Below are 57,671 nucleotides of genomic sequence, written 5' to 3'. Positions count from 1 at the left end.
AGCGATATTGTAACAGGTTTCTTTATTTTATTAGAACGTCAAATAGATGTTGGAGACTACATTACGGTTGCTAGTTATGATGGAATTGTAGAGGAGATTGGATTGCGAACAACACAAATTAGAGGTTTCGATGGCACTCTACACTTCATTCCGAATCGTGAAATAAATAGTGTAAGTAATCATTCTCGAGGAAATATGCGTGCTTTAGTTGATATCGGAGTTAGTTATGACGAAAATATAGATCAGGCACTAGGCATCTTAAATAATGTATGTAATCAATTCCAAAAAGATGAGCGTTTTATAGATGGACCAAATGTGATTGGTGTACAGGAATTCGGAACAACTCAAATTGTTCTTCGCATCATAGGTAAGACGGTTAATAACGAACAATGGGGTGCGGAACGTGATATACGAAAGGCTATTTTAGAAGCATTTGATGAACATGATATTAAAATACCTCATTTGCAAAATGTCTATATCCAAAAATAAACATACTGTTTTTTAAAATAATACAAAGGCCCGAACATCCTATTCTTTTTATATTTGAATAAGATAGTCCGGGTCTTGTTCATCATTATGGGATGTAAGGTATATAACAATCTGTATCTTACGCTTTAAAATTGTTTTTCAGAGAACTTTCCTTCTAGTAAAAACAGTTGCGTTTCTCACTTTAGAATCGGAAAAACGACAACCCTAGCTCTACGAAAAAGCTTATTATGACAATGCTAAATTTCTTTTCTAACCCTTCACCATTTCTTCTATATGTATAACGATTTTAATACTTGTTTTAATATAGCTCTTCTCGTTAAAATTCCAAGAAAATGCCCTTCCCCATCTACAACACACAAAAAAGCATGATCAATCACTTCTTTTAAACCTGTTACAAAATCTGTATCAGGAGATAACGTGGGTAGTGTGGTGTTCATAACCTCTTCAACAGCTATATCAGATAATTTCTCCATTTCAAACCTTTCGATACCAATAACACTTTTCAATATTGGGGTCTTTCCAATTGTACCTAAATATTTAAAATCTCTATCTAATACAGGTACGGACGAATATCCTGATTCCACTAAAACCAAAAGTGCATGTTCAACTGGATTTCCAAGTTGTACATGTGCAACCTTTTCAGCAGGAATCATAAAATCTTTTACAGTCCACTCAGAAAGCGCTTGTTTTTTTAGACTAGACATGTGAATACTCCTCTCGCTTGGTGAAGGAGCCGAGTACATTCCTTTCTATTTTAACATAAAATTTAACATTATGTGGACATTAGTCTCATTTAAAAGCATGTCACCTTAAATCATGTTATAATGAAGTGGTTATAATAATTAGGGAAAGGATTCTATTTGTGAATCGTAGATCATTTATAAAAAAGTCTATCATTAGTATTTTATCCTTTTTTGGTTTATCAGGAAGTGTTTATTATTATGCTAGAGAGATTGAACCTTCCTTACTTGACGTACACTCATTTGATATTAAATCCACTCGCATACCTAAATCGTTTGATGATTTTAAAATATTACAATTTACAGATACCCATATTGGCTTTCACTATACGTTGGAACAATTTGAGAAATTAGTTCAAAAGATTAACTCCCTTAATGCAGATTTAGTCTTATTCACTGGAGATTTGTTAGATGACCCTAGTAATCACTCGGTTAATTTAGACCATTTAGTTGCAGCACTATCACGAATTACTGCAACAACGGGAAAATATTGGGTATATGGAAATCATGATCATGGAGGTTATGGCACCGATATAGTTAAAGATATATTTGATAAATCAGGGTTTTCATTATTAAAAAACGAATCTGTACTTATTCCCTTAGATAATGATTATATTCAGCTAGCTGGATTGGATGATGCTATGTTAGGTAAACCGGATCTTTCCACAACCTTACTATCTGAATCAGATGGGCTTTTCACGTTATTAATGGTTCATGAGCCTGATATAGCTGATTTTACAAAGCAGTACCCGATAGATGTGCAGTTATCTGGTCATAGTCACGGAGGACAAATCCAAATTCCTTTTTACGGTTATATTTATACACCCTATTTAGCTGAAAAATATGTTGAAGGTGCATATCAGCTCGGAGAGTATCCACTACAATTATTCGTTAGTAGAGGAATTGGAACAACTCGACTCCCCTACCGTTTTCTATGTAAACCAGAAATATCATTATATAAATTGAAGCATAATACATAATGGAGGTATACGAATGAGAAAGTTAGTTTTACTATTTACTGGACTCGCACTTTTCCTTGTCGCTTGCTCAAATAGCGGCATAGAAGAACATTTTTCGATAGAGGTGCAGGACTTTGCCTATACAGACCAAGATGGAAATACGTTTGAAAAATCCGAACTAGACGGAGAGGTCTGGATTGCTAGTATGATTTTCACCAACTGTACAACTGTCTGTCCACCGATGACAGCAAATAAAGTAAGGCTACAACAAGCTTTGGCTGATGCAGATGTGGAAGTAGAGCTTGTCTCCTTTTCTGTTGATCCTACTATAGATACACCAGAATTGTTAACCGAATATATCACAGAACGTGGTGGATCTTTTGACAACTGGCATGCACTAACTGGGTATACAGACCAAGAGATCAAAGATTTTGCAGCTAAGTCGTTTAAAACACTTGTTGAAAAGCCAGATGGGACCGATCAAGTGATTCACACTACCAGTTTCTATTTAGTTAATAAAGATGGCTATGCAATAAAAGGGTATAATGGTACAAAAGCTGAGGAAATGCAAGATATTGTCGAGGATGTTAAAAAGCTAAATTAAATGTCATAGGATTTATATCTTTGACATGATGTCGATTTATCCTTGGATGAAATTTTATAATTCCCTATAAGTATAAAATAGTATAGAGAATGGGACATCATTTTTGTCCTATCCTCTATCTTTTCTTTAAATTAAAGGAGCGATCATTCAACATGAGTAACGACGATCAAATAAATCAGCTAGGACAAGCATTGTTCATTATTAATCGACATGCTAAAACAGCACTCGATCCCTCATCACTCTATTTATTAAAACAAGAAGCATTAAAAAAATTGCTAAAAGAAAACAAAGCAAAAAAAATCGGATTACAGTTCTCGAATAATCCACGGAAAAGTAAGCAACATTCTGTAGTTCTTGTAGAAATAGGTGAATATCTCTTCCATATACCAGCTAAAAGTGAAGATAAGAGCAATTTAAAGCATTTAGGTTATCCAGATGGCTCCCATCATAACCCAAAGCCGAAACTTTCTCTCTCAAAAGCAAAAAGTATTTTATCAAATTACCTAGGATGGGAAAATGCAAGATTTTCAAACAATCCTAACCAACATCGACAAAATACGAATAGTTCTCTATCATCATTGCCAAATAGTTTTTTATTCTATCATAAACGAAAAAGGTAACATCAAGAAGAACGGTATTTATTTACTGCTACTTTTACCATCCTAAAAAGGCTGTAACCTATCGCAAATAAAAACAATGCTAACAATAAAACATCGATATTAACATCAAATGAAACTTTAGGCCAAATGAGAAATAATAGTAAGACTGTAATGATGTAGCTGATGAACCTACTCCACTCTAATGTAATTAATAATCGGACCAATGGTTGGAGTAGGAAAAAAAAGAGGAAAATTAAAAGAAGAATACAACAAAATATGAAAACTTCTGATCGGTTAGATATTAATATATAATCAAACAAACGCATAATCCCTTGCCACCACTTTTCCATCTTAATCCTCCATAACGCAAAACACTGTTTCTAGCAGTATAGACAATTTTATACGACTCTATACTTTTGTGGTGGCTTTATCTATAACTTCACCAAAACTTACTTTTCTTGCTTAATCTTCTCAAATTTATTTAATAGAGCATCTAATTCCTGACTTAAGCGAATCGATTCTGCACTATTGATTCCTTTTTTGAGAGCAACATCGGTCATTTCCTTTCTCAACTCTTCAATCCTTACAATTAATTTAGATGGTGACATAGACATAGCCGTGTTACCCCCTTGTATCGTCCCCTACTATATTTCAATCTATACTCTCAAGCAGTGCCTTGGCATATAGCTTTTCTAAGATGGTTTCCATGTTAGTAGAGTAGTAGAATAAATCTATACCTATTAAATAGAAAAGGAAGCAGAGGAATTTTCTCTGCTCGCCTCACGCATTGCTGCCCTTATATAGATATATACGAGTTAAGTTAAGGGCTCGTTAATCCTTTAGAATTCACGATCAAAAATTGAAAAACCGATTAAACTTGCTAATAATACGAATGATACAACACCTAGTACAATACTCATTGTTGTGTACACCCCACTTTTTTTATTCACTTTTATTATTATACCAAAAACTTTACAATAATAAAGTAATTTTAATAAATTAGAAAGCTAGACGAACTGTTTTTCTCATTAAACATACATTCAAGCATTTATTATTTAGTTCCCTCTACGAAACGTTTGTTTGATATAATAAAAGGGTAATTATACGAGGAAGTGAGTGAGGACCTTTGTACTTTTGTCCACATTGCGGAAATGAAGTGGAATCTGAAGAGAAATTTTGTGTGACTTGTGGAAGTCGATTACCATCAAATCTTAATGAGCGATTTTCTAATAATAAATCTAAGTCTAAACGTTGGATATACCCGATCACAGCCGTTCTAGTTGGATGTTTATTACTCACCATTGTTTATGGAATTGTTCTCCATAAACGAGACCAGGCTCTGGAGTTGTACGAAGAGGCAAGCCAAATAGCCCTTGTAGGCGACTATGATCAAGCGAAAAGCGTTGTGGAAGAAGCGATTAACAATTATTCTTCATTCCCTCAAGCTGAGGAATTGAAAGCTTTTTTAACTATTGCCATCGAAATGGAGCAAAGCTTTGCGGATATAGCTAGTATGCGGGAAGAAGGACAATATTCTCAAGCTATTGAAACACTTATCGCTCATGATAGAAATATAGAGAATTATAATGGCGAACTTGTTTCCAAAGTAAAAGATAAAATCAATGTATTAAAAACAGAGACTCGAATGGACGAAATCTCGTCTATTTATGAAAGCAATCCCGATATTAACCAATTAAAAGTTTTACTATGGGAATTAGAGAGATTGAATAGTGAGAAAGCGGAAGAATTACATCTCGATGTAAAAGATAAGCTTGTTTCTCTTACCTATCAAGAAGGTACTGCATTAATTCAAAAATTTCAATTTTCCCAAGCTTTACGACTTGTTGAAGAAACTTTGAACTTTGTCCAAGATTCTGATTCTTTGATTAACTTACGAAAAACAATTGAGAAAGAACAATTAGCCTTTGAGAATCAACAACAACAAAGAATCGAACAAGCTTTATCTGCCTATGAATCTGAAGAGACTCATAATAAAGAGTATGGAATTGAAGTAATTAGTATTAATACGGAAACGGAAGATGAGAAGTTAAAAGTTATTGGTGAAATAGAAAGTGTCGCGACGGTTCCCCTACATTCTGTATTAGTACATTATGAAATTTTAGACGATCAGCAGAATGTTCTGCTTACCAATGAAGTATATATACAGCCTGAAACGCTCTATCCTAGAGAAACAGGAAACTTTGAATTTATACATGTTGACGCAGAAATTGTCGGTAAACGCGTAAGCGCAAAGATAAAGGAAATCACATGGTATTTAGAATAATAGTTGGGGGAAAACATATGAAACAAAAACAACGTAAATTATCACTTCTATTAGCCACTCTTTTAATTGTTCTATTTGTGATTATTGCAGTTTTCCTTTATTTACGTATGAGTACAGTAACGATTAAAACAGACAGTTCCGTAGTAGTCGACATGTCCAATGAGGATGAAGATTACAGTCTGAAAGAGATCATTCATAATTCTCAAAAATCAATCGTTAAAATAGAAGCTTCAAATAATTATCAAATTAAGACAGGATCTGGATTCCTTATAGATAGTGATGGCTTCATTGTAACGAATGCTCACGTAATTAATGATGCAGATTCTATTCTCGTGAAATTATCCAACCAACAAGGTTATTTTCCAGCAGCAGTTGTTGGAGTTGGAGATAAAGAGGATATTGCCGTAATACACGTTAAAGAGTTTGAGCATCATGAATCAATTGCGATTGATCCTTCCTACGAAGGGGATATCGGTGATCAAGTAATAGCAATAGGAAGTCCTTCTGAAATCGAGAATAGTGTGTCGTTAGGCCTTATTGTTGGTACAGATCATAGTTTTATAATTGAACCTTTTGAATACAATAATCTATATCAAATTTCTGCAAATATCACACACGGTAATAGTGGTGGTCCCTTAGTTTCTCAACATAGTGGACAAGTAATTGGTATTAATGCTGCTGGAATTAATGACACCGATATAGGTTTTAGTATCCCCCTCTCCTCTGTTTACGAACAGATAAACGAATGGATTAATGAAACCGATATGGCTTCGCTTAACTATTTAGCAAAAACGAATATTAGAGCTAGTGAAGAGGAACTATTGCAAGATGTGGAATTTATTACGGAACAATTCTTCCAAAACATTGCGACGTATGACTATATAAACGCATATACGATGCTCGGAAGTGAATTGCAGGGCCAATGGGGTTATGCAGGTTTTAGAGATACTTTCATTATGTATAATGAACCTAAAATAATAGATACACATATCGAAAAGCAAGCTAATAACCATTATGAGGTAGTAGTTGAAACGGAAGAGAATGATGATAAAACGGAAGAACCTATTAATTTTGAGTTAATTATTGGCATGGAAAATGATCAACTGAAAATTTTAACGTTAGAACAATAAATAACAAGTTGCTAAGTTGAGGCTAGTACATAGTAGAGACCGGACGTTTTTTTTAGAATCCTTTCGGTCTCTACATTTTTTTTAAATTGTTCACCTTTAATATTGTAAGATTTAGTTATTTCCCCGCCTCTCTATTTATGCGAACGCCAAAGCACTATACATGAGGCAAACGTATGTAGGAATCATATACACATGTTAGTAAGTATCCCACTGAAATTAAGCGTATCTCAATTTATGGGATATTTAAAAGGGAATTAGCTAATAGAAGATTACATGACGGGCCAATTAACAATATTCGAAGAGTTTAATCCGTTTACATGGTAAAAAAACAAAAAAATAAGGGATTCTTTTAGAATCAGTAAGTAAATGTGGTGCAAGAGGGAGAACCATTCGGTGGGCCTTTCAGGCCGAGGCCGGTAAAAGAGGCTTTCAGTAGCAAATCAAAGAGACCGAGCACAAAAAATAGCACAAAAATCCAACCAAATCATGGAAAGGATATAAACAGCCAAGTCAAAATACAAGACTCCTGCAGGAAAAGCAACAGCCGAAAATCCATTACAAAAGTTCAATTGAACTTTTGTAATTAGTTGAGGCGTTGCCTGCGGAAAGCGAAGTATTTTGACAAGGCGTTAGTATAACATTCGGATTTTGTATTATGAAAATTACTTCTGTCCCAATTTTACTAATTAATTTCTATTTGTCCTGTTGTTTGTATGTCTATTTTTTCATCAGCTGTTTCAAATTGAGCATGTACATAGATATCATGTATACCTTCATCAATATCATCAAACTTTAAAGGTCCTTGAGGATGATAATGAGAGCCGGGTATTAATTGTCTATTTACTGGACTACCAGTAAATTCTGGATTGTTCTTATTTATCATCACTTCTATTAACGGAGTTCTATGACTAATTTGAATGCCTTCGTCTCCTCTATATTCTAAGGACCGTAATATTTGAAAGCCGTCTTGCGTTTTTTCCACAGTTATATGTACGATAAAATCCCCTTCTGACTCTTCTATCTTAATATTGGTTTTGAGTTGTGGTTGGTATAAGGCTTCTTTAACGATGAAACCAACTAAAAAAATACATAATGATATGGAGATAAAAACAATTCCCTTCTTCAGCAATAGGTGGTCCTCCTTATTAACGCTCTCCTTATATAAGACGATTTAATTTCCAAAAAGTTTCATTTTTCATCAAAAAAATGTATAATTTCGATCGCCTCTCTGCAAAATAACAATTGCAATTTCTTTTTCTAAGGAGGTATCGACCTATAATGAAAAAGCTCCACTTAATGATTGGTGCTATTTTATTGTGTTTTTTAGTTGCAGGATGTAATGCTACAAAAGAACAAAACAATGTTTCCCCACCAACCCCTATTCAGACGAATTCGAATTCGAGTAGTATGAATCATTTGGATAAAACGAATGATAAGATCGATCGTTACTTAACGGAAGATAGAGATGATATTGCACAATATCAAAAAATCATCCTACCGGAAGAAGTATTTATTGCTATCCAAACAACTACAATTCAGCAATTAAATGAACGTGACATCGAAAAAGAAGTAGAAAAGAAATTAAAGAAAATAACAGGTATAGAAAAAATACACGTTAGCTCGGATCAAAAATTTTATATAGAATTAAACAAATTGAGGGATGAAAATTGGGACGATGAAAAAGAACTAAAGAAAGAATTAGATCGATTAAAGAAGTTAAAAAAAGAAAAAACATAGAGAAGGTGTGAATCGTGGCAAATCAGACATCACAAGCTAAAAAATACAAAGATTATGAAGCTTCCAAGCTCCCAAAGCGGCCTATACTCATCAACTGCTTGAAAGCTTTTTTTATCGGCGGATTAATTTGTGTAATTGGACAATTCATTTCGTTATTTTACATGTACTTTTTTAACTTTACTGAGCAAACAGCTGGTAATCCTACCGTTGCAACATTGATTTTTATTACGATGTTGTTAACTGGATTCGGTATATACAATAAAATCGCGCAATTTGCAGGAGCCGGTACCGCTGTTCCAGTTACTGGATTCGGGAATGCTGTTATCTCAGCTGCAATTGAACATCGTACAGAAGGATTTGTTCAAGGCGTTGGAGGAAATATGTTTAAACTAGCTGGATCCGTCATATTGTTTGGTACATTCTCTGCCTTTGTGATTGCTCTTATTAAAACAATCTTCAGTTATTGGAGTGGAACATAAATGATACAAGGTAAACAAACATGGGTGTTTCAGAACGCTCCTTCCATTATCGCAACTGGTACAGTTGGTGGGCCTGATGAAGCTGCCGGGAATATCCCAGAAGCGTTCGACCAATTGTATGATGATCTATGGCTTGAAAAAGACTCGTTTGAATTAGCACATCAACAAATGATTGAAGATGCTAGTAATCATGCTGTCAAGAAAGCAAACATTGAATTAAGTGATGTACAATTTTTCCTTCACGGGGATCTTATCAATCAAATAACACCATCAAACTTTGCAGCTAGAAATTTAGCAATACCGTATCTAGGTTTATTTAATGCATGTGCAACCTCAATGGAAGGACTAGCTTTAAGTGCCTTAATAATGGATCAAGGAAACGCTTCTTATGTGTTAACGGGAGCGGCGAGCCATTACTCTGCCACAGAACGACAATTTCGCTATCCGACAGAATACGGAAGTCAAAAACCAGATACGTCACAAAAAACCGTCACAGGTGCTGGTGTTGCATTATTAGGATTTGAGAAAAATCGCCCCCGAGTTACTTCAGCCACAATTGGTAAAGTTATTGATCGGGAATTAACAGACCCATTTAATATGGGTGGAGCAATGGCGCCGGCAGCTTTTGATACAATTAATCGCCATTTGACTGATCGTAACATTGATCACTCTTATTACGATTATATTATTACAGGGGATTTAGCCAAAATTGGCCGTGAAAGGTGTTTAGACTTATTCACCAAAGACGGAACCATGATTGATGAAAGAAAGTTTGTTGATTGTGGACTAACCATCTACAAACCATCACAACAAGTTTTTGCAGGCGGTAGTGGTACAGCGTGTTCTTCAGTAGTGACATACGGTCATTTCATAAAAAAAATGATGAATAAAGAATGTAGCAAAATTCTTGTGGTTGCTACAGGAGCGCTCCTCTCACCGTTATCCGTTTCACAAAAACAAACGATCCCTTGTATCGCTCATGCCGTATCAATTGAAATGTAAGGAGGTTTACGTATGGTTTTCTTATGGTCCTTTTTAATTGGAGGTCTTATCTGTGTAATTGGTCAATTGATGTTTGATGTTTTAAAACTTACACCAGGTCAAACGTTATCTACACTTGTCGTAATTGGAGCGATATTAGGTGGTTTTGGACTATATGAACCACTAATAGATTTTGCAGGAGCAGGTGCTACCGTACCAATTACAAGCTTCGGTAATTCACTTGTAACAGGTGCTCTTGAGGAAGCAAAACAGCACGGCATAATTGGTGTCGTTACTGGGATGTTTGAAGTTACTAGTTCTGGTATTTCTGCTGCAATTATCTTCGGTATGATTGGTGCTCTACTGTTCAAGCCAAAAGGATAATGAAAAAACAATTGCCTCCGCTACCACGTTTAGGAATGAACGGAGGCAATTTATACACTTACTAATTCTATTTTTGAATTTGTATCGCAATTTTCCCTAATTGCTTTTGTTCTTTTAAGTAGTCAAATGCTTCATCTAATTCCTCGAATGAATAAACTTTATCCATGAGAGGCTTAATTTGATGTTTTTCCATGAATTGAAGTAAAGCCAAATATTCCTCCCTACTCCCCATTGTTGATCCTTTTAACGTATATTGCCCATAAAAAAACTCGCGTAAATTAATCGTTGTTTCATCTTCTGTCGATGAGCCGAACATTACCATCGTTCCACCTTTACGTAGAACGGATAAAGAGCGGTTAAATGTCAATCCACCAACACTTTCTATCACCAAATCAATTGTCTCATTTTGTAATTCTTCTGACCACTCACTATTTGTTAAGATTCCTCTATCAAACCCAAGTAACGTTTGCGCTTCTGTTAACTTTTCCTCCGAACGCGAAGTCGTAATAACTCTTGCTCCTATTGCTTTAGCCATTTTAATGATAAAGCTGTTTACCCCACTTCCTACTCCCGGAATAAAAAGCGTTTCCCCTGGCTGAATCTCACCTTGGGTAAATAAAGCACGAAATCCAGTTAACGCAGATAAACTTAAAACCCCAGCCTCTTCCCAGGATAAATAGGCAGGCTTTTTAGCGACAAAATCCGCTGGCATTACAATTTCTTCAGCAAATGTTCCGTTAAAAGGAACACCTACAATTTCAAACTCATTTGGTGGCGCTTCTGATTGATTATACCAGTTTAACCCTGGATTAATCATAACCTCATCGCCAACTTGAAAGTCTTCCACTCCCTCACCGACTTCTTTTACAATGCCCGCGCCATCAGACCCTAATATAAATTTTTTTCCTGTTGATGGGACTCTTTCTACTAATTTTAAATCTCGATGATTTAATCCCGCCGTTTTCAATTGAACAACTAATTCATTTTTACCTACTGTTTTGTTCATAACATTATCGAATTGGTAGGCCTCATCCTTCAATACATAGGCTTTCATATAATTATTGATCCTTCCTTTCATCTATTATTGTTGTATGAATTGGTTGATTATTTAATAAACTAGTTTTTAATCGGTGCTGCATCTCCCCTATCCCTCTCGTCCCTGTTAACGGAAACTCTATTAGATCATGTTCTCGAAATACTTCGTTTATAATAGGTTGATATTTCTTCCCACCTAGTACAACAATTTGATTAAATTGATTAAGTTCTTTATAGCTTTTTTGTTGACGTAATAAAGAATTGGATATGATTTCTCTTTTATCCATAGAAAAAGACGCATCATAATTTTCAGGAACAATATCATTTGGTAGCAAAAATCCATGTTTTGCCGACAAGATCACCCAATCATGAAAGAACCTGCTAGCATATGATTGACATAAACGATGAAAAACACCAATATAAGCATCCTTTGCAAAGCTTGGACCTTTCTCTGGAACATGGTCCCAAATCTTTTTTCTCCCACATGGGATAACACATAATGGTTTCAATCTTGTAGCCTCGCTTTACTTTGTGTTAATTACATTCTAAAAAACATTTGAACATAAGCAAAATATTATGCATTCAAACATTATAATAATGCTAATGAAAGCGGTTTTTAACAATATTTACATGGCGAAAATTCAGAATATTTCGTACAAAAAGGTTGACCTAACATAATTTTGGTTGTATGATTATCCTCAATCAAAGAATTCTGAAAAGTTTAATTTTTTCATCATTACCCTCTAGACAGGGTTGATTCTTTCATATACTATGTATATAAGACATAACGTTATAAAACGGTGACGGGAAGAAAAGAACAGGATAACGTGATTAAAGAGAGCCGGCTATGGTGGGAACCGGTATCACGCCCTGATCTGATAGCTCATCCCTGAGTGTTATACTGAACAGTTTCGACCTATTAAGTATAACCGAGTGTCAAGCACTCGTTATCAAAACAAAGCTTGCCGATTGGTAGCTTTACGAGGCAATATTCGTAAGGATATTGTGAATCAGGGTGGTACCGTGAAAAGAAGGCCTTTTCTCCCTTGTTAGATAGCTAAACATTTATTTAGCTTGTAACAAGACAGAAATGGCCTTTTTTGTATATAAAAAACATTGGTATAGAAAGAATTGAAAAATTAAATCTATTTCATTTAGGAGGGATTAAGATGGAAAGAGAGAAAAAGCAAGAACAGTCATTAGCTGAAGAAAAAGATCCAAAAATTGGGGCTGACTTGCTTGTCGAAGCATTGATCAACGAGGGCGTTGATACTTTGTTCGGCTACCCAGGCGGAGCCGCTTTACCCATCTTTGATGCTTTATATAAAGCACAGGATTCATTTACCCAAATCTTAGCACGTCATGAACAAGGTTCCATTCATGCTGCAGAAGGATATGCTAGAGTTTCTGGAAAACCGGGAGTTGTTATCGCAACATCTGGACCTGGTGCGACAAACCTAGTTACTGGAATTGCAGATGCAATGATTGACTCCTTGCCACTTATCGTAATTACAGGGCAAGTTGCACAAGGAGTAATTGGCAGTGATGCATTTCAAGAAGTGGATGTAATGGGAATTACAACACCAATTACGAAGCATAATTATCAAGTTCGAGACGTGAGGGAATTACCACGAATAGTAAAGGAAGCATTCCATATAGCAACAACAGGAAGAAAAGGTCCAGTTTTAATTGATATTCCTAAGGATATTTCAGCTTACATTATTGATGATAAATTCCAGTCAAATAAAATGGAGCTAGACTTACCGGGTTATCAACCAACAACGAAGCCAAACCCTTTACAAACAAAAAAATTAGCTGAAGCAATTGGTAAAGCTAAAAAACCTGTTCTATTAACAGGTGCTGGTATCTTGTTTGCAGATGCTTCAGAGGAAATTATACAATTAGCGGAAAAATACTCCTTACCTGTTGCATCCACATTACTTGGGTTAGGTGCATTCCCTGGTGACCATCCATTATTTATGGGAATGGCTGGTATGCATGGTACGTATACCGCTAATACAGCAATTTACGAATGCGACCTATTAATTAATATCGGCGCACGATTCGATGATCGATTAACTGGTAAACTTTCCTCATTTGCACCGAATGCAGTTGTTGCACACATTGATATTGATCCAGTAGAAATCGGAAAGAATGTTCCAACTGATATTCCAATTGTATCGGATGCTAAAAAAGCTGTTGAAAAATTACTTGAACACACTATCGAGCAACCAGAACATGATGAATGGTTAGTACGTATTCATGAAAACAAAGAAAATTATCCACTATGGTTTAATAATCCTGACAAAGAAATGATTGGACAGTGGGTAATTAAAAAAGTACATGAAGCAACAAATGGTAATGCTATCGTTACTACGGATGTTGGTCAACATCAAATGTGGGCAGCACAATACTATACGTTTAATGAACCTAATCGTTGGGTATCATCAGGTGGTTTGGGAACAATGGGATTCGGTTTCCCTGCTGCAATTGGCGCGCAATTAGCAAAGCCTAATGACACAGTCGTTTCTATTGTAGGTGACGGTGGTTTCCAAATGACATTACAGGAACTATCCATTTTACAAGAACGAAACCTACCAGTTAAGGTCATTATAGTAAACAATCAAGCATTAGGAATGGTTCGTCAATGGCAAGAAGCTTTCTATTCTGAACGCTATTCACAATCTATCTTTAGTATTCAACCTGATTTCGTAAAATTAGCGGAGTCTTACAATATAAGAGGTTTGAAAGTAACGACACAAGAAGAATTTATTAACGCACTGCCTGACATTTTTGAATACAACGGGCCAGTTGTCGTCGATGCCAGAGTATTGCAACAAGAAAATGTATTTCCAATGATCGCACCAGGCAAAGGAATAAACGAAATGATCGGGGTGAAACCATGAAACGAATCATTACAGCTAACGTAAGAAATCGTAGTGGTGTCCTAAATCGGGTAACGAGCTTACTTCAACGACGTCAGTTCAATATTGAGAGTATCTCTGTAGGTAGAACCGAATCAGATGATATCTCTAAAGTAACGTTTGTAGTAGACGTTGAAGATTTCCAAAAGCTTGAACAAGTTACAAAACAACTTAACAAACAAATTGATGTACTGAAAGTAACGGATATTACAGATAAGGCGATTGTTGCGCGTGAGTTAGCATTAATTAAAATAGTGAGCAATAATCAAATCCGGGGTGAAATTCAAGGAATTATTGATCCATTCCGTGCCTCTATCGTCGATGTAAGTCGAGATAGTCTTTCTGTACAAGTAACTGGAAAACCAGATAAGGTGGAGGCATTAATAGAATTATTAAAACCGTATGGTATTAAGGAATTAGCGAGAACAGGTGTTACAGCATTTGTTCGTGGCCACCAACCACCTAACGATAGCAATGTTTCATCTTTATTAGGGTAATAATGGATTCATTATTATATATAAAAAAATAAAAATCATTTGAGAGGATGTAGTATTACAATGACTAAAGTACTTTATAACCACGATATTAATGAAGAGGTATTACAATCTAAAAAAATCGCGATTATCGGATATGGATCTCAAGGCCATGCACACGCTTTAAACTTAAAAGAAAGTGGATTTAACGTTGTTGTTGGTCTTCGTAAAGGTAAATCATGGGATCAAGCAAGCGAAGACGGATTAGAAGTTAAAACAGTAGCAGAAGCTTCTAAAGAAGCAGATGTTATTATGATTCTTCTTCCAGACGAAAATCAACCATCAGTATATAAAGAAAGCATTGAGCCGAACTTAGAAGCAGGAAACTCACTAGTTTTCGCTCACGGATTTAACATTCATTTCAACCAAATTGTTCCTCCTGCTGACGTAGATGTTTACTTAGTAGCGCCAAAAGGACCTGGACACCTAGTACGAAGAACATTTGAAGAAGGTGCAGGAGTTCCAGCACTTTACGGTATCTATCAAGATGCTACTGGTAAAGCGAAGGATATCGCTCTAGCATATGCAAAAGGAATTGGTTCAGGTCGTGCAGGAATTCTAGAAACTAGCTTCCAAGAAGAAACAGAAACAGATTTATTCGGTGAGCAAGCTGTTCTATGTGGTGGTACAGCTGAACTAGTAAAAGCTGGTTTTGAAACATTAGTAGAAGCTGGTTACCAGCCAGAAGTTGCTTACTTCGAGTGTTTACATGAATTGAAGCTAATCGTTGATCTTATGTATGAAGGTGGACTAGAGAACATGCGTCACTCTATCTCTGATACAGCAGAATGGGGAGACTTCATGTCTGGACCGCGAGTAATTGATTCTAGTGTTAAAGCACGTATGAAAGATGTTCTAACTGATATTCAAACTGGAAAATTCGCGCAGGGCTGGATTCTTGAAAACCAAGCTAACCGTCCACGTTACACTGCAATTAAAAATGCTGAAAACAATCATTTAATTGAGAAAGTAGGTAAAGAGCTCCGCGATTTAATGCCATTTGTTAAGCAAAAGGCTATTAAACAAAAGGAAGTGGTCTCTAATGACTCAAATTAAGATTTTTGATACAACACTTCGTGACGGAGAACAGTCACCTGGTGTGAACTTAAACCAGCTTGAGAAGCTAGAATTAGCGAAACAACTGGAGAAATTTGGAGTGGATATCATGGAAGCAGGGTTCCCTGCTTCCTCCAAAGGGGATTTTGAAGCCGTTAAGAAGATAGCGGAAACAGTCGAGAATGTAACAGTCACAGGTCTTGCTCGTGCTGTGAAATCCGATATTGACGCTTGTCGTGACGCTCTAGCTAATGCAAAAAAGAAACGCCTTCACGTTTTTATTGCTACCTCCCCTATCCACATGAAATATAAATTAAAAAAGACTCCAGAACAAGTAATTGAAACAGCAGTCGAAATGGTGAAATACGGCAAACAATTTTTCGATGACATTGAATGGTCTGCTGAAGATGCTTCGCGCTCAGATCTTCCCTTTTTAGCTGAAATAATTGAAAAGGTAATTGATGCTGGCGCTACAGTGATCAATCTTCCTGATACAGTTGGATATACGATGCCTAGAGAATATGGCGCAATGTTCAAATATATGAAAGACAATGTCCCAAATATTGATAAAGTTGATTTGTCTTGTCACTGCCATAACGATTTAGGAATGGCACTAGCCAATTCATTTGCTGCCGTAGAAAATGGAGCGACACAAGTGGAAGGAACCATTAATGGTATCGGTGAAAGAGCCGGAAATGCTTCACTTGAAGAATTAGGAGTAGCTTTAACAATTCGCAATGATTATTATCCTTATCATACTAATTTAGTTCTAAAAGAAATCAAACGTACGAGTGATATGGTGAGTAAATTTACTGGTATGACCGTACCGGGGAATAAAGCAGTGGTTGGTAGAAATGCCTTTGCGCATGAATCCGGTATTCACCAAGATGGCGTCCTTAAAAATGCTGAAACGTATGAAATTATTACTCCAGAGCTAGTCGGAGTTCAATCTAATAATCTAGTACTTGGTAAACATTCTGGTCGTCACGCTTTTACAGATAAGATTAAGCAATTAGGCTATCAATTATCGGAAGACAAAATTAAAAAGGCATTTATTGCTTTCAAATCGTTAACCGATCAAAAGAAAGAAGTAACAGATGACGACTTATTCGCTATCTTAACAGACATACAAACAGATACCTCCAACGTAAAAAGGTACACGTTAGAAGGTTTCCAAGTTCAGTATGATACTTCTGATAAGCCTAGTGCAACCATTACGCTTATTACACCTGAAGGAAATAAAATTAACCAAACAGACACAGGTCAAGGAAGTGTTGATGCCTTATATCATACGCTTGATAATATGATTGCAGAGCAAACACATTTAACAGACTTCCAATTAAATTCTATCGGTCAAGGCCGTGATGCTTTAGCAGAAGTGCATGTTAGTCTAATCGTGGATGAGATTGAAGTCAGTGGTCGTGGATCTGCTCAAGACGTATTAGAGGCAGCAGTATTAGCTTATATAAATGGACTAAACCGAGCAATATACCAAAAACGCGTCAATGCAACAGTCAAGTAGGAGGTTACGTTTGTGAGTTTCAAAATTGCACTTTTACCCGGCGATGGTATTGGTACAGAAGTAATATACTCAGCCAAAGATGTTCTTCAAGCCATCAGTAAAAAATATAATAAAAAATTTGAATTCGAAGCATATGATATCGGTGGAGTAGCGATAGACAAACATCATACTCCCCTTCCAGATGCAACAATTGAAGGCTGTAAAGCAGCTGATGCGGTTTTGCTAGGTGCTGTAGGAGGCCCTAAGTGGGATAACAACCCTTCTGATTTACGCCCAGAACGTGGACTACTTGGAATCCGTAAAGCATTAGATTTATATGCAAACTTAAGACCTGTTAAAGGATTTCAGAAGCTTCTCCATGCTTCTCCTTTAAAAGAAGAAATTATTAATGGTAGTGATCTTCTTATTGTCCGAGAGTTAACAGGTGGTCTATACTTCGGAAGACCAAGTGAAAGACGCGACAATGGAAATGCCGTTGTGGATACACTTAGCTATACGCGACAAGAGATTGAACGTATTGTTGATATGGCTTTCCAAAGTGCTCAACTACGTAAGAAACGATTAACATCCGTTGATAAAGCAAATGTTTTAGAATCAAGTAAGCTTTGGCGAGAGATTGTCGAAGAGAAAAAATCAGAGTATCCTGATGTTACGGTAGATCACTTACTAGTTGATGCAGCAGCTATGAAACTAATCACAAACCCTGTACAATTCGATGTCATTGTAACGGAAAACATGTTTGGTGACATTTTAAGCGACGAAGCTTCTGTTCTAACTGGTTCACTTGGAATGCTTCCATCCGCTAGTTTGGCAGAAAATGGAGTTGGTTTATATGAACCTGCTCATGGATCTGCACCAGATATAGCAGGTAAAGGTATCGCAAATCCTACAGCTATGATTTTATCAGCAGCTATGATGCTTCGCTATTCTTTCCAATTGAACGAAGAGGCACAAGCGATTGAAAATGCTGTAGAGGCGGTAGTGAACGAAGGGTATCATACCCAAGATTTAAAGAGTACTACAGGTGAGCTTGTAAGTACAACAGAAATGACTCAATTAATTGTTGACAAGATTTTAGCATAATATGGAGTGGAGGTAATATGTACCTCCCTCCCCTTTCACCAAGAATAAAAACATATGTAAGGAGTGAATCGGAATGAGAAAACCAAAGACGGTCATCGAAAAGATTTGGGAAAGACACATTGTAAAAGAAGAAGCAGGTAAACCAGACCTTTTATATATTGATTTACATTTGGTTCATGAGGTTACTTCACCTCAGGCCTTTGAAGGCTTACGCATAAATAATAGAAAGGTACGCCGTCCTGATTTAACGTTCGCAACAATGGATCATAACGTACCAACTATCCACCGTAATATTATAAAGGATCAAGTATCCAAAACACAAATGGAAACATTGAAAAAGAATTGTGAAGAATTCAATATACCTTTAGCTGATATCCACCATCCAGATCAAGGTATTGTCCATGTAATTGGACCTGAGCTTGGATTGACTCAACCAGGTAAAACAATTGTTTGTGGTGATAGCCATACTTCCACACACGGTGCATTCGGTGCACTAGCATTCGGAATTGGTACAAGTGAAGTAGAACACGTCTTGGCTACACAAACAATTTGGCAACAAAAGCCAAAAACACTTAATGTAAAAGTTAATGGAACATTAGGTACTGGAGTAACTGCAAAAGACTTAATTTTGGCTATTATTGCTAAATTCGGCGTTAAATTTGGTACTGGGTATGTTATTGAGTATACCGGAGAAGCAATCCGTAATTTGTCTATGGAAGGCCGTATGACAATTTGTAACATGTCCATTGAAGCAGGTGCACGAGCTGGTTTGATTAGTCCTGACAATACGACTGTAGAATTCCTACGTGGTAAGCGTCATGTTCCACAAGGAGAAGCTTTTGATAAAATTGCTGAAGATTGGTTATCACTAGCTACAGATGAAGGTGCTACGTATGACGCACAGGTAGAAATCGATGCAGATGAAATAGAACCACAAGTTACATGGGGAACAAACCCTGGTATGTGTCTTCCTGTTAGTGCGAATGTGCCTACACCTGCGGATGGTGACAATGAAAATGAAAGCACTGAAATTGCACACGCGTTAGATTATATGGGACTTAACGGTGGTGAAGCTATTACATCCATCGAAATCGAACACGTGTTTATCGGTTCTTGTACGAACTCCCGTTTAGCTGACTTACGTAAAGCTGCTAGCATTATCAAAGGTAATAAGGTAAAAGACGGCGTTCGCGCAATTGTAGTTCCTGGCTCCTTCACTGTCAAGCGACAAGCTGAAGAGGAAGGAATCGATATTATCTTTAAAGAAGCAGGATTCGAGTGGCGTGATGCAGGATGCAGTATGTGCCTAGCAATGAACGATGATGTAGTACCAGAAGGAGAGCGTTGTGCTTCCACTTCAAACCGAAACTTTGAAGGTCGTCAAGGTACAGGCGCACGTACTCACTTGGTTAGCCCTGAGATGGCTGCAGCAGCTGCAATCCATGGTCATTTCGTAGATGTTCGCAACTTAGAAGTCGTAACACCTAGCTAAAAAATCATAAAGGAGGCTGTCATCTATGGAACCAATTCGTAAACATACAGGTATTGTATACCCGATGAACAGAGCAAACGTTGACACCGATCAAATTATTCCTAAGCAATTCCTAAAACGTATCTCTCGCCAGGGATTTGGTGAATTTGTCTTTTATAATTGGCGCTATGATTCAAAAGGCGAGCTTAGAGAAGACTTTCCAATGAATCAACCAAAATATGAAGGAACTTCTATCCTTGTTGCAGGTGAAAACTTTGGTTGTGGTTCTTCTCGTGAACACGCACCATGGGCACTACTAGACTATGGTTTCCGAGTAATCATCGCTCCAAGCTATGCAGATATATTTTATAATAACTGTACAAAGAATGGCATCCTACCAGTACAGTTATCAGAAAAACAAATTCAAGAATTAATGGAGCGTGCAGAAGCCGAGAATTATGAGCTAACGGTTGATTTAGAAAGTAAACGTATATTCGATAATCAAGGATTCGAAGCATCATTTGATCTTGATGAATATAAACGTCAAATGTTATTGAATGGATGGGATGATATATCGATAACGTTAGGCTATGAAGAAGACATAACCAAATATGAAGAGCAGCGATCATAAGAAGATCTCGAACACGAGGTCTTCTCTTTTTTTGTTTCGCTCCCTAGGAATGGTTATCGATTTTATATAATATTTTCACTACTGTGCCTGTTTTTTTATTGATGCATTACTTCTATAATCCCCTCATTGCACCATGCTTATCCATCATAATATTTGTATGTTGTCCAAAAAAATACTTCTCTTTCCATTAACCTTTAGACAATAAAGATTCCATTCAGAACATACTAAAGGTTGAGGAGGTTTTGTTATGTTAAACAAACAAGATTTAGCTCAATGTGAAAAGCAATTATTAGACCGAAAAGCGATTATTGAGCAAAAAAATGAGGAATTCGGCCTTGAATTCGAATTTATAAAAGAGTCCATGTCTGAATTATCGAATTATGATAACCACCCCGGTGACCAAGGAACAGAATTATTTGAACGACAAAAGGACCTAGCCTTAAATTCACATTATAAAACAGAACTAGAAGCAATCAATCATGCTTTATCTTTAATCTCTTCAGGAAACTATGGAATATGTACAGAATGTGGAAAAGCGATTGATCCTGAACGTTTATTAGCTATGCCAACCTCCACAACTTGCGTGAATCATACAGAAGAACGACAAGTAAAACACAGACCAATTGAAGAGGAAATACTCAATCCTAATATAGATGAAGAAGAATTAGAAAATGAAGATCAAACAATGTTTGATGGCGAAGATGCTTGGCAAAGTGTAGAAATGTATGGTTCGTCAGATGGACCATCCGATTTTTATGAAGATAAAGAATATTATAATGATATGTTCTATAATGGAAATGAAATGATTGGAAACGTCGAAGAGCTAGAAGGTTTTTTGTTGACCGATATGAATGGAGAGTATATCGGTGTAAATGGTGAACACGAATTTTATGAAGATTATTTAGATGAAGAGGACATTGGTTCGATTATCTCTCCAGAAAAATATTAATGGTTAACATTCTCCTCCTTCTTCTAGTCTGCTGTCTTGACACGTTTCTCTATTTATGATAATTATATGAATAGTTAGCACTCTTATTTAAAGAGTGCTAATTTACATAAACAGAGGAGGAATCGGGAATGGAAAAAAAGCAATTCCAAGCTGAATCACAGCGGCTACTTGAAATGATGGTTCATTCCATATATTCACAAAAGGAAATTTTTATCCGAGAATTAATTTCCAATGCGAGTGATGCTATTGATAAAATCTATTACAAAGCCTTAACAGATGATTCAATATCGTTTAATAAGGATGATTATTTTATTAAGGTCACAGCTGATAAGGACAAGCGTACATTAACCATTTTAGATACTGGAATCGGAATGACGAAAGAGGAATTAGAATCCAACCTCGGTACTATTGCTAAAAGTGGTTCCTTAGCGTTTAAAAAAGAAATCGAAATGGAAGAAGGTCAAGAAATAATCGGACAATTCGGTGTTGGCTTTTATTCTTCCTTTATGGTTGCAGATAAAGTTACCGTGTATACAAAGTCATTATACAGTGACGAAGGTTACAAATGGGAATCAGATGGACAAGATGGATATACGATTGAGACATATGACAAAGATATAGTTGGAACGGAAATTGTTCTACATTTGAAAGAAGACACAGAAGACGAAGACTACACTAAATTTTTAGAGGAATTCCAACTTCGTTCCATTATTAAAAAACACTCTGATTTTATTCGCTATCCAATCAAAATGGATATAACTAAAACAGAGCCAAAATCAGAGGACGATGACGAGTTGGTTGAAACAACAGAAGAAGAAATTATCAACAGTATGGTTCCAATTTGGCGTAAAAACAAGCAAGAACTGAAAAAGGAGGATTATGAGTCCTTCTATCAAGAAAAGCACTTTGGCTTTGACCAGCCTCTCTCCTATCAGCATATTAGTGTAGATGGAATGGTTCGTTTCCAATCTATTTTATATATCCCAGAACAGCTGCCATTCAATTATTATTCTCAAGATTTTGAAAAAGGTCTAGAATTGTATTCTAATGGCGTATTAATTATGGAAAAATGTGCTGATCTATTACCGGACCATTTCAGTTTTATACGTGGAGTAGTGGATTCTGAAGACTTGTCTCTTAATATATCCCGTGAAATTTTACAACAAGATCGCCAAGTTAAGCGTATTGCAAATAATCTTGAAAAGAAAATTAAAAACCATTTACAAAGCATGCTTAAAAATGAACGTGATAAATACGAAACATTCTTTAATGTATTTGGTAAGCAACTAAAATATGGTGTTTATGCTGATTTTGGAGCTAACAAAGATAAATTACAGGACTTGTTGCTATTCTTCTCATCTAAAGAAGAAAAATTAGTAAGTCTAAAAGAATATAGAGAACGTATGAAAGAAGATCAAAAATTTATTTATTACGCTACTGGAGAATCACATGATAAAATTGCAAAACTTCCTCAAATTGAATTAGTTACTGATAAAGGTTATGAAGTCCTTTATTTCACGGACGAAGTAGATGAGTTTGCAATTAAAATGTTAATGAACTACGATGATAAGGAATTTAAGAATGTTTCTAGCGGTGACTTAGGTATTGAAAATGAAGAAGAGAAAAAAGAAATCGAAAAGCAAAAAGAAGAGCATCAGGACATCTTAAAAGACATGAAGGAGCTTCTTGGAACTAAAGTAAAAGAAGTAAGGCTTTCTTCTCGCTTAAAGTCGCACCCAGTATGTTTATCTGCAGAAGGCGATGTTTCCATTGATATGGAGAAAGTTCTCCAGCAAATGCCGGATGGCCAATCCGTACAAGCAGATAAGGTACTAGAAATAAATACAAAGCACGATATTTTCCAATCATTAATCCAAACACATCAAACCGATAAAGAGAAATTTACTCTTTATACAAATATCCTTTATAATCAAGCCTTATTAATCGAAGGGTTGCCAATCGAAGACCCTGTAGCATTAACAAATGATATGTGTAAAGTGATGGTTTAATACAAAAAAACGTCCTCCTGTGCTGGAGAGACGTTTTTTTACTCTTACTACTTATCGTATAAGAATTTAACACATACAGCCTCTGGTGCATAAATATCCTTTTGTAAGACAGTTAGCTTACCTGTCTCTTTATTACGTTCAAATAATACCATATTATCTGATTCTTGATTTGTTGCAACAATAAAGTTTTCAGTTGGGTCTAACACAAAATCTCTCGGCCAATCTCCTTCTGTACTAGTCCACTCAACCAATTTCAATGTAAAGTCGTCTTGGATTTCAAAAACAGCAATAGAGTTGTGACCACGATTACCTGCATATATAAATTTCCCATCCGAAGAGATATGAATCGCACTTCCTTGACTATTTTCGGTAAAATCAGAAGGAATCGTCGCAATATATTGTAATTCTTCAAAAGAGCCGTTACCTACATATTTGAGCGTAATTACTTCATTGCTTAATTCGGTCATTACATAGGCATACTCCCCATTAGGGTGGAACACTAAATGACGTGGGCCGCTACCTGCTCGTGTTTGAAGTTCTTGCTCTCTTCTTAAAATATCTTCATCAACTTTATAACTAGTAACTGTATCTGTACCTAAATCCACTACAATGGCATATTCCTCATCAGGAGTAAAACCTGCATAATGAAGGTGTGGCTTTTCCTGTCTCTCATGTGGTCCACTCCCCTCATGAGTAACAGGTTTTCCTTCCAATAGTGAGCCGTTACTGTCGACCTTATATGCACGTGCTTCCTTTGTATGATAGTTCGCTGATAAAACGAGGGAATTGTCATTGTTGATACTTACATGACAAGGTGCTGAACCTGGTGCAAACTGGCCATTTAAAGATTCTAAATCAGCTTCATTTGTAATGCGAAAAGCTTGTAGTCCTCCCTCTTCACCCTCTTTATGTACTGCGTATAAAAACTTATTATCATGAGATACTGTTAAATAGGTTGGATTATCAAGCTCTGCAGCTAATTCAGGTGTCGAAACTGTCCTTTGCTCTACATCAAGCTCGAAACGATAAACTCCTTTACTCTCACGCTTTGTATATGCTCCTAAATAACCGATAAACTTCTTACTCATTATAAGCCTCCTTCGTTCGTCTCTACTCCACATTATAACAAAATTAAGCATACTTAGCGAAATTCCACTATTATATCCTCTTCTATGGTTAAGCTTAACTGAATGTATCTACACCTTACATAAGAAAAATCTACTGCCATGAAGACAGTAGATTTTGTGTGCTGCTTATTGCATTGGAGACTGTGTCGGATTTTTCCCTTTTCTCATGCGAAAGAAAGCATAGGTTCCAATACCAATCGATGCAAGCATCGGTACAATCGTTCTCTTTTTCATATAGTATCCCTCCATTTGGTTGATACATTTATAGCTTCTACGAAATAGAGAGAAGTATGAAGAGTAAATATTGGTTATTGAAATTTGCTACCTACAAATAAGAAAAAGAGGATGAACAAGCCAATCGTAAACGGTAATGCTCCGATAAGACTTAAACTAAGTCCGTTATAGCCTCCCACAATCTCATTTCCAATTAAAAATATAATCACTCCTACTGAGCAACTCAAAAAACCCCAAAAATAAGGTTGCTTTTTCCAAAAGCTATATATTCCACCAATAGCGAATATGCATAAGAAAATCCAAGGTAATACAACATAAAGTAAAAAGCTCATTTGTTTCATCCTTTTGCGTCTTCATTTCTCTATACACTTTATTATAAACATTATGGCAAATAAAGAAAACCAACCTTAGGAAATTGTCACGAAGTATTAGGATTCACCAAATATAAATACATTTTAAAATTTAGTGGGATTAAGCCCCATTTTATGAACTAAGAATCTTTTTTCAGTTTACTGCCTAAGGTCTGAAATTATTTCTTGATGTGAATTCAAATTATGATGTTAGGAGGAGTTTTATGAAACAGGTTATCCTACACCTTTTATACCTGGATATTAAATATCGCAGGTGCGGTTGTGAAGTATGAAGAAAATCCTATTATTATTGTTTGTCTGTGTTTTATTAACGAGTTGTCAAACATCAATTCAGCCAGCGATCGTTAGCAATGATTCTGCAAATGCCGAAGCAAATGAACCAGTTCTTTCTTCTGCTGCTGAAACGGGTTTAACGTTAAATCAAGCCATTAAAATTGCATTAGACGCGGCATTAAAGTGGAATAAAGAAGCCAGGTTATATAACGGTACTAGCGTTGATATTGATAAAGAGCAAACTGGTATGGATGGCAGAAGAAAGCACTGGAACATCGAATTTGGTATACCTGGTAAGACAGATTTTTATTTAGTATCCATTAGAGATGGAGAGGTATGGAAAACACTACATCTACCTAATGAACTAGATGCTATGCCAGATAACTTCTTTATCACTGACATACAAGAATTCGAACACGATACACCAGAGTTACTAGAAAAGGCACAACAAATTACTAAGTTATATCCAGGAGATGTGTTTGCTAAAGGATTTAATTTTGGTTTTTCTAAAGATCCCGAGAAGAATATTCCAATTGCCATGGTTATTGGTTGGGATAAAAGCATAAAAAATATGGTCTACTTAACGTTCAATGCAAAGACCGGAGAGTTTTTAGAGAAAATCGAAAGAGAGCAATACAAAAATTAAAGGAGTTGGATATTATCACGTTTAACACTCGGCTTATTATAAGTCACTACCTCTATTGCCTTTGGATACCTAATGAATCAAGAAAATCGTTAATGAGAAACAGGCGTCTCAACTCATTGAGACGCCTGTTTTAAGGTTCTTGAAATCCTACTGAAGCAATAAAGATTAGAATACCAAAATAAATAATTAACATGGAATTTATGAAAAATAGAGTCTTCCTAGTAGTTCCTTTTGTACTAAAATAAGCACTTAAAAGCCCTAATACATTCAATATGAGTGGCGTAAATATACTAACTCTGTACAAATATTCAATAAACGCAATGTTCCAACCTACTGACATATGCATTATCATAAAAAACGAAAATAAGAAAAAGGAAGTTGATACAACACTAAAAAATTTTCTCACTTAACATCACCTCTAATCAATTAGATTATTTGTGAAAAAGTTAGCCAAGGAGAACGAATTGATTGTATCAAACAATTCCATGATAATCAAACGGTTACATATTTTTACTATGTATAGAATTATATAACGTTACTTAAACATAGAAGAAGAACCAGGAACATTATGCTCCTGGTTGAACGTACAGCTGCTCCATCGCTTCATAATTCTCTTTTATTACTTGTCTTACTCGAAACACCCTTGTTTTCACCGCTGAGGAGGAGATGTTTAATTGATGTGCTATTTCTTGATCCGATAAACCCCGGCTGAATTTCATGTCAAAAACTTCTTTTAACTTAGTGCTACTTGTTGATAAGCATTCGTGGATCATCACCCATGTTTGCTTCAACTCCATTGCTTCCTCCACATTGTTTATGCTATATGTAGAGATATTATCTAAATAATCTTCATCTGGCAAAATTTCTTTCATTCGTTTTTCCTTACGAAGTAAATCGATGGCTGTACGTAATGTTACGGTTTTTAACCAGGCAAGAATATTATCTATTGTTTGTGCAATGTGCATGTTTTTGTATACCTTTATCCAAACCTCTTGAACAGTATCCTCAGCTAACTGCCTATCCTTTACAACTGAAAAAGCACGTTGGATTAATTGAGTTTGGTAATTCGTTACCCATGTACAAATCATGTACTCCATCTCTTGATTTGACTTTATCGACAATGTAGCCTCCCCCCTTACTCTATCTCTTGTAGGCGGCTTTTTACGAAATCAGGTAAATTGTCTCTGCTGACTTCTTTACTATATACGAAGTTTTCATATTGTTTATCGTAAAAAGCGATATATATAGGTTGATTAGCATTTTCATTTTCTTCTATCGTTAATAATTTACCTATTTCACTTTTTTCTTCAAAGATAAGCCAATTCTCTTTTATTTCTTCTTCATATGGCATGTTGTACATCTCATAGTTTTCGCCAATAGAAGTGGTTATCCCTACCATTGAGTAATCTTCTGGTTTCGTTGGAAGCAAGTGCTCCAATCCCTCTTCCTTCAACAACTGAATAGTATGCTCGAAATCAGGGCCTATATTAAACATATTTTCTCCATCGTTAAACTGAAAACTAATTCGAGCATAATTTGCCTCGTTTATTTTCCTCAATTTTTCATAAGAAGCGGTACGATAATCCTCTCGTAATGCATCTAATACACGTTGGATCATTTTCTTATCCGTTAAATCTTTAGACCCTTTTAATCCTTCCAGCCATGCTACCTCTAAATCCTGCTCTGCTATCCAATCAATTCCCGATAATTTATATGACTCACTTTCCAATATAGGTAGTAAATATTCATCCAAGTCCCGATAATCTTCTATAAAGTAGCTACGCTTCAGTTGGTTTCCATTCGTTAGGAAATAATTAATTTCTATATCCGTTGAATATTCCGAATACTCACGATGAGTGTTATGCACAGCCGCATCTGATTGAAGAATGGACGCGTGCAAGTTTGTTACGTTTTTAATTAAAGATGGGTCGACAATGTTTGGATGATCACTGTCAGCATTAGATTGATATATGTTAAAGATACCGCTATTTGTTTCATTAATATAAATACCTTCTATTTTAGATTCATCTGGAATACGTTTTTCATATCCATACCAATCGAACGCAACCGAAACTAATAAAAGCGCTGAAATACCCATATAAACGATGAAACCCTTATAATGTGGAAATACACGCCATGTTTTTTGAATAAGCATCTCTGCCAATGTATATCCTAAAAAGGCACCAAATATATAGCCGAAGATTATCCAACCTAACATCGGACCTTGTGTAATTCCAAAGTACGTACCACCTAATAACATAAAACAGATTGTCACACCAAATCGGAAGATAGGCTTTATGACTGTGAAAGCTAACGCTTGATTCGCTGCTTCCGCATCTCTGACTCGATAAAGTAAAATGCTTAATAGAAAGAAGCCAACAGAAACTCCAAGATATATCCATAAAAGACCTACCATTTCATCCCATATAGCATAGTCAATTAGAGTTATAATTGGGGATAATTTAAGCATAAATTCTTCGGTTTGATTGCCAACGCTATACCCTAACAGTAAAAATTGTAAATTAAAAGTTAATAACATAAAAATTCCAATCGGGAAAAATAAGAAGATATAAGTAAGACCTGCTTGTACAGTAGATAAACCAGTCAATACTCCAATTAAGGAAGTTAAACTATAGATTAAAACGGCAAATACAAATGTGACAAACATCCACCATCCAATATCTGCTACTGTATACATCGTTTCTAATTGAAATCCAATTTGGATAATATATAAAATTACCGCATTGGTGATGATAGGTAATACTAGCATTGATAATCCCATTAAAAACTGCTGAATAAATACTTGAGTTCGTGTTAACGGTAGACTATGAATAAAGTCAGACGATCCTTTCACTTGCATATAACGAAATGTAAAAATCGCTGCAAGCACCGGAACAAACATTAGAAATATGATTTGAAACTCTCCGCCCACATGAAATAAATTTTCCAACTTTTCTTCTGGACCCCAATAACTATCAGGAGAGGTCTTCCACATCACAAGCATTAATGGCATAACAAACAACAACCCAATGAAGTACGCAATGCCAATCCATCCTGAAGAACGAAAACCTTGCTTCCATAACTCCTTCTTAAAGTAAGATGTTTTCAATGGCATACCCTGCTCCCTCCATTTCATACACAAAAATTTCCTCTAATGTTAATGGTAAAATATCGAAAACAACGGGTTGATAGTCCTCGACTATTTGTTCTATTGCTTCATAATCACCTTTTATAATATATAGCGATACACTTCCACGTTTTTCCGAATGCATGACGTCCAAACCTTCAAATAAATCTTCAGGCTCATTATCACGAAAAGCGAGTTGTACTTTATGAATATCTGATTTTAAATCATCTAAATCTTTCTCTAACATGAGCTTTCCACGATGCAAAATACCAATGGAATCACAAATGTCCTCTACTTCCCTCAAGTTATGAGAGGAAATAACGACAGTCATTTCTCGATCCGCTACGTCTTGAATCATCCATGTCTTAATCTTTTTACGAATAACAGGGTCTAATCCATCAAAAGGCTCATCCAATATAAGATAGTCTGGCATGGCGCATAACGCTAACCAAAATGCCACTTGACGTTGCATCCCTTTGGAGAAGCGATGTATTTTACTGTTTACGTCTAAATCAAGCAATTTTTTCATTTGGTGAAACCGTACTTCATTCCAATTAGAATATATATTTCGGTAAAAGTTAGCCATTTGCTGTACTGTGTACTGTGAAAAGAAATATAAAGCATCTGGTATAAATATCATTCTTTCTTTGATTGATATATTTTCGAAAACAGCTTTTTTTTCTATCGTAATTTCTCCATTGTCTTGTTGAATAATACCGGCCACTATTTTTAAGAGCGTTGTTTTCCCTGCACCATTGGAGCCTAACAGGCCATAAATAGATCCTTTTTGAATATTCATTTGAACATTATCTAATACCTGTTCTTTTTCAAAATGTTTCGTCACCTTATTTATTTCAATCATGGTTGTGGTCACCCCCATTTTGGTCTTCTACCGATTCTTGAATAAGCGACATTAATTCTTGTTTCGTTAAGCCAAGAAATATAGCTTCTGAAATTAGCTTACGTAATTGTTCTTTTAATCGCCTGACATCTGATTGATTGTCTATTTCCTCCATATTGTTCACGAAGCTTCCCTTCCCTTTCACAGAATAAATATAACCTTGAGCCTCCAATTCACGATACGCTTTTTGAATCGTATTAGGGTTAATCGAAAGCTGCTGTGCAAGCGCTCGTACGGAAGGCAATTTTTCGTCCTGCTTTAAAACACGATGAATAATCAATTGCTTTAATTTTTCAACAAGTTGTTCATAAATTGGTTGTCTACTTCTAAGATCTAACTCAATCAAGCTGGTCCCTCCAATCTGTATGAAGTGTATGGAGTGTATTAACTGTACTATTATATGTAATACACTTATATTATATGCTAGTTTTCCTATATTGCAATCCTTTTTAAAAAAAATAATTAAAAAAATAAAAAAAAGATGATCTGAATATAATTCAAATCACCTTTTCTATTACAACTATTTAATTCTTTCAAGTCTCTCTTTTACGGGGAGACAATCGTGATCCACCATATATATAAACTAATAATTATAGCAATAAGTACAATCAAGCTCTTCAGTGCATATGGGAGCTTATTAGGGATAAATCGAAGTGCTAGTGAAAAGACTATCCCTGTAACTAACATATATATGACGGCATATAGTAACATACCCAAAAAGTTATCGACGGGTAATGTCATAGCCTCCTTGACTAAATCCACTTTTTCCACCTCATTGTTCTACTCAGGTTCCTTTGTAACGTTGATTATTGATTCCACCTAATATAATACTACAAAAGAATCCGATTGGAACAATAATTTTTCAAAAATCTATCGTATTAAACAATTATTTTGTCGAATCTATTTATTTTAGCTCTTTTATTAAAGATTCGGGTTTGTCCCCTTGCAAGCATTTCAACATACTTTCAGCTGTAAATTGTTTCATCTCGTCTCTCGTTTCAGCAGTTGCAGAGCCAACATGTGGAAGAGTGACAACATTGTTCATTTTGAGTAATGGATTACTTATATCTACAGGTTCCTGAGTGAAGACATCTAATCCTGCTCCACGTATTTGTTTTTGTTCTAAAGCAGCTATTAACTCAGACTCATTTACTACTGCTCCTCTAGATGCGTTAATAAAGAAACAACTTTCCTTCATGTTTTCAAAGGCATCTTTATCAATGAGGTGATAGGTTTCATCTGTTAATGGAGTCATCAGTAATATAAAATCAGAAGTAGCAATTAAAGAATGAAAATCTTCATAATACACATCGTATTTAGTTTCCACCTCTTCTTTTCGATTTCGATTGTAATAAGAGACCTCCATCTCAAATCCTAAACGTGCTCTTCTTGCAACCTTTTCTCCAATTCGTCCCATTCCAATAATACCTAATTTCTTATGATGCACATTGTCTCCAAACATCGGGGTATCAATGGAATGTGTCCAATTACCATCTTTTACATACCGATCGAGTTCAGGAATTCTTCTCGCTGTGCTAATAATTAAGCCAAAAATTAAGTCAGCAACTGTTTCATCAAGTACATATGGAGTATGTGTCGCCAAAATATTATTTTCCTTCAATACTTGGACGTCAAAGTTATCGTAGCCTACAGAAATATTACTAACTGCTTCTAAAACTGGAGCATGCTTGATTAATTCTTCGTCAATCTGGTCCTTTGAGGTGATTAGTCCATGTTTATCTGTAATTTTCTCCAATAATAACTCCCTTGGCATTTGATCTGCCTGCTCCCATAACTCCACTTCTACTTCTCTTTCAAGCAACTCTTTCACATGGGAAGGAATTGGCTCTGTAACAAGTACTTTTTTCTTCAACAAAATACCCCCCTATATTTAAGCTGTATTATGAAATGACTAAGTTAGGTTTTTTGATAAGACTATGTTGTCCTTTTACAAAACGAACGGTTCCCGATTTAGCGCGTAACACAATCGTTTCAGTTGTGCCAAAAGAACCTTTAAATTGTACACCCTTAAGAAGTTCACCATCTGTTACACCAGTAGCTGCAAATATCGCATCATCTCCAGAAACTAAATCATCCATGCGTAATACTTTATTAATATCAATTCCCATCTCTGCACAACGCTTAATTTCTTCTTCTTTTTTAGGCGCTAGTTTCCCTTGGATTTCTCCTCCTAAACATTTAAGAGCAACTGCTGCTAGTACTCCCTCTGGAGCACCACCTTCTCCTAGTAGCATATCTACTCCAGTGTTATCAAAGGCAGTATTGATTGCTCCCGCTACATCACCATTCTCAATTACCTTTATCCTCACACCATAACTACGTAATTCCTCAATTCTCGCTTGATGTTTCTTACGGTTTAAAATCGTTACAACTAAATCATCTAAGTCCTTATTTTTCGCTTTTGCTACCGCTTTTAAATTATCATATAATGGCGCCTCTATATCAACGCATCCAGCAGCCTCAGGTCCTACCGCAATTTTATCCATATACATATCTGGCGCGTGGAGTAAATTTCCCTTATCAGCTATTGCTATAACAGCTAATGCATTCGATCCTCCAGATGCAACAATAGAGGTTCCTTCTAATGGATCAACAGCAACATCTACTCTAGGGCCATATCCATTACCAAGCTTTTCTCCAATATATAGCATTGGAGCTTCATCCATTTCTCCTTCTCCAATAACGACAGTGCCTTTCATCGGTACCGTGTCTAGCACATCTCTCATTGCGGATGTAGCAGCATCATCTGCTTCATTCTTTAGACCTCTGCCCATCCAACGTGCTGATGCAAGTGCTGCAGCTTCCGTTACTCGAACAATTTCCATTGATAAACTTCTCTCCATTAGTCTCCCACTCCTATCATACTATTAAAATCAAACGGTTACTTCTCTATTGCTTATTCGGTTTCTCTTACCTCTGCCTTTCCTTATCTGACAATAATCCCATAATTACTCCAGCAGTCTCTTCGATTGATTTGTCCGATACATTTAACACAGGACAATTTAAACGTTCCATCCATTGATTTGCTGTTTCTAACTCTTTTTGGATTTGTTCCATTGAGGCATACCTTGAATGCGCTGGTAACCCTAATGTTTTTAATCGTTCTGATCGAATTCTTAATAGTTGCTCTGGATTAATCGTTAATCCAATAATCATACGGTCAACCGGTTTGAAGAGCTCCTCTGGTGGCTCCATATCAGGGAGTATTGGTAAGTTTGCTGTCTTAATCCCTTTATGTGCTAAAAATATACTAAGTGGTGTTTTAGAAGTTCTTGAAACACCTATTAACACAACATCGGCTAGTACTAGTCCTCTCACGTCTTTGCCGTCGTCATATTTTACTGCAAATTCAACTGCTTCAATTCGTTTGAAGTACTCCTCATCTAATACTTGGCGCTGACCAGGTTCTGGTTTCGGATTATCATTAAACGTATCAATATACGCTTGCATCATTGGCCCCATAACATCCACAGCACGAACGTCCATTTTAATTGTTTCTTGTTGCATTTTGGCACGTAATTCCGGTTGAACAAGTGTATAAGCAATAAAACTTTGATTACTCTTTACTTCAGCTACAACCTTCTCAACTTCTTCTTCTGTTTGTAGATGACTATATCTTCTAATACCAACTTCGCTATTTGTAAATTGACGTATCGTCGCACGTACTACCGCTTCCGCTGTCTCACCAACAGCGTCAGAACATACATAAACATATTTCTCTTTCTGTATCACATTTAGCACCCCTTTTAGATCTCCTCTTTATCGAGGTTAAGCAACGCTTTAATAATATTTGTTTTTGTTATTCTACCTATAACCTTCATGTTTTGTGACTGATTCTCCTCAACCTTCACTACTGGTAAGCTATCAACCTCATAATAAATGAGCTTTCTAGCAGCTTCCCATACAGATTCCTCCGGTGTGGCAGTATAAATTTTTGGTTGCCGAGTCATGAGCATTTGCACAGGCATTGTTGTTGCTTGCGCATTTCCTAAAGTTACCTTTAACAAGTCTTTTCTCGATACTATTCCTTCTAAATAATGGTTCTCATCCACAATAATTAAAGAACCTACATCTTCTAAAAATAGAGAGATTACCGCATCGTTTACAGTAGTTGATCCATTAACAGTAATCGCTACACCTTGTACATCTTTAACCTTTATTTTTTTAAAGGCTTCCATTGTTTTTGTTGTTTGAGCACCTTTTGCTAGAAAGTACCCAACTTTAGGTTTTGCTTCAATATAACCTGTCATCACTAGAACCGCTAAATCAGAACGGATTGTTCCTTTACTAACTCCTAACAACTCTGCTATTTGTTCTGCGGTTATTGGTTCATGCTTTGCTAATATCTCCATTATCTTTTTTTGTCTTTCAGAAAATTCGATCATTTTTTCCTCCTACATACATTCATCCTATTCTAATTAAACTAATGAATAGTCGATGAAACCCATTAAAGAACGCAACACATTACTTATATGTGTTGTATTATATCGGAATTCATAACCAAAGTAAACAGAATATATGTATAAATCACTCGATAATAAATTTATAATCCATTTTCTATGTTTCTATTCGCTTAGTATAGTAATATACGATTGTAAACGTTTGTATCAACTGGGGGATAGGAGCAAAATGACCGTAAAGAAAAATAGGAATTATTATTTACTTTTAATTGTTATATTTGGTGGCTTTTTAATATTTGGTATGTCTGAGAATATAAAAGGACCAGCACTACCAGACATACAGTCTGACTTAGCATTATCAGAAGGAATGTTAGGGGTTTTATTAGCTATTAATTCTTTCGCTTTTTTATTAGCATGTTCGTATACGTCCTGGCTAATCAATAAAATTGGCGCAAAACTAACGAGTGTGATTACGTTTGTTACGATGGGACTTTCAGGAGTGTTAATTTATTTCTCTACAACGTTCACTTCGTTAGTCGGCGCTTATTTCATTCTTTATTTAGGTAATGGGATGCTTGAGATAGCCTTAGCTATTATCGCCGCACGCTTATTCACAAAAAATACAGGTACCATGTTAAATTTATCCCACTTCTTCTATGGACTAGGTTCCACAGTTGCACCTATTATGGCTGCACGTGTAATGGGTTGGGAGTTTAGTGGAAATCTATTAGGATGGAATGGAATGTATTTTGTTATGATGCTGCTTTGTTTCCTACCCGTTATACCTGTATTGATGAGTAAATATCCAAAGGAGCAAGAAGGTACAGAAGATCGAATATCTGTAAATAAGCTTGCGAAAGATCCCATTGCTTGGTTTATCGTTCTTGCTTTAACGATGGGAATTACAGTTGAATTCGGGATAGCGGCATGGTTAGTTAACTATCTAATGAACGCTAGTAATTGGTCGTTGCAAGATGCTTCTGGCATGTTGTCTATCTTTTTCTTTACATTTATGCTGGCACGTCTACTATTCGGACCGATTACAGATAAATTGGGCTATGCTATGTCTATTATTATTTTCTCTTTACTTGCCGGAATTTTAAGTATTATCCCAATCTTTACCGGAGATAAATACGCCATTTTATTTGCTCTAGCTGGATTTGGAGTTGGACCAATTTATCCGACTATGATGGCGCTTTTAGCGAAGAAATATACGAGTGGAACGGATACTGCTATTACATTTACTGTAACGCTTATCGGGATTGGCGGAGTCATTACCAACTTACTAATCGGATTTATAATTGAATGGGTTACCAATTTATCATTAGGAGCTACCTATACAGAAAGTAACCAAATTGGGATGCAGGCAGGATATCTTTTTATCGGAATATGTAGTATTCTTGGCGCACTTTTTACATACGAAATCCATCGTAGACTAAAAAAAGCAGGAAATGTTTTATAACGTTTCCTGTTTTTTATTACTTGTTGTGATTATATGGAAACAAATATATACTATATGAAAGCAAACGAGGAGTGATAAGATGCATTTGATCACGGCTTCGGATCACCTAAGCGATTATTTAGTCGAAACTAATACTATTAATTATTCTGATCGGCTTATTCAAAAAAAAGCTGAAGAACTTTTTCATCCGAATCAAAATGAAATAGAAAAAGCGAAGATTGCATTTGAATTTGTGCGTGACCACTTTGCTCATTCTTGAGATATTCAATCTGAAAGAGTTACTTGTCATGCTTCTGAAGTTTTACGTTTCAAAGAAGGAATATGTTATGCGAAATCTAATCTACTAGCAGCTCTTTTACGCTCCCAAGGTATCCCAACAGGTTTCAATTACCAAAGATTGATGTTATTTGATTCTCCAGAAGGAGGATATAGCCTTCATGCTTTGAATGCAATTTTCCTATCGTCTATCGATCAATGGATTCGAGTTGATGCAAGAGGTAATAAAGATGGAGTAGATGCTCAATTTTCCATCAAAGAAGAAAAGCTAGCCTTTTCTATTAATGAAGACCTCGGTGAAAAAGATTATCCACATATTTATGCTACCCCTCATCCGCAGACTATTTCTACCTTAAAAGAACATTCTAACGCAATTACCATGTATCAAGATGGCTTACCAGAAAGTCTATAGTTTATTCTAATTTGAAGCAGGCTCTCAAGTGCGTTGATAGAAGATTGTTAATTAATGAATGCATGATTATTGGCTTGCAGTGTTCATCGCTAAGAAGCCAGAGCAATAATAAATTCGTTATTGGTTATTTAAATATTGAAAGCTGTTCAAGCATAAATTTCTTCGCCTGAACAGCTTTCTTTCTTGATCTGTTACTCAACTAACCCTTCTACTTTCAATGTTTCAATCGTTGCATTATTTTCATCAATCACGTGTACTTCTGCTTCGACTTTGTCCGTTGGTTGCAAGAAAATGGCATGTGGGAATTTACTTGCATTAATTGTATAAATCGTTTGGTCATTTTCTAATAAGAATTGCACCGCTTGACCTTGTTCGGTAGAAGTAACCAATACACGCGTAACCGTTCCATTTCTATTCTCTAACATCGCATCATCTGTTGCTTCTACGTTTCCTGGCCGTTGTAATAAAGCCATTCGGTATGCGTCAAGCGTTTCACTTGCCGTATCCCCAAATACTACAAAATCAGCATCATCAGCTTTGATATAAGCATACTGTTTGTGTAAACCGTTTGGATCTAGCACATTGACGACCCAAGTAGGGTTTCCATCAATATTATATAGTACTGGCATATACCCTTCCCATTTCTTTTCTGGGAATTCTTTATTAACGATTTGTTTCGCACCTTCACTGTCCATTATCCCACTATTTTTCTGACCACTAAAGTAGGTCAATTCCCCTGTACGAGCATGGATTAATGAATATCCTAATGCAGAATCAATATTTTCTTTAGGAGAAGAGAAATCGGTAAAGTAGTACATTTCCCCTTCCTCATCAAAAATCGGTGTTACACTTGATTCGACTCCGGATTCATTTGGAATTTTAACATCTCTTTTACCAAAAAGACTATTTATCCATCCGTGAATATACTTACCAAAATATTTATTCTCTAATGTAGCCATTTCAGAACTGATTGATCCCTCTATAAAATCTGGGACTTCGTTTGCATTATACATTTTTAAATCCCCTGTTTGAGGATCAATAACCACTGCTTTAATATCCTGTAGATCTGGCTTATTCGTGATAGAGATTGGACGGTATATTGTTTGTACATACCAAGACTTACCATCTTCATCTAATTCAATTTGTGCTTCACCACTTTGAATATATTGTGGGTATTTGTTATAAATAACTCGGTTAACATATTTATTAAAATAGCTCGAATTCGTATAGGTCATAGCTTCTTCATGAAATACTGGCTGAGCATTTACATCTGTTGCAGAAATAGTGAAATATCCTGCAGTTTCCTTACCACGTAAATACTTAAAAAAGTCTGCAAATTCAACTGGAGCTACATAAATTACTTCTCCATTCACTTCTTGAACTTGTAGTTTACCTAAGTCGTAAAACTGCGTATTAGGTACTACACTCATTGCTTTTTGTATCTTATTACGTGCAAACTCTGGCGCCACGGTTATAGGCGTTTGATCTTTTGTTAACGGCTTAGCTTCCTCTTGCTCTGCTTTTGCAATCGAATCATAAGAGTTATCCAAACTAGCCACACCGACAAATATAACAACAATAATTGCTATAACAGACAAACTTAAGAGCGTTGTAATAGGCACTGCTAAACGTGTTTCTACTTTCTTATCGGTTTTAGTTGCCATTAACAGTATGGGTAATAATAGTATAGCAATAATCGTATTCGCTATTAACATGTTAGGAACTGTAATTGCTGGAAGCGCGAAATAAAAAACAACAAACGTTATAACATAACCAACTATAAATAGAATCATTCCATTTTTAAACATTACACTTGAACTTTTTTTAGAGCGGATTACGATAACTAATAATCCGATCACATATAATATCATCGCTATGAGACTTGATATAAGTACTCCAATCATTGATGTTTCCTCCTAATTTTAGTATAGTCATTGGAAAATGATACAGTCTCCGAATACCTTTCATCATCCTTCCTTACTATTTACGGGTAAACGATAGAAAAAGTTTCAAATCAAGCAAAATTTTAAAATGTTAACATAGATGGACATACCTAAGATAACTATCTCTATAAAAAGAAAACTGTCTATGTTATAAAGTATAACAAGACAGTTCAAGTAATAAATGAAGAAAATAATTATCTATAAAATTGTGTCAGATCTAAATCACTAAAAATCATATCATTTAATCGTTCGTTTACAAGCAGTTGTAGGCGATGGAGCTCTTCTTTTTGCTGTGCATTTGCACTATTCATAACCTTATCTATTTTATATGATAGTGTTTCTAATTCGAGCTGGGCATTCCGATAATCCTCATTCATTTGAAATGTTCCACGGTTTGATAGCTCTAATTGTTCTTCTGCTTGTTCGATGATTTTTTCACTACTAGATAATAGGTCTTTCATGGAATCCCTTGTTGTCATCATCATCACCTCACCCCTATTTTTTCACATAAGACAAAAAACATGTGCCTTCGTATAGTCTTTTGCTAAAATAGAGGGAAGTAACGTTTACCAAAGGAGTTATTTTATATGAAAAGGATTATCCCTTATGCACACGAACTACTGCAAGAGGTTGTCCAAGATGGTGATGTAGCTATTGATGCTACATGCGGGAATGGGCATGACACTTTATTATTAAGTCGATTGGTCGGCATTAATGGTGAAGTACATAGTTTCGATATTCAGGAGCAAGCTATTACTAATACATCTCAATTGTTAAAAGAGAATCATGTTACAAATGTGCAGTTACATTTAGATGGTCATGAAAATGTAGATAAATATTTACATGATAAGGCGGTTCGAGCTGCCATTTTTAATCTTGGTTATTTACCTGGTGAAGACCATTCCATTATTACGAAACCTGAAACGACAATTGAAGCAATTCAAAAAATACAGGATCGACTCGTCACTGGTGGTAGAATCGTTCTTGTCATTTATCATGGCCATGAAGGTGGAAGAGAAGAAAAAGAATCCGTTGTTTCCTACTGTGAAGCATTAGATCAAAAACATTTTGAAGTAACAAGATATGAATTTATTAATCAAATCAACCGACCACCTTTTGTTGTAGCCATTGAAAAACGAAAATAGACAAGTCGTATCCCTTTAGATGCGACTTGTTAACATTAATTAGCCTCTCTATACCTTCCAGCTAACCGATTATATACTCTTATATTCCAATGGAAAAATCTTGATTTTCTACCGCATGTTTTTATTAATCGCTTTACCGTTGGCTTGAACTGTTTCATATGTTTAACTTTCGGATCCGCTAAATATAATCCAATTAAACCTTGTTGTACCATTTCATGAAAAGATGAGTCAGGCAAATCCTGTACCTTGGATCCTGTTTCTTCGATAAAGTAAAGAAGACGTTTTTCCAATTCTTCATCATTTTCGTAATAATTACAAAAATTCAAATCTCCTTCTTCCCGATCTTCATCTTGGTCAATAAAATAATCCAACATAATATGGAGACCCTGCATGAATGGGAAATAACCTTCGAATATTTTCTCTGCTATGTTAGAGGACATTTTTCCATCCAACGCATAGGAGATGAGACAAAATATTCCTAAAGTTGATCCTGCACATGCCGAAAATTCATACCATGTGAGCATTGGCCATTTTTCTTGATGTGTTTGATACCATTTTTCAAGTCGTGGTATTCTTTCTTCTTCCTTAACGTGCTTATGTACTTGTAGATCACTATAAAGCATCTCTAATTGAAGAAGATACGGCTGAAATTCATTTAGATTGGGAATTTGTTGAAGTGTTGTTTGACATGTTCGAACGAGCTCATGTAAATAACCACCATCATCTTGTTCCTCGCGATAGGCATAGTAATTTTTTAACGGTTCTGAAGGGCTCAAGGCATCCTCCATTGATGTATGAAGCATACGAAAGTCTTGAGGATCGAGTGAAGTACTTCGATCACATAAATTATCCAAATAATCACTAATTGTTTGGTAACTAACGATAAACCGAATTGCTTCCATCCATCTGGAACCGGCTAGAAGACTATATACACTTCCACCTTGACAGTGAAACTTTTTCGATTCTATACTGGCAAGCGCTTGATTCCTTAGTTCTTGATTTGGTATTTGATCTGCTTTATTTTTCCAATACTGAAGTTCTTCGTTTACTTGCGGGAATAGTTTATGATAAACATGCTTCATTAAGATAGGGGCATGTTTTGGAGTAACCTTTGACAAATTTTCTCCCTCACTTTGAATACATATGATAAGATGAAGATACTATCTATATAGGAGGTTATCACAAATGATCTATGAATATAAAGGAAAAACTCCTAAAATCGACAATACAACATTTATCGCGTCTAATGCTGTTATTACTGGAGATGTAACTATTGGAAGAAACTCTAGCATTTGGTTTCAAACTGTTATCCGAGGAGACGTAGCACCAGTCCGTATTGGTAATAATTCGAATGTACAAGATTTATCCCTCCTTCATCAAAGTCCTAATATTCCACTCATTATCGAGGACAATGTAACGGTAGGTCATCAAGTTACCCTTCACTCCTGCACATTGCGGGAAAATTCTTTAATCGGTATGGGTTCTATTATTTTAGATGGTGCTGAGATTGGTGAAGGTGCTTTTATTGGTGCGGGTAGTCTCGTTCCTCCTGGAAAGAAAATTCCTCCTGGTGTGTTAGCGTTCGGGAGTCCGGTGAAGGTAGTGCGAGAATTAACCGATAAAGACATAGAAGAAATGCAACGGATTCAACAAGATTATGTGGAAAAAGGACAGTATTATAAATCAATAAATGCTGGTGAATGATAGATCAGTGAATGGGGTAAGCGCAACTTACAGAACTTGCACGCAACACCGCTTACCCTAATTAAGTTTTTTATTTCTAGTTTCAAGAAGTAAGCGGGTACCTAATACTTAAGGATTCATTACAATCCACCCCGCTGCTTTAAGTAAATCGTCTGCAACATATTCAGGGGTAACTTCTGCATATTTTCCAAAATACACTTTTTGATTATATAGTTCATATGTTTCTTGGCCTGCGCCTGTCTTTACTAATACTTTTTTACACCCTGCTTCATGTGCTGCTAACATATCTGTCCATCTATCCCCTATAACAATACATTTCTCTAGTTCTAAAGCATTGTCGTTTGCTGCTTTTTGTAACATATATGGAGATGGCTTTCTACAAGAACATTTATCCTGGTGGGTGTGGGGACAAATATATGCGTTATCGAAACCATATCCTTTTAGCTCTTTTTCAAAATCTTCTATAGTTACCTCACCTTTTGAAATTCCTGGTTGATTAGAAAACGCATAGATAGCATAACCTGCCTCTTTTAATTTCCTAATAGCATCATGCATGTATGGATAGGGTACAAATTCGTTGGGATACAATACTTTGTTACTTCCTCCTATCGTCCCATCCCGATCAATAAATATAGCTTTTGACAAGTCAACCCCTCCTCATTCTCTATGATTTATATACTTTTCTCTTAAAATATTTACGTTTAATTAAAAACATAACGCAAGTAACATTAGATTGTCACGTTTAACATTAGATTTTTACTTCTGAACATTCGATTGTCACGTTTAACATTAGATTCTAACCGTCTAATATCGGATAGATGATTACACATGAAAAAGTCTTAACTATTTCTTGACTTCTGACTTATCCGATTTTGAGAGGGAGTTATCTAATGTTCACCGGACTTATCCGATTTTGAAAAACGGTTATCTAATGTTCACCGGACTTATCCGATTTTGAAAAACGGTTATCTAATGTTCACCAGACTTATGCGATTTTGAAGAAGGGGTATCTAATGTTCACTGGACTTATCCGATTTTGAAAAAGGGTTATCTGATATTGCTATTTTTCATCATTATGTAAAAAAACCAAGTGCTTCAAAATAAGAAGTACTTGGTTTTGCTCATTAATTAATTAGAGATGTCTGTAGCTGCTCTACTTTGTCTGTTTTTTCCCAAGGGAATGTAATATCTGTTCTTCCAAAGTGGCCATAAGCTGCCGTATTACGATAGAGTGGCTTACGTAAATCTAACATTTTAATAATGCCAGCTGGTCGTAAGTCAAAATTTTCTCGTATCGCTTTTACTAATGCTTCCTCGCTATGTTTACCAGTACCAAATGTATTCACTGAAATAGAAACTGGCTGAGCAACGCCAATCGCATACGCTAATTGTACTTCACACTCTTCCGCTAAACCAGCAGCGACAATGTTTTTCGCGACATAACGTGCTGCATACGCTGCTGAACGGTCTACTTTAGTAGCATCTTTTCCACTGAAAGCTCCGCCACCATGACGTGCAAATCCACCATACGTATCTACAATAATTTTACGACCTGTTAGTCCAGCGTCGCCTTGTGGTCCACCAATAACAAAACGGCCTGTAGGATTAATAAAATATTTAGTATTCTCATCAATTAAATTTTCCGGGACTACAGGATTAACTACATGCTCTTTAATATCTTTCTGTATTTGTTCTAATGTAATGTCTTGATGATGCTGTGTCGAAACAACAATCGTATCAACACGTAATGGCTTGTTATTTTCGTCGTATTCCACGGTTACCTGTGTTTTTCCATCTGGACGTAAGTAGTCTAATGTCTTATCTTTTCTTACATCGGATAAACGCTTCGCTAATTTGTGCGCAAGACTAATAGGTAATGGCATCAATTCAGGTGTTTCGTTTGTAGCATAGCCAAACATTAACCCTTGGTCACCTGCACCGATTGCTTCAATTTCTTCATCTGTCATGTTTCCTTCTCTAGCTTCTAACGCCTGATCAACACCACCCGCAATATCAGGTGATTGCTCATCAATAGCTGTTAAGACACCACATGTATCTGCATCAAAGCCATATTTTGCCCGTGTATAGCCAATCTCTTTGATCGTTTGACGAACAATTTTTGGTATATCTACATACGTGGCTGTTGTAATTTCACCTGATACTAAGACTAATCCAGTGGTAACCGATGTTTCACATGCTACTCTTGCATTAGGGTCTTTCTTTAATATCTCGTCTAATATAGCATCTGAAATTTGGTCACATATTTTATCTGGATGGCCTTCTGTTACAGATTCAGATGTAAATAATCTTCTATTTTCAGTCATATCTTTGTATCCTCCCTCAATCACCTTCTACTAGGTGACAATCCTATAACCGTTCATTTTTTTGATAATTTTTCTACATGTTCCACTATACAACTTTTCAAAAAAAAATGCACGAATCTATTATATCACATAATTCCGAGTGATTTACTCACATATTAAGTTATCCTATCGAATTTATTTATTTTTGTCAATGAGACGGCTTTTGTTTTGTAAATCGTCTTTATTCACCATAAAAAAACTTTCCGTAGCTATTTATACGGAAAGTCATTTATTTGATTTGATATAATTCTTTTATTTTTTCCATACTATAACTGAGTACGTCATCTTTCATAATAAAACTGTATTTATCATTATTTTGTACGTTAGGAGGTAGTTCCCTCATTAAAACAGGACCATCTGTTTCATAGTACGTATCCTGTTTTTCAAGGGAACTAATCTCTGCAAAATAGATATTTTTCGTGACTGTTTCTTTTTTACCCTTAACAAGATATTGTCCTAAATAATCAATATTTCTTACAGTTCCACCAGTTTCTTCTTTCACTTCGCGGACTGCCGCTTCTACTGGTTTTTCTCCTACTTCTACTTTTCCACCCGGAAATTCTAAGCCTCTGTCACTATGTTTTGTTAGTAACCACTGATCTTCATAGCGACAAATAACCCATACATGCTTTGCTTTCTCCTCTAATTGTGGATTTGAAAAAGATAGCTGAACTTTATTGTTATAAAAATCATAGAATGTTTTCATATTTTACTCGCCTTTTTTATTCATGCAGTATTTGAGAAATTTTCCATTCTCCCTCATTTAACTCAAACTCTATTTGTATCGTATAAGTTCCATAGAGTTCTATTGTATTAGTCTGAGTTAGTAGGTATTTATCATTAGAAAGTTCTTTTAATGTATAGTCATTTTCCTTCACAAACCATGGAGGCGTTTCTGTCGGTACGATATACAGTGCACCGTCTTTCTCTTCATAATAAAAACTAATATAAGGATCTGCTACCCCCGGCTGTGTATATTTTTGGAATGCTTTCTCTAACTCTTCTATTGTATCATACTCTATTAAACGATAGTCTTTATCAGTCTCTGCTACTAACGTATCCATAAATCCCTCTGTTAGTTCCACAATTTTTCCCTCAGTAAGTTTTTCTGTTTTTTCATCCTGCTCACTTAGATCTTCAGTTGGAGTATTTTCTATTAAAGCAGGAATATGTTCCTGATTATTTCCTAAATTAAAAGTAGTTGGGATGTCTTTATTAGTACGCTCTCTTATAATATTACTATTGTTGCTATCTGCACTTACCTCTTCTTGCTGATTGCTTATCACTACAGTTAGGCTCACCAACAATAGAAGGACGGTGCAAGTCAGAATCGTGATGTATTTTTTCATGTTTCTCCCTCCCGTGTCCTCATTATCTTAAATTCCCTTCCATCATCAGTTTAAACACATAATTGTGATTTTAGACATAGAGACAAATATTTATTTACGTTTATATAATCCCAACTCCTCTAAGTCTTTCTTCGTTTTTTCATTTCCTAATTGGTATATAAGTTGAATCGCCTCCTGTAATCCTTTATCATATGAGTCGTTTTCCCCATCCTTATGATAAGGGACATATGGAATATGCGATCGAATGTACGTACCTACTTCTGCATCATTAATATCATTAAACTTTTCTCTTAACTGGAACACTTCCATGTCATCTGCTTCAATTGTGTACATCGCATTTTCACCATAGGGAATTTGAGATATTTCATGTGTGCCAATGTTGACATAGTATGTTTTCTTTCCCATTTACTTCACTCCTATTAGTTCTATTCTATTTGAATAATCCTTTACTAGTGTATGTTTTTTAAACCAAATCATACGTATTCAGTTATAGAACCATTTAGATTAAAGGATATACATCTTTAGTGTGAATTTGGGAATTTTCTTCTTTACATACATTGCCAAAAAGGGGGTAGGCTTTCACTTATAGGTAATAAAAAACTGATTATCCGGGGATGGATAATCAGAAGTTAGTTTGCTTGCTTCTCTTTTGAGTCTTCTACGACTTCTTTAATCAAACATCTTCCTCTTCCATGCGGTATACACATCGGTGTCCCGAACATTGGGTCATACAATACGTCACACTTCATTTGAAAGACATCGTGCACAAGTTTACAGTTGATAATTTCTTCTGGCTTTCCTTGCGCATATACATTTTTATCTTTGATTGCCACGATATGATGGGCATATCTACATGCCAAGTTTAAATCGTGTAATACCATTACAATTGTACTTTTTCTCTGCTCATTTAATTCAAATAATAAATCTAAAATTTCAATCTGATGGGTCATATCTAGATAAGTAGTGGGCTCATCTAATAAAATGGTTTCCGTTCCTTGTGCTAATGTCATTGCAATCCATGCACGTTGGCGCTGTCCCCCTGACAAGGAATCTACTTCTCTATCTTTTAACTCCATCATATTCGTCGCTTCTAATGCTTCCTTTACTGCCTGATTATCTTCCTGTGACCAACGCTTCAATAACGTTTTATATGGGTGGCGTCCCTGTTTGACCAGCTCTTCCACTGTTAAGCCTTCAGGACTAACTGGGGATTGAGGTAAAATAGCTAATTGTTTTGCGACTTCTTTTGTAGGTACCTTAGCAATGTCTTCTCCATTTAGCACGACATTACCTTGCTTTGGTCTTAATAAACGTGCTAGCGAACGGAGTAAAGTTGATTTACCACAGCCATTACCGCCAATAAATACTGTGATTTCACCTTTTGGAACAGTTATATCTAATTGGTCAATAATGACATCTTCTCCGTATCCCAATGTTAAATCTTTCGCCATTAATGTCTCCATCCGGTTTTCTCTCCTTCTGCTAGCAAGTACATGAAACTTCTAACGTACAAAATCCTCTATCTTAAGTGTAGGTTGTTTTTGCACCAAAGTCAATAATTGAGAACTCTTCTCATACACATGGAAAAAAATACTTCTTTTATTTTTTATTTATCTGTCGTACAATAAGAACAAACGTTCGTTAATGGCGAGGTGTAACAATAATGGATTACTCTTATTTTCCAAGACATGAAGTACTTTGTATTGATATGCGTTCCTTCTATGCAAGTATTGAGTGTGTAAAACGTGGCCTTGATCCGATGAGCGCAATGTTAGCCGTTGTTGGTGATAAAGAACGTTCTGGTAGTATTATTTTAGCAGCTTCTCCTGCACTGAAAGAAAAATATGGTGTAAGCAATGTTAGTCGCTACTTTGAACTACCTAAAGATCCTAATATTCATGTTGTTCAGGCTAAGATGGGGGATTATGTTAAAGTATCCATTGAAATCACCCGACTGCTTAATCAATATGTCCCAAAAGAGGCAATTCATCCTTATTCCGTTGATGAGATGTGGATTACGGTAGACGGTCTCCAGCCACTCTACGGTAGTACAGAACATATCGCTCAAATGATTAAGGATGAAATTTTGGACACGATGGGATTAACCTGTGCGATTGGGATAGGAGACAATAAATTTTTAGCAAAGGTCGTCATGGATCTTTATGCTAAAAAGAAAGGTATTGCTACATGTCGTTATGAAGATGTACCTCGATTGCTTTGGCCTGTTCCTATTGAAAAAATATGGGGAATAGGGAAACGGTTAACCCATCATTTGAATCGGATGGGCATTCTTTACTTAGGACAGCTTGCCAATTATCCTCTTGAACGACTCAAAAAACGTTTTGGGGTTATAGGAGAACAATTGTATTGGCACGCCTGGGGAGTCGACTTAAGTCCTGTTTATCAAGACTTTGAATCAATTGATGAACAGAAGGGTTTCAGTCATGGAATAACCTTACTAAGAGACTACACGGCGGAAGAAGCACTTATTAGTATTCTTGATTTGTGTGAAGAGGTATGTAAACGATCAAGAACGCATCATAAAGCTGGGCGTACCATTCAATTGTCGATTGGATATGCCAATAACACTGGTGGTTTCAGTCGTTCTAGATCTATACCTATTCCAACCAATGTAACAATGGACGTATATGATGTTTGCTTGCAATTATTCCAAGAATTCTATGATCAAAAAAGTAATATTCGCCGAATAACCGTAGCTTTAACTTATTTATTTGAAGATATCGAGACGCAATTAAATCTTTTTTACGATCAAACAAAGAAAAAAGATATCGGTTATGTAATGGACTCGATTCGTGATAAATATGGGTCTACTTCTCTACTTCGTGCCTCTAGTTACATGGATGCCGGTATTACCCGTGAGCGTAGTAAAAAAATCGGAGGCCATTACGCTTAATACAAGAAGATTAGCAAATTGAGACGGGGACATAACTAAATCTTTCAATATTAAAGGCGAACAATAAAAAGCGTACAAACCGAACTGAGTCTATCGAGTCGTTCGGTTTGTACTACGATTTATAATTAAATACTTTTGACTCAGCTCTCACTTATTCGTAAGTTTAGTTTTTAGTAAATGGCGCTGTAATTTATTTGTAGCATTTCGAGGAAGTGATTCACAGAAATAAAATTTCTTAGGGATCTTATATCGAGCAAGATGTTGTGCACAATAGTCGATTAATGCTTCTTCGGACCATTGTTTTTCTGTAACAAGAAATGCAACAGGAACCTCTCCCCATTCCGTATTTTCTATACCAGTAACACCAGCTTCTTTAACACCTTCTAAGGATAGGAGGACATCTTCAATTTCTGCAGGATAAATATTCTCTCCCCCAGATATGATTAAATCACTTCTTCTGTCCACTACATAAAGAAATCCGTCTTCGTCTACATAACCCATATCTCCAGTATAAAACCAATTAGATAAAAAGCTTTCTTTATTCGCCTTTTCGGCATCGTAATATCCTGATGTTACCATCGGCCCTTTCACTACGATCTCTCCAATTTGGTTCGTTTCTAGTTTTTTATCTCCATGACGTATTTCTAAAGAAGCTGTGAATAACGCTTTTCCAGCTGACCCTATCTTTTGCAGCGCATCTTTCATTGCTAAGGTCGAAATTTGTGAACAAGTTTCTGTCATTCCATATGTCTGAATAATAGGGATTGCTTTCTCAGCCGCTTCTTCTAATAAAGATTTTGGCGCAGGTCCTCCTCCTAATAGCATACAGCGAAACGTGTCAGGATATTGATTATCGCCTAAATTTTCTAATAATCGTTGACATGTCGTGCTCACAACAGAAATATGTGTGACACCTCTTGTTTGAATCGCTTGATTTATTTTAGTAGCATCAAAAGATGGCATAAGGAAAATAGGCATGCCGTATATAGCACTCTTGATTACCGTAGATAACCCACTAATATGAAAAATAGGCAAAGAAATCAGCCATTTATCATGAGATTCCAGCCCTAAATTCAGGGAAGAAGCGATTGCACTAGACCAATGATTCTCATACGTTTGTGTTACTGCCTTTGCTGTTCCAGTTGTTCCCGAAGTAAACATCATCGAACAAATAGAGGACAAATCCATTTCTACGGATATTTCTACATCTAAAATCGGAAGGGACTCAATATCTTCGAATGTAAACGTCGGAAGAGCGAGGTTTAATGGTTGCACTTTATCCGATTGTCCAATCACAGCTTCCACATCCGCTGTTTCACATTGTTGGATTAACTCACGTTCACGTAACTTCGTGTTTAAAAAGATAATTTTTGACTCTAACATGGTACATCCCCAAAAAGCAACAATTATATCTAGACTATTCTCAGAGAGGATGGCTACATGCTTTCCTTTTAAGAATGCTATTTTTCTAGCAAAAGATACCGCCTTTTCATAGAGCTGTTTAAATGTCCATTGCTCGTCCATCGTTTCAATCGCGAGTTCATTCGGTGATAGATGAGCTCGCTTCCTTAACCAATGTTCCATTACCTTCCCCCTCAAGTTCTCTAATTTCAGCTAAATAATAAGAGGCTATCGTAAGCCTATAGAAAGGACTTAGACAGCCTCCACATTACCAATTTACTAAGAATTAAGGAAAACGCGGGAATTTTTTGAAATCAGGTTTGCGTTTTTCTTTAAATGCATCTCGGCCTTCTTTCGCTTCATCCGTTGTATAATACAACAATGTAGCGTCTCCACCCATTTGCTGTAATCCAGCAAGACCATCTGTGTCCGCATTAAAGGATGCCTTCAAGAAACGAAGTGCAGTAGGTGACTTTTCTAGAATCTCTTCACACCATTGAACCGTTTCTTCTTCTAGCTTGTCTAAAGGAACAACCGTATTCACGAGTCCCATATCTAATGCTTCTTCAGCATTATATTGACGACACAAATACCAAATTTCACGTGCTTTCTTATGACCAACAATACGTGCTAATAAACCAGCACCATAACCTGCGTCAAAGCTACCAACTTTAGGACCAGTTTGTCCAAAAATTGCATTATCTGCTGCAATTGTTAGGTCACAAACGATATGTAACACATGGCCACCGCCAATTGCATATCCAGCAACCATGGCAATAACTGGCTTAGGAATAACACGAATTAGTCGTTGTAAGTCCAGTACATTTAAGCGTGGTATTTCATCTTCACCTACATAACCACCATGGCCTCTAACCTTTTGGTCTCCACCTGAACAGAATGCTTTCTCTCCTGCACCTGTAAGTACGATAACTCCAATTTTCGAATCATCACGTGCATAGGAAAAAGCATCGATAAGTTCATTTACTGTTTTTGGGCGAAACGCGTTACGCACTTCTGGACGATTAATCGTAATTTTAGCTATACCATTATATGTCTCATATAAGATATCTTCATATGTACGTTCTGTAATCCATTCTACTGTCATATTGATTGCCTCCTCAATTTCCAACACTCTTTATTATTGTACCAAAAAACTCTGGTTGTTCCACATGAATTGCATGTCCTGCATTTTCGATAATTGTTAAAGAACTATTAGGTAATAATTCGTGCATTTTTTTATTTATATGGACAAATTTCACGTCCAAAGCTCCAACCACTAGCTGAACGGGATTAGTAAGCTTTGGAAGTGCTCCCCACCAGGACGGCATTTGACCTGTTCCCATTGTGCGGAGAGACATTCCTAATCCTTTTACAGAGTGTGCTAAACGTTCTTCTCGTATCGCTCGTTTGACACTTTCGTTTAATTGTTGCTGTGATTGAAACAAGGGGATCTTTTCCCATTTGTCCACAAATGCTTGAAGTCCTTCATTCTCAAGAAATTGGACAAGTCTTCCATCCGCCTCTTGTCTTTTTAATCGTTCCTCGTGTTTTTCTATACCCGCTGTTGCACTTTCTAATAACAGAGTATTTACTCGATGTGGATGATACATCGCAAATGAAAGAGCGGACCTTCCACCTAATGAATAGCCAACAATATCAGCTTTATTAATGTCTAATAACGTGAGTATCTGTGCTACATCGTCACAAAAATCCTTGATCGAATTAATGTGTACCTTTGTGTTCCTGTGACCAGGCAAGTCAATGCAGACAACATGTTTATTCTTCAACAAAGATAAGAATGGTTGCCAAGTAGTAGAGCTCCCGGTAAAACCATGTAATAGGATAACAGGTTCTCCAGTTTTCTCGCCATACTGTTCTACCCAGTAATAGCCGTTTGCTACTTTAACTCTCATTTTTTATTTCCTTCAATCGTTCCGTCGCAATACTTTCTATCATCTGCCATTTTTCTCGATGCCACGTTACATTATGGTCACGAGTAGTTTGTAGCTCAATGATGGTGCATCCTTCTCTTTTATAACTTTGTCTGAGTGCTTTTAGGTAAGCTTCCCAATCTGTTGGTTGCTCATACGCGACTCCAAACATTTCCGCTGCTTTTTCAAATTCCACTTCCTGTGGTGTTCCAAATAGTAAATCGAAATGGGTTTCCTTGTCTTTTGCTTGAGGTAAAAAGGAAAAGATTCCGCCACCATTATTATTTACGACGACAATAGTTATCGGGAGCTTGTATCGTTTAGCGAGTAATAGTCCATTCATTCCGTGTAAAAAAGATATATCTCCTATTATTAATGTTACTCGTTTGCCACCAGCTGCCATTCCAATTGCTGTAGAAATAATACCATCAATACCGTTTGCACCACGGTTCGCAGATATAAAAATATTCTTCTCCGAACTAATCCAAAACGTATCCAGATCTCGAATTGGCATACTGTTTCCTGCAAACAAAATAGATTGCTCTGGGATTTCCTTATGAATTCCAAGAACCGCATCGCCTTCTGTTAACAGTGCTGTCGTATTTCGTTGACTTAATATTGATATTGCTCGACCATTTAGGTCCTGCCACCATTGCATCCATCCTTCAGAACCACGCCATTTTATTGAGGCCAAACCTTCCGCAACCTCAGATGGCGGACCGTAAATATAATGTGCAGACTGGTGAGAAGGATTACGAAAACTCACTTGCTCATCGACGATTATTTGTGGAATAATCTGCTCGTTCATTAGCTGATGGATAGGCTTTGCAACTGGCATGGCTCCAAAGCGAATAATGAGATCAATAGACAAACGGTCGCGAATAGTCTTTGACTTCATAAGTGCATCATAGCTTTCAATAAGATGAGAATTTGAGCCATTCCTTAGTTGTGAAAGTGGATCAGCTAATATTGGGATATTCCAGTTTTCCGCTAAATGAAAGATAGAGCTGTATACAGTACTATCACTTAGTGGACCAGCTATAATTACTACCCTCTTTTTTTCTTTCAAAATAGTTTCAATTTCATGTTTATCCCATTCTTTTTCATGCCGGATAGAGGTATGAGATGAATTGGTAATATCCGATCCCCACACGTTTTCCCCTGAAAAGTCTGGAACTAACGGCTCGCGAAAAGGGAAATTCACATGGACCGGGCCAGACATAGGTGTTAGTGCTACTTGAACCGCTCTATCTGCTTGATTTCTCACATATCTTAACATTGTTGGAGTTGCTTCAGGTAAGGCCATTTCTTGAAATTGTTTCACATATTCACCGAACAGTTTGATTTGATCGATTGCTTGTGGTGCCCCTATTTCTCGAAGTTCGTGTGGTCTGTCAGCTGTTAACACAATAAGAGGAACACGACTATAATGGGATTCAATGATGGCTGGAAAATAATTAGCAGCAGCAGTCCCTGAAGAACATAATAATGCCACAGGTTCCTTTGATTCTTTTGCAATGCCTAACGCAAAAAAACCAGCTGATCTTTCATCGATATCCACCCATACCTTAACCTTGCCATAATTGGCAAAAGCTAAAGCAAGTGGAGTCGATCTCGAGCCTGGAGATATAACCACTTGCTTTACGCCACTATGAAAGAGTTGATCTACAAAATGACCGACATATTGGGCTAATACTTGCTCATGATTCATTTGGATCCTCCTAAAGCATGTAGCATGGGTTGAAATTTAATCTTCGTCTCTTCATATTCTACTTCAGGATCTGATCCACGCACAACTCCACAACCAGCAAATAAAGATGCTTTATTATCTTTCACTAATCCTGATCGAATCGCGACAGCAAACTCACCATTAAAATGATGATCGAACCAACCAATTGGTGCACCATACCATCCTCGTTCAAGCAACTCATTTTCTCGAATAAAGCTCATTGCTCTTTCTGTTGGTTGGCCACAAAGAGCTGGCGTTGGATGCAGTTTTTCCGCTACATCTAATATCGTAATGGTTTCTCTCAACATTGCTTCAACAGGTGTATAAAGATGTTGTAAGTTTTTAAGAGGATACAAAACAGGTGTCTGTGGGATTTCCACATCATCTGCTAGACCATTTAATGCACCCTTTATCATGTCCACAACATACTGATGCTCTTCTCTATTCTTATCATCATAAAGTAGTTCTTCACCAATTTTTCTGTCTTCTTCTGTTGTCCTACCCCTTGGTGCTGTCCCAGCTAAACAAGCCGACAATAATTGTTGATTCTTCACCCAAACTAATCGCTCAGGTGTAGCTCCAATAAAGGATGTTCCATTTTTCTCCCACAAAAAGACATAGCTATTGTTTTGGACTTCTAGTAAATGGTTTAAAACATAGCCCAACTCAACACTTGTTTCAAACTCTATTTGCAGTTCACGTGCAATTACAATTTTCTCTGCATAGCCATCTTCAATTGCAGTCCTTGTCTGTGCAACAAGTTCTTTCCATGCTTCAGGATCTACCTCATGACTAAGCAGCACACTATTCGTTCTTTTTTGCATAGAAACAGGCGACAGCAACAATTCTCTGTCTCGTTGAAGTTTTTGTGCTATTTCACGAACATCACTTTGAGCAGAAATAAATAGGTTTATTGTTAGAAAAGCTTCGCCATTTTCAATGGTTAACAAATAGGTAGGAACTCGAAACTCGCTCCCATTAAACTGCTTCCACAAATCACTTGTTTGCTCATTTGTATCAAAAGGAAACCCACCAAACATTTTAGGTCCCACAGTTATTGCCGAATCATCATTGAAAATCATCGCCTGCTCGATAAGCTGTTTCCAATGATGTTTTAATTTTTGATACGCATTAATACTCTCTTGATAAGAGACAGCTTCTCCAATCCCAACATAATATAGTGATCGGTCAGGAACACTCCAAAATATTCGGGATTTATCTAGCCATTTACCAGCTTGGAAAAAATGTACAGGATTCACCTTATCAATTGGTTCCGTTATACTAACAAAGGCAGATGCATTATTCGTTTTCGCTCGTTCTCTAGCTGTGTTCAAAGAATCTTCTATTGTGTTATCCTTTGTCTTTATCATATGACAACCCTCCATTACTATAGGGCTATTCGAGTAAGCCATGATCTTCCGTAAATTTATAGTATCGTTCTTATTATCATTACTGTTCATTCTATCTCTATTCCCTTTACTAGTATATCAAAAAACTTTTATTTCATGGGATTTTTTTAATTTTCCCCTTCATCTTACTACTTCTCAGAGTGATTCCATTGACACGCTTTTAACAATTCAATACACTTAACATGTTATGCAAAACGATAGAAGGAGAAAAGCTCATGGAAGGAAACAACGAGGTAAACTATTTAAATGAAAAGCCTGGTTTGCATGTCTGGTGGCGGCTACTTCGTCCGCATACACTTACTGCTTCATTTGTTCCTGTATCGATTGGAACATTGCTTGCTGTTCTTGATGGGACGTTTCATTTATTATTATTTCTAGCCATGCTTCTTGCATCTATGATGATTCAAGCTGCAACGAATATGTTTAATGAGTACTATGATTATAAACGTGGCTTAGACAATGAAAAATCAGTAGGAATAGGTGGCACCATCGTTCGTGACGGTGTGAAGCCAGTTGTTGTAAAAAGACTTGCTTATCTATTTTACGCTATTCCAGTACTTCTCGGTATTTATATATGCTTGGAAACAAGCTGGTGGATTGCAATCATTGGACTTATTTGTATGATTATTGGTTATTTATATACTGGAGGACCTGTTCCTATTGCTTATAGTCCGTTCGGTGAGTTATTTTCCGGTTTAATGATGGGAACTGTTATTATTGGAATCAGTTACTATATTCAAACTTTAACTCTAAATTGGGAAGTAATAATGATATCTATTCCGGTCGCTATTTTTATAGGGTGCATCTTACTCTCTAATAATATCCGAGATTTGGATGGAGATAAAGAAAATGGTCGAAGGACTCTTGCTATACTGTTAGGACGTCAAAAGGCTATTATATTTTTATCTATATTAATGCTCGTAGCATATTCCTTAACCGCAGGATATATCATTACCGGATTACTTCCGATATATAGTGTCATTAGTTTACTAAGTGCTCTATCCGCACGGAAAGCTGTAATGACTTTTCTAGCAAATACAACCAATGTGGGAATGATGCCTGCGATGGCTGCAACTGCAAAAACGAACACCATTTATGGACTGTTAATTGGTATTTCCCTATTGTTACAGTATTTATTCCCGATTCATTTAGTATAGGGGGAAGTTAGTTGAATAATCAAACATTAATGGATACATTACAAATGAAATACGAGCTGGTGACCAGAGAAAAAATCCAAATTTCTATGCCTATAACAGATAAAGTCGTACAACCAATGGGATTTTTGCATGGTGGAGCTACTGCCGCTTTAGCAGAGACAGCCGCTAGTCTTGGCGGAATGCAACATGTAAGTAGTAAAGATCAAGCTATTGTAGGTATTGAAATTAATTGTAACCATTTAAAAGCGAAAAAAGAAGGTGTCGTTACAGCCACCGCTACTCCAATTCATATTGGTAAGCGAACAATGGTGTGGGATATTCAAGTACATGATGAAGAAGGGTTACTTATCGCCGTGTCTAGATGTACATTAGGTATTATTCAAAAATAATAATTAGTAAAAGATGACTTCGCCAATTAGCGAGGTCATCTTTTGTTTAACACCGAAAACTTTATTCAGCGAGAGGATTTAAACTTTCATTGCCTGTTAAGGAAGCTATCCACTCTGTTAGTATCTCGATTTCTTGCCCCATATCTCGTATACTAGCCGTTTCAACAGGAGAATGCATGTACCGTAAAGGTAGAGACACAAGAGCAATCGGTACACCCTCCCCAGTCAATCGCATTTTGTCTGCATCCGTTCCCGTATGACGAGGTGTTAATTCGTATTGAAGCTGGATATTTAAATCTTTTGCTGTTTTTTCTAGCATTTTATTTATTTTTCGATTTATAGGCGCACCTTTAGCTAGAACTGGTCCACCCCCAAGTCGAATATCTCCGTGCTTGCTTTTATCGACAGTTGGATAATCTGTAGCAAAGGTAACATCAATAGCGATGGCAGCATCTGGTTTCAATCCGGCTGCTGCAAAATAGGCTCCTCCCATATTCGTTTCCTCATTAACCGTACTAACTCCATACACACCAACATTTAACTTCCTTTTGGCTAAACGCTTCATTACCTCGGCCACGATAAAAGCACCAGTTCGATTATCTAAACCGCGACCAGTAATATGGTGGTCCATTAGCACATCCGGTTCTCTTTGATAAACAGCCAAATCCCCTATTGTTATGTATTCCTCGGCCTGCTGTTTCGATTGAAAACCACAGTCAATAAATAAGTCTCCCTCATCGAAGTCTCCTTTTATCCCTCCATGATGTTGGGCGTTGACCCCAAAAACTCCTTTGATTGTTTCCACTTCTCCAATGATTTCTACTTTCATACCAATTGCTGCTTTTGGATTAATTCCACCTAATTTTTCTACGTATACATATCCATTTTCATCGATTCGTTTTACCATAAAAGCAACTTCATCACAATGACCTGCCAATAATATGTGGAAATTTGCCTGTTCATTTAATACTGCAATAGCATTACCAGCGTTGTCTGTCCGTATTTCATCCACATCATTCTTAACATAATCCATCCACTTATGTTGAATTTTCATTTCTAAGCTAGATGGTGATGGTGTTTTTAACAATTCTAACAAAAATTTAATATCCAAATTTTCCATTCGTTTCATCCTTTCATACCCTGCATATCTACCCTATTATTCCACAAACTAATAAGAAAAGCGACAGCGCCTGGTCACCCCCGACAAGCTTAAGTAAGGCTTGGCGTGGCGCTCTTTGCCACAGAACAGCATTACTTAAGACCTCGAGGGGGTAGGCGATGGAGCTAGACAAATAAGAAAAGCGACAGCGCCTGGTCACCCCCGACAAGCTTAAGTAAGGCTTGGCGTGGCGCTCTTTGCCACAGAACAGCATTACTTAAGACCTCGA

General features: G+C 36.4%; 58 protein-coding genes and 2 pseudogenes (1 of these 60 running past the window's edge). 28 read left to right on the top strand and 32 right to left on the bottom strand.

Annotated features, from left to right (window positions below):
• On the top strand, nucleotides 1-489 hold the 3' portion of the coding sequence (locus GGQ92_RS00315) for a mechanosensitive ion channel family protein (protein WP_184243377.1). 345 nt of this gene lie to the left of the window's left edge; 489 of the gene's 834 nt are visible here — the last part of the coding sequence; its start codon lies beyond the left edge, outside the window; it ends in the stop codon at nucleotides 487-489.
• A 269-nt stretch (nucleotides 490-758) separates the two neighbouring features.
• Here GGQ92_RS00315 and cbpB read toward each other — a convergent pair whose 3' ends face one another.
• The gene (cbpB, locus tag GGQ92_RS00310; protein ID WP_184243375.1) at nucleotides 759-1,193 is read right to left on the bottom strand and encodes a cyclic-di-AMP-binding protein CbpB; all 435 of its coding nucleotides are present in this window, start codon (nucleotides 1,191-1,193) and stop codon (nucleotides 759-761) included.
• Between the two features lie 158 nt (nucleotides 1,194-1,351).
• Here cbpB and GGQ92_RS00305 point away from each other — a divergent pair, with 158 nt between their 5' ends.
• The 3 genes from GGQ92_RS00305 to GGQ92_RS00295 all read left to right on the top strand — a co-directional run bounded on the left by GGQ92_RS00305 (nucleotide 1,352) and on the right by GGQ92_RS00295 (nucleotide 3,412).
• Entirely contained in the window at nucleotides 1,352-2,209 is an 858-nt protein-coding gene (locus GGQ92_RS00305; protein WP_184243373.1) for a metallophosphoesterase, read from the top strand.
• 13 nt (nucleotides 2,210-2,222) lie between these two features.
• On the top strand, nucleotides 2,223-2,792 hold the full coding sequence (locus tag GGQ92_RS00300; protein WP_184243371.1) for an SCO family protein: 570 nt from the start codon (nucleotides 2,223-2,225) through the stop codon (nucleotides 2,790-2,792).
• A 152-nt stretch (nucleotides 2,793-2,944) separates the two neighbouring features.
• Nucleotides 2,945-3,412, top strand: coding sequence for a YkyB family protein (locus GGQ92_RS00295; RefSeq protein ID WP_184243369.1), 468 nt, complete (start codon nucleotides 2,945-2,947; stop codon nucleotides 3,410-3,412).
• Between the two features lie 2 nt (nucleotides 3,413-3,414).
• Here the strand turns inward: GGQ92_RS00295 and GGQ92_RS00290 are convergent, their stop codons facing one another.
• A complete protein-coding gene (locus tag GGQ92_RS00290) occupies nucleotides 3,415-3,741 on the bottom strand; it encodes a hypothetical protein (RefSeq protein ID WP_184243367.1) in 327 nt (108 codons plus the stop codon).
• 99 nt (nucleotides 3,742-3,840) lie between these two features.
• Nucleotides 3,841-4,005 carry an aspartyl-phosphate phosphatase Spo0E family protein gene (locus tag GGQ92_RS00285; RefSeq protein WP_246383856.1) on the bottom strand — a complete coding sequence of 55 codons (165 nt, stop codon included), beginning with the start codon at nucleotides 4,003-4,005 and terminating at the stop codon, nucleotides 3,841-3,843.
• Between the two features lie 512 nt (nucleotides 4,006-4,517).
• On the opposite strand from GGQ92_RS00285, the gene GGQ92_RS00280 reads away from it, so the two are divergent.
• The 3 genes and pseudogenes from GGQ92_RS00280 to GGQ92_RS16655 all read left to right on the top strand — a co-directional run.
• A complete protein-coding gene (locus GGQ92_RS00280; protein ID WP_425486361.1) occupies nucleotides 4,518-5,675 on the top strand; it encodes a zinc-ribbon domain-containing protein in 1,158 nt (385 codons plus the stop codon).
• A 17-nt stretch (nucleotides 5,676-5,692) separates the two neighbouring features.
• On the top strand, nucleotides 5,693-6,805 hold the full coding sequence (locus tag GGQ92_RS00275) for a S1C family serine protease (RefSeq protein ID WP_184243363.1): 1,113 nt from the start codon (nucleotides 5,693-5,695) through the stop codon (nucleotides 6,803-6,805).
• Between the two features lie 135 nt (nucleotides 6,806-6,940).
• Nucleotides 6,941-7,057: pseudogene (locus tag GGQ92_RS16655) on the top strand (transposase); the annotation flags it as partial.
• A gap of 430 nt (nucleotides 7,058-7,487) precedes the next feature.
• On the opposite strand, the gene GGQ92_RS00265 reads toward GGQ92_RS16655, so the two are convergent.
• Nucleotides 7,488-7,934 (bottom strand): hypothetical protein, encoded by a 447-nt coding sequence (locus tag GGQ92_RS00265; RefSeq protein ID WP_184243361.1) that lies wholly within the window; start codon nucleotides 7,932-7,934, stop codon nucleotides 7,488-7,490.
• Between the two features lie 149 nt (nucleotides 7,935-8,083).
• Between GGQ92_RS00265 and GGQ92_RS00260 the strand changes: the two genes are divergently transcribed.
• The 4 genes from GGQ92_RS00260 to spoVAE are packed head-to-tail and all read left to right on the top strand — an operon-like array spanning nucleotide 8,084 to nucleotide 10,386.
• On the top strand, nucleotides 8,084-8,542 hold the full coding sequence (locus GGQ92_RS00260) for a YhcN/YlaJ family sporulation lipoprotein (protein ID WP_184243359.1): 459 nt from the start codon (nucleotides 8,084-8,086) through the stop codon (nucleotides 8,540-8,542).
• Nucleotides 8,543-8,556: 14 nt separating this feature from the next.
• Nucleotides 8,557-9,021 carry a stage V sporulation protein AC gene (gene spoVAC / locus GGQ92_RS00255; protein WP_425486360.1) on the top strand — a complete coding sequence of 155 codons (465 nt, stop codon included), beginning with the start codon at nucleotides 8,557-8,559 and terminating at the stop codon, nucleotides 9,019-9,021.
• Nucleotides 9,022-10,023 carry a stage V sporulation protein AD gene (spoVAD, locus tag GGQ92_RS00250; protein WP_184243357.1) on the top strand — a complete coding sequence of 334 codons (1,002 nt, stop codon included), beginning with the start codon at nucleotides 9,022-9,024 and terminating at the stop codon, nucleotides 10,021-10,023. It abuts the gene before it with no gap.
• 12 nt (nucleotides 10,024-10,035) lie between these two features.
• Nucleotides 10,036-10,386 carry a stage V sporulation protein AE gene (spoVAE, locus tag GGQ92_RS00245; protein ID WP_184243355.1) on the top strand — a complete coding sequence of 117 codons (351 nt, stop codon included), beginning with the start codon at nucleotides 10,036-10,038 and terminating at the stop codon, nucleotides 10,384-10,386.
• A 67-nt stretch (nucleotides 10,387-10,453) separates the two neighbouring features.
• Here spoVAE and GGQ92_RS00240 read toward each other — a convergent pair whose 3' ends face one another.
• Nucleotides 10,454-11,440, bottom strand: a complete 987-nt coding sequence (locus tag GGQ92_RS00240; protein WP_184243353.1) for a zinc-binding dehydrogenase — start codon at nucleotides 11,438-11,440, stop codon at nucleotides 10,454-10,456.
• Nucleotides 11,441-11,444: 4 nt separating this feature from the next.
• On the bottom strand, nucleotides 11,445-11,930 hold the full coding sequence (locus tag GGQ92_RS00235) for a DUF6884 domain-containing protein (protein WP_184243351.1): 486 nt from the start codon (nucleotides 11,928-11,930) through the stop codon (nucleotides 11,445-11,447).
• A 660-nt stretch (nucleotides 11,931-12,590) separates the two neighbouring features.
• Between GGQ92_RS00235 and ilvB the strand changes: the two genes are divergently transcribed.
• From ilvB to htpG, 9 genes are all read left to right on the top strand, one after another.
• Nucleotides 12,591-14,327 carry a biosynthetic-type acetolactate synthase large subunit gene (ilvB, locus tag GGQ92_RS00230; RefSeq protein ID WP_184243349.1) on the top strand — a complete coding sequence of 579 codons (1,737 nt, stop codon included), beginning with the start codon at nucleotides 12,591-12,593 and terminating at the stop codon, nucleotides 14,325-14,327.
• Complete coding sequence (gene ilvN, locus GGQ92_RS00225) at nucleotides 14,324-14,842, top strand: acetolactate synthase small subunit (RefSeq protein WP_184243347.1); 519 nt, start codon at nucleotides 14,324-14,326, stop codon at nucleotides 14,840-14,842. The genes ilvB and ilvN overlap by 4 nt, the downstream gene beginning before the upstream one ends.
• A gap of 60 nt (nucleotides 14,843-14,902) precedes the next feature.
• Nucleotides 14,903-15,934, top strand: a complete 1,032-nt coding sequence (gene ilvC / locus GGQ92_RS00220; protein ID WP_184243338.1) for a ketol-acid reductoisomerase — start codon at nucleotides 14,903-14,905, stop codon at nucleotides 15,932-15,934.
• Nucleotides 15,921-17,456 (top strand): 2-isopropylmalate synthase, encoded by a 1,536-nt coding sequence (locus tag GGQ92_RS00215; RefSeq protein WP_184243336.1) that lies wholly within the window; start codon nucleotides 15,921-15,923, stop codon nucleotides 17,454-17,456. The genes ilvC and GGQ92_RS00215 overlap by 14 nt, the downstream gene beginning before the upstream one ends.
• 12 nt (nucleotides 17,457-17,468) lie before the next feature.
• Nucleotides 17,469-18,539 (top strand): 3-isopropylmalate dehydrogenase, encoded by a 1,071-nt coding sequence (gene leuB / locus GGQ92_RS00210; protein ID WP_184243334.1) that lies wholly within the window; start codon nucleotides 17,469-17,471, stop codon nucleotides 18,537-18,539.
• A 73-nt stretch (nucleotides 18,540-18,612) separates the two neighbouring features.
• Nucleotides 18,613-20,031, top strand: a complete 1,419-nt coding sequence (gene leuC, locus GGQ92_RS00205) for a 3-isopropylmalate dehydratase large subunit (protein ID WP_184243332.1) — start codon at nucleotides 18,613-18,615, stop codon at nucleotides 20,029-20,031.
• Nucleotides 20,032-20,056: 25 nt separating this feature from the next.
• Entirely contained in the window at nucleotides 20,057-20,641 is a 585-nt protein-coding gene (gene leuD / locus GGQ92_RS00200; protein WP_184243330.1) for a 3-isopropylmalate dehydratase small subunit, read from the top strand.
• Nucleotides 20,642-20,888: 247 nt separating this feature from the next.
• Nucleotides 20,889-21,590, top strand: a complete 702-nt coding sequence (locus GGQ92_RS00195) for a TraR/DksA C4-type zinc finger protein (RefSeq protein WP_184243328.1) — start codon at nucleotides 20,889-20,891, stop codon at nucleotides 21,588-21,590.
• A gap of 128 nt (nucleotides 21,591-21,718) precedes the next feature.
• Nucleotides 21,719-23,599, top strand: a complete 1,881-nt coding sequence (gene htpG, locus GGQ92_RS00190) for a molecular chaperone HtpG (protein WP_184243326.1) — start codon at nucleotides 21,719-21,721, stop codon at nucleotides 23,597-23,599.
• Nucleotides 23,600-23,646: 47 nt separating this feature from the next.
• On the opposite strand, the gene GGQ92_RS00185 is transcribed toward htpG, so the two are convergent.
• Entirely contained in the window at nucleotides 23,647-24,687 is a 1,041-nt protein-coding gene (locus GGQ92_RS00185) for a lactonase family protein (RefSeq protein ID WP_184243324.1), read from the bottom strand.
• Nucleotides 24,688-25,034: 347 nt separating this feature from the next.
• Nucleotides 25,035-25,292: a hypothetical protein gene (locus GGQ92_RS00180; RefSeq protein ID WP_184243322.1), complete on the bottom strand. Its 258-nt coding sequence runs from the start codon at nucleotides 25,290-25,292 to the stop codon at nucleotides 25,035-25,037.
• A 307-nt stretch (nucleotides 25,293-25,599) separates the two neighbouring features.
• On the opposite strand from GGQ92_RS00180, the gene GGQ92_RS00175 reads away from it, so the two are divergent.
• Entirely contained in the window at nucleotides 25,600-26,250 is a 651-nt protein-coding gene (locus tag GGQ92_RS00175) for a hypothetical protein (protein WP_184243320.1), read from the top strand.
• A gap of 566 nt (nucleotides 26,251-26,816) precedes the next feature.
• On the opposite strand, the gene GGQ92_RS00170 is transcribed toward GGQ92_RS00175, so the two are convergent.
• The 9 genes from GGQ92_RS00170 to GGQ92_RS00130 form a co-directional block, all read right to left on the bottom strand.
• Nucleotides 26,817-27,371: an RNA polymerase sigma factor gene (locus tag GGQ92_RS00170; protein WP_184243318.1), complete on the bottom strand. Its 555-nt coding sequence runs from the start codon at nucleotides 27,369-27,371 to the stop codon at nucleotides 26,817-26,819.
• Between the two features lie 14 nt (nucleotides 27,372-27,385).
• The gene (locus GGQ92_RS00165; protein ID WP_184243316.1) at nucleotides 27,386-29,365 is read right to left on the bottom strand and encodes a hypothetical protein; all 1,980 of its coding nucleotides are present in this window, start codon (nucleotides 29,363-29,365) and stop codon (nucleotides 27,386-27,388) included.
• Complete coding sequence (locus tag GGQ92_RS00160) at nucleotides 29,340-30,239, bottom strand: ABC transporter ATP-binding protein (RefSeq protein ID WP_184243314.1); 900 nt, start codon at nucleotides 30,237-30,239, stop codon at nucleotides 29,340-29,342. The genes GGQ92_RS00165 and GGQ92_RS00160 overlap by 26 nt, the downstream gene beginning before the upstream one ends.
• A complete protein-coding gene (locus GGQ92_RS00155) occupies nucleotides 30,232-30,624 on the bottom strand; it encodes a GntR family transcriptional regulator (protein ID WP_184243312.1) in 393 nt (130 codons plus the stop codon). Before GGQ92_RS00155 ends, GGQ92_RS00160 begins: the two co-directional genes overlap by 8 nt.
• Nucleotides 30,625-30,824: 200 nt before the next feature.
• Complete coding sequence (locus GGQ92_RS00150; protein ID WP_184243310.1) at nucleotides 30,825-31,040, bottom strand: hypothetical protein; 216 nt, start codon at nucleotides 31,038-31,040, stop codon at nucleotides 30,825-30,827.
• A 142-nt stretch (nucleotides 31,041-31,182) separates the two neighbouring features.
• Complete coding sequence (locus tag GGQ92_RS00145; RefSeq protein WP_184243308.1) at nucleotides 31,183-32,151, bottom strand: 2-hydroxyacid dehydrogenase; 969 nt, start codon at nucleotides 32,149-32,151, stop codon at nucleotides 31,183-31,185.
• Nucleotides 32,152-32,179: 28 nt separating this feature from the next.
• Nucleotides 32,180-33,142, bottom strand: coding sequence for a class II fructose-bisphosphatase (gene glpX, locus GGQ92_RS00140; protein WP_184243306.1), 963 nt, complete (start codon nucleotides 33,140-33,142; stop codon nucleotides 32,180-32,182).
• A 67-nt stretch (nucleotides 33,143-33,209) separates the two neighbouring features.
• Nucleotides 33,210-34,031, bottom strand: coding sequence for a pyruvate, phosphate dikinase/phosphoenolpyruvate synthase regulator (locus GGQ92_RS00135; protein ID WP_184243304.1), 822 nt, complete (start codon nucleotides 34,029-34,031; stop codon nucleotides 33,210-33,212).
• A gap of 14 nt (nucleotides 34,032-34,045) precedes the next feature.
• The gene (locus tag GGQ92_RS00130) at nucleotides 34,046-34,684 is read right to left on the bottom strand and encodes a helix-turn-helix transcriptional regulator (RefSeq protein ID WP_184243302.1); all 639 of its coding nucleotides are present in this window, start codon (nucleotides 34,682-34,684) and stop codon (nucleotides 34,046-34,048) included.
• 244 nt (nucleotides 34,685-34,928) lie between these two features.
• On the opposite strand from GGQ92_RS00130, the gene GGQ92_RS00125 reads away from it, so the two are divergent.
• Together GGQ92_RS00125 and GGQ92_RS00120 are read left to right on the top strand one after the other, a co-directional pair.
• Entirely contained in the window at nucleotides 34,929-36,161 is a 1,233-nt protein-coding gene (locus GGQ92_RS00125; RefSeq protein ID WP_184243300.1) for an MFS transporter, read from the top strand.
• A gap of 79 nt (nucleotides 36,162-36,240) precedes the next feature.
• Nucleotides 36,241-36,849: pseudogene (locus GGQ92_RS00120) on the top strand (transglutaminase-like domain-containing protein).
• Nucleotides 36,850-37,040: 191 nt separating this feature from the next.
• On the opposite strand, the gene GGQ92_RS00115 reads toward GGQ92_RS00120, so the two are convergent.
• Nucleotides 37,041-38,753 (bottom strand): DNA-binding protein, encoded by a 1,713-nt coding sequence (locus tag GGQ92_RS00115; RefSeq protein ID WP_184243298.1) that lies wholly within the window; start codon nucleotides 38,751-38,753, stop codon nucleotides 37,041-37,043.
• Between the two features lie 233 nt (nucleotides 38,754-38,986).
• On the bottom strand, nucleotides 38,987-39,274 hold the full coding sequence (locus GGQ92_RS00110) for a DUF2524 family protein (RefSeq protein WP_246383840.1): 288 nt from the start codon (nucleotides 39,272-39,274) through the stop codon (nucleotides 38,987-38,989).
• Nucleotides 39,275-39,379: 105 nt separating this feature from the next.
• Between GGQ92_RS00110 and mnmM the strand changes: the two genes are divergently transcribed.
• Nucleotides 39,380-39,937, top strand: coding sequence for a tRNA 5-(aminomethyl)-2-thiouridylate-methyltransferase MnmM (mnmM, locus tag GGQ92_RS00105; RefSeq protein ID WP_184243296.1), 558 nt, complete (start codon nucleotides 39,380-39,382; stop codon nucleotides 39,935-39,937).
• A 35-nt stretch (nucleotides 39,938-39,972) separates the two neighbouring features.
• Here the strand turns inward: mnmM and GGQ92_RS00100 are convergent, their stop codons facing one another.
• A complete protein-coding gene (locus GGQ92_RS00100) occupies nucleotides 39,973-41,055 on the bottom strand; it encodes a tetraprenyl-beta-curcumene synthase family protein (RefSeq protein WP_425486359.1) in 1,083 nt (360 codons plus the stop codon).
• Between the two features lie 67 nt (nucleotides 41,056-41,122).
• Between GGQ92_RS00100 and GGQ92_RS00095 the strand changes: the two genes are divergently transcribed.
• Nucleotides 41,123-41,641, top strand: a complete 519-nt coding sequence (locus GGQ92_RS00095) for a gamma carbonic anhydrase (protein ID WP_184243294.1) — start codon at nucleotides 41,123-41,125, stop codon at nucleotides 41,639-41,641.
• A 108-nt stretch (nucleotides 41,642-41,749) separates the two neighbouring features.
• Here the strand turns inward: GGQ92_RS00095 and GGQ92_RS00090 are convergent, their stop codons facing one another.
• The 6 genes from GGQ92_RS00090 to GGQ92_RS00065 all read right to left on the bottom strand — a co-directional run bounded on the left by GGQ92_RS00090 (nucleotide 41,750) and on the right by GGQ92_RS00065 (nucleotide 46,816).
• Nucleotides 41,750-42,286 carry an HAD-IIIA family hydrolase gene (locus GGQ92_RS00090; RefSeq protein ID WP_184243291.1) on the bottom strand — a complete coding sequence of 179 codons (537 nt, stop codon included), beginning with the start codon at nucleotides 42,284-42,286 and terminating at the stop codon, nucleotides 41,750-41,752.
• A gap of 479 nt (nucleotides 42,287-42,765) precedes the next feature.
• Nucleotides 42,766-43,965, bottom strand: coding sequence for a methionine adenosyltransferase (gene metK, locus GGQ92_RS00085; RefSeq protein ID WP_184243289.1), 1,200 nt, complete (start codon nucleotides 43,963-43,965; stop codon nucleotides 42,766-42,768).
• 268 nt (nucleotides 43,966-44,233) lie between these two features.
• Nucleotides 44,234-44,710: an RNA deprotection pyrophosphohydrolase gene (ytkD, locus tag GGQ92_RS00080; RefSeq protein ID WP_184243287.1), complete on the bottom strand. Its 477-nt coding sequence runs from the start codon at nucleotides 44,708-44,710 to the stop codon at nucleotides 44,234-44,236.
• Between the two features lie 16 nt (nucleotides 44,711-44,726).
• Nucleotides 44,727-45,353, bottom strand: a complete 627-nt coding sequence (locus GGQ92_RS00075; protein ID WP_184243279.1) for a hypothetical protein — start codon at nucleotides 45,351-45,353, stop codon at nucleotides 44,727-44,729.
• Nucleotides 45,354-45,443: 90 nt separating this feature from the next.
• A complete protein-coding gene (locus GGQ92_RS00070) occupies nucleotides 45,444-45,758 on the bottom strand; it encodes a hydrolase (RefSeq protein WP_184243277.1) in 315 nt (104 codons plus the stop codon).
• Nucleotides 45,759-45,982: 224 nt separating this feature from the next.
• The gene (locus tag GGQ92_RS00065; protein WP_184243275.1) at nucleotides 45,983-46,816 is read right to left on the bottom strand and encodes an ABC transporter ATP-binding protein; all 834 of its coding nucleotides are present in this window, start codon (nucleotides 46,814-46,816) and stop codon (nucleotides 45,983-45,985) included.
• A gap of 200 nt (nucleotides 46,817-47,016) precedes the next feature.
• Between GGQ92_RS00065 and GGQ92_RS00060 the strand changes: the two genes are divergently transcribed.
• Nucleotides 47,017-48,267, top strand: coding sequence for a DNA polymerase IV (locus GGQ92_RS00060; protein ID WP_184243273.1), 1,251 nt, complete (start codon nucleotides 47,017-47,019; stop codon nucleotides 48,265-48,267).
• 147 nt (nucleotides 48,268-48,414) lie between these two features.
• Here the strand turns inward: GGQ92_RS00060 and GGQ92_RS00055 are convergent, their stop codons facing one another.
• The 5 genes from GGQ92_RS00055 to GGQ92_RS00035 all read right to left on the bottom strand — a co-directional run bounded on the left by GGQ92_RS00055 (nucleotide 48,415) and on the right by GGQ92_RS00035 (nucleotide 54,698).
• A complete protein-coding gene (locus GGQ92_RS00055; RefSeq protein WP_184243271.1) occupies nucleotides 48,415-49,851 on the bottom strand; it encodes an o-succinylbenzoate--CoA ligase in 1,437 nt (478 codons plus the stop codon).
• Between the two features lie 103 nt (nucleotides 49,852-49,954).
• On the bottom strand, nucleotides 49,955-50,773 hold the full coding sequence (gene menB / locus GGQ92_RS00050; protein WP_184243269.1) for a 1,4-dihydroxy-2-naphthoyl-CoA synthase: 819 nt from the start codon (nucleotides 50,771-50,773) through the stop codon (nucleotides 49,955-49,957).
• Between the two features lie 13 nt (nucleotides 50,774-50,786).
• Nucleotides 50,787-51,581: a 2-succinyl-6-hydroxy-2,4-cyclohexadiene-1-carboxylate synthase gene (menH, locus tag GGQ92_RS00045; protein WP_184243267.1), complete on the bottom strand. Its 795-nt coding sequence runs from the start codon at nucleotides 51,579-51,581 to the stop codon at nucleotides 50,787-50,789.
• Nucleotides 51,571-53,310, bottom strand: coding sequence for a 2-succinyl-5-enolpyruvyl-6-hydroxy-3-cyclohexene-1-carboxylic-acid synthase (menD, locus tag GGQ92_RS00040; protein WP_184243265.1), 1,740 nt, complete (start codon nucleotides 53,308-53,310; stop codon nucleotides 51,571-51,573). Before menD ends, menH begins: the two co-directional genes overlap by 11 nt.
• Complete coding sequence (locus GGQ92_RS00035; protein WP_184243263.1) at nucleotides 53,307-54,698, bottom strand: isochorismate synthase; 1,392 nt, start codon at nucleotides 54,696-54,698, stop codon at nucleotides 53,307-53,309. The genes menD and GGQ92_RS00035 overlap by 4 nt, the downstream gene beginning before the upstream one ends.
• 254 nt (nucleotides 54,699-54,952) lie before the next feature.
• On the opposite strand from GGQ92_RS00035, the gene GGQ92_RS00030 reads away from it, so the two are divergent.
• Both GGQ92_RS00030 and GGQ92_RS00025 read left to right on the top strand, forming a co-directional pair.
• Entirely contained in the window at nucleotides 54,953-55,894 is a 942-nt protein-coding gene (locus tag GGQ92_RS00030; RefSeq protein WP_184243261.1) for a 1,4-dihydroxy-2-naphthoate polyprenyltransferase, read from the top strand.
• 11 nt (nucleotides 55,895-55,905) lie between these two features.
• Nucleotides 55,906-56,283 (top strand): PaaI family thioesterase, encoded by a 378-nt coding sequence (locus GGQ92_RS00025; RefSeq protein ID WP_246383839.1) that lies wholly within the window; start codon nucleotides 55,906-55,908, stop codon nucleotides 56,281-56,283.
• A gap of 61 nt (nucleotides 56,284-56,344) precedes the next feature.
• Here GGQ92_RS00025 and GGQ92_RS00020 read toward each other — a convergent pair whose 3' ends face one another.
• Nucleotides 56,345-57,403, bottom strand: coding sequence for a M20/M25/M40 family metallo-hydrolase (locus GGQ92_RS00020; RefSeq protein WP_184243259.1), 1,059 nt, complete (start codon nucleotides 57,401-57,403; stop codon nucleotides 56,345-56,347).
• Nucleotides 57,404-57,671: the final 268 nt, after the last annotated feature.

The sequence above is a fragment of the Gracilibacillus halotolerans genome (genome assembly GCF_014206945.1).
In the GTDB taxonomy this organism is placed as follows: domain Bacteria; phylum Bacillota; class Bacilli; order Bacillales; family Amphibacillaceae; genus Gracilibacillus; species Gracilibacillus halotolerans.
Note: the sequence above shows the minus strand (reverse complement) of the source record. Positions and strands in the feature narration are given on the sequence as shown.

Bases quoted from the DNA above. Each gene is read 5' to 3' on its own strand.
- cbpB (WP_184243375.1), bottom strand. From the start codon at position 1,193: ATGTCTAGTCTAAAAAAACAAGCGCTTTCTGAGTGGACTGTAAAAGAT.
- GGQ92_RS00300 (WP_184243371.1), top strand. From the start codon at position 2,223: ATGAGAAAGTTAGTTTTACTATTTACTGGACTCGCACTTTTCCTTGTC.
- GGQ92_RS00295 (WP_184243369.1), top strand. From the start codon at position 2,945: ATGAGTAACGACGATCAAATAAATCAGCTAGGACAAGCATTGTTCATT.
- GGQ92_RS00290 (WP_184243367.1), bottom strand. From the start codon at position 3,741: ATGGAAAAGTGGTGGCAAGGGATTATGCGTTTGTTTGATTATATATTA.
- GGQ92_RS00285 (WP_246383856.1), bottom strand. From the start codon at position 4,005: ATGTCTATGTCACCATCTAAATTAATTGTAAGGATTGAAGAGTTGAGA.
- GGQ92_RS00275 (WP_184243363.1), top strand. From the start codon at position 5,693: ATGAAACAAAAACAACGTAAATTATCACTTCTATTAGCCACTCTTTTA.
- GGQ92_RS00260 (WP_184243359.1), top strand. From the start codon at position 8,084: ATGAAAAAGCTCCACTTAATGATTGGTGCTATTTTATTGTGTTTTTTA.
- spoVAD (WP_184243357.1), top strand. From the start codon at position 9,022: ATGATACAAGGTAAACAAACATGGGTGTTTCAGAACGCTCCTTCCATT.
- spoVAE (WP_184243355.1), top strand. From the start codon at position 10,036: ATGGTTTTCTTATGGTCCTTTTTAATTGGAGGTCTTATCTGTGTAATT.
- GGQ92_RS00240 (WP_184243353.1), bottom strand. From the start codon at position 11,440: ATGAAAGCCTATGTATTGAAGGATGAGGCCTACCAATTCGATAATGTT.
- ilvB (WP_184243349.1), top strand. From the start codon at position 12,591: ATGGAAAGAGAGAAAAAGCAAGAACAGTCATTAGCTGAAGAAAAAGAT.
- ilvN (WP_184243347.1), top strand. From the start codon at position 14,324: ATGAAACGAATCATTACAGCTAACGTAAGAAATCGTAGTGGTGTCCTA.
- ilvC (WP_184243338.1), top strand. From the start codon at position 14,903: ATGACTAAAGTACTTTATAACCACGATATTAATGAAGAGGTATTACAA.
- GGQ92_RS00215 (WP_184243336.1), top strand. From the start codon at position 15,921: ATGACTCAAATTAAGATTTTTGATACAACACTTCGTGACGGAGAACAG.
- leuC (WP_184243332.1), top strand. From the start codon at position 18,613: ATGAGAAAACCAAAGACGGTCATCGAAAAGATTTGGGAAAGACACATT.
- leuD (WP_184243330.1), top strand. From the start codon at position 20,057: ATGGAACCAATTCGTAAACATACAGGTATTGTATACCCGATGAACAGA.
- GGQ92_RS00195 (WP_184243328.1), top strand. From the start codon at position 20,889: ATGTTAAACAAACAAGATTTAGCTCAATGTGAAAAGCAATTATTAGAC.
- htpG (WP_184243326.1), top strand. From the start codon at position 21,719: ATGGAAAAAAAGCAATTCCAAGCTGAATCACAGCGGCTACTTGAAATG.
- GGQ92_RS00185 (WP_184243324.1), bottom strand. From the start codon at position 24,687: ATGAGTAAGAAGTTTATCGGTTATTTAGGAGCATATACAAAGCGTGAG.
- GGQ92_RS00180 (WP_184243322.1), bottom strand. From the start codon at position 25,292: ATGAGCTTTTTACTTTATGTTGTATTACCTTGGATTTTCTTATGCATA.
- GGQ92_RS00175 (WP_184243320.1), top strand. From the start codon at position 25,600: ATGAAGAAAATCCTATTATTATTGTTTGTCTGTGTTTTATTAACGAGT.
- GGQ92_RS00165 (WP_184243316.1), bottom strand. From the start codon at position 29,365: ATGCCATTGAAAACATCTTACTTTAAGAAGGAGTTATGGAAGCAAGGT.
- GGQ92_RS00160 (WP_184243314.1), bottom strand. From the start codon at position 30,239: ATGATTGAAATAAATAAGGTGACGAAACATTTTGAAAAAGAACAGGTA.
- glpX (WP_184243306.1), bottom strand. From the start codon at position 33,142: ATGGAGAGAAGTTTATCAATGGAAATTGTTCGAGTAACGGAAGCTGCA.
- GGQ92_RS00130 (WP_184243302.1), bottom strand. From the start codon at position 34,684: ATGATCGAATTTTCTGAAAGACAAAAAAAGATAATGGAGATATTAGCA.
- GGQ92_RS00125 (WP_184243300.1), top strand. From the start codon at position 34,929: ATGACCGTAAAGAAAAATAGGAATTATTATTTACTTTTAATTGTTATA.
- GGQ92_RS00115 (WP_184243298.1), bottom strand. From the start codon at position 38,753: ATGATTGGAGTACTTATATCAAGTCTCATAGCGATGATATTATATGTG.
- GGQ92_RS00110 (WP_246383840.1), bottom strand. From the start codon at position 39,274: ATGATGACAACAAGGGATTCCATGAAAGACCTATTATCTAGTAGTGAA.
- mnmM (WP_184243296.1), top strand. From the start codon at position 39,380: ATGAAAAGGATTATCCCTTATGCACACGAACTACTGCAAGAGGTTGTC.
- GGQ92_RS00095 (WP_184243294.1), top strand. From the start codon at position 41,123: ATGATCTATGAATATAAAGGAAAAACTCCTAAAATCGACAATACAACA.
- metK (WP_184243289.1), bottom strand. From the start codon at position 43,965: ATGACTGAAAATAGAAGATTATTTACATCTGAATCTGTAACAGAAGGC.
- ytkD (WP_184243287.1), bottom strand. From the start codon at position 44,710: ATGAAAACATTCTATGATTTTTATAACAATAAAGTTCAGCTATCTTTT.
- GGQ92_RS00075 (WP_184243279.1), bottom strand. From the start codon at position 45,353: ATGAAAAAATACATCACGATTCTGACTTGCACCGTCCTTCTATTGTTG.
- GGQ92_RS00070 (WP_184243277.1), bottom strand. From the start codon at position 45,758: ATGGGAAAGAAAACATACTATGTCAACATTGGCACACATGAAATATCT.
- GGQ92_RS00065 (WP_184243275.1), bottom strand. From the start codon at position 46,816: ATGGAGACATTAATGGCGAAAGATTTAACATTGGGATACGGAGAAGAT.
- GGQ92_RS00060 (WP_184243273.1), top strand. From the start codon at position 47,017: ATGGATTACTCTTATTTTCCAAGACATGAAGTACTTTGTATTGATATG.
- GGQ92_RS00055 (WP_184243271.1), bottom strand. From the start codon at position 49,851: ATGGAACATTGGTTAAGGAAGCGAGCTCATCTATCACCGAATGAACTC.
- menB (WP_184243269.1), bottom strand. From the start codon at position 50,773: ATGACAGTAGAATGGATTACAGAACGTACATATGAAGATATCTTATAT.
- menH (WP_184243267.1), bottom strand. From the start codon at position 51,581: ATGAGAGTTAAAGTAGCAAACGGCTATTACTGGGTAGAACAGTATGGC.
- menD (WP_184243265.1), bottom strand. From the start codon at position 53,310: ATGAATCATGAGCAAGTATTAGCCCAATATGTCGGTCATTTTGTAGAT.
- GGQ92_RS00035 (WP_184243263.1), bottom strand. From the start codon at position 54,698: ATGATAAAGACAAAGGATAACACAATAGAAGATTCTTTGAACACAGCT.
- GGQ92_RS00030 (WP_184243261.1), top strand. From the start codon at position 54,953: ATGGAAGGAAACAACGAGGTAAACTATTTAAATGAAAAGCCTGGTTTG.
- GGQ92_RS00020 (WP_184243259.1), bottom strand. From the start codon at position 57,403: ATGGAAAATTTGGATATTAAATTTTTGTTAGAATTGTTAAAAACACCA.